At 69.8% G+C, this 55,079-nt stretch carries 54 protein-coding genes (1 of these 54 running past the window's edge); 31 read left to right on the forward strand and 23 right to left on the reverse strand.

The genetic code is table 11. From position 1 onward, the window contains the following. Positions 1-225 precede the first annotated feature (225 nt). Positions 226-387 (reverse strand): hypothetical protein, encoded by a 162-nt coding sequence (locus BY998_RS24450; protein WP_181425547.1) that lies wholly within the window; start codon positions 385-387, stop codon positions 226-228. A gap of 1,579 nt (positions 388-1,966) precedes the next feature. On the opposite strand from BY998_RS24450, the gene BY998_RS17345 reads away from it, so the two are divergent. Beyond that, on the forward strand, positions 1,967-3,040 hold the full coding sequence (locus BY998_RS17345; RefSeq protein ID WP_110352862.1) for a calcium-binding protein: 1,074 nt from the start codon (positions 1,967-1,969) through the stop codon (positions 3,038-3,040). Between the two features lie 254 nt (positions 3,041-3,294). Here BY998_RS17345 and BY998_RS17350 read toward each other — a convergent pair whose 3' ends face one another. Both BY998_RS17350 and BY998_RS24455 read right to left on the reverse strand, forming a co-directional pair. After that, on the reverse strand, positions 3,295-3,486 hold the full coding sequence (locus BY998_RS17350) for a hypothetical protein (RefSeq protein WP_110352863.1): 192 nt from the start codon (positions 3,484-3,486) through the stop codon (positions 3,295-3,297). Between the two features lie 81 nt (positions 3,487-3,567). Further along, positions 3,568-3,711 (reverse strand): hypothetical protein, encoded by a 144-nt coding sequence (locus BY998_RS24455; protein WP_181425548.1) that lies wholly within the window; start codon positions 3,709-3,711, stop codon positions 3,568-3,570. A 630-nt stretch (positions 3,712-4,341) separates the two neighbouring features. On the opposite strand from BY998_RS24455, the gene BY998_RS24805 reads away from it, so the two are divergent. Beyond that, on the forward strand, positions 4,342-4,587 hold the full coding sequence (locus BY998_RS24805) for a hypothetical protein (protein WP_245421629.1): 246 nt from the start codon (positions 4,342-4,344) through the stop codon (positions 4,585-4,587). Between the two features lie 442 nt (positions 4,588-5,029). Further along, on the forward strand, positions 5,030-5,236 hold the full coding sequence (locus BY998_RS17360) for a hypothetical protein (protein ID WP_110352864.1): 207 nt from the start codon (positions 5,030-5,032) through the stop codon (positions 5,234-5,236). Between the two features lie 39 nt (positions 5,237-5,275). Here BY998_RS17360 and BY998_RS17365 read toward each other — a convergent pair whose 3' ends face one another. Further along, positions 5,276-5,551 (reverse strand): hypothetical protein, encoded by a 276-nt coding sequence (locus tag BY998_RS17365; RefSeq protein WP_110352942.1) that lies wholly within the window; start codon positions 5,549-5,551, stop codon positions 5,276-5,278. A 247-nt stretch (positions 5,552-5,798) separates the two neighbouring features. Here BY998_RS17365 and pstS point away from each other — a divergent pair, with 247 nt between their 5' ends. The 6 genes from pstS (at position 5,799) to phoB (ending at position 11,387) form a co-directional block, all read left to right on the forward strand. Continuing rightward, positions 5,799-6,842, forward strand: coding sequence for a phosphate ABC transporter substrate-binding protein PstS (gene pstS, locus BY998_RS17370; protein ID WP_110352865.1), 1,044 nt, complete (start codon positions 5,799-5,801; stop codon positions 6,840-6,842). A gap of 111 nt (positions 6,843-6,953) precedes the next feature. After that, positions 6,954-7,928 carry a phosphate ABC transporter permease subunit PstC gene (gene pstC, locus BY998_RS17375; protein WP_110352866.1) on the forward strand — a complete coding sequence of 325 codons (975 nt, stop codon included), beginning with the start codon at positions 6,954-6,956 and terminating at the stop codon, positions 7,926-7,928. A 58-nt stretch (positions 7,929-7,986) separates the two neighbouring features. Further along, entirely contained in the window at positions 7,987-8,880 is an 894-nt protein-coding gene (gene pstA / locus BY998_RS17380) for a phosphate ABC transporter permease PstA (protein ID WP_110352867.1), read from the forward strand. Between the two features lie 41 nt (positions 8,881-8,921). Then, positions 8,922-9,737, forward strand: a complete 816-nt coding sequence (pstB, locus tag BY998_RS17385) for a phosphate ABC transporter ATP-binding protein PstB (RefSeq protein WP_110352868.1) — start codon at positions 8,922-8,924, stop codon at positions 9,735-9,737. 139 nt (positions 9,738-9,876) lie between these two features. Continuing rightward, entirely contained in the window at positions 9,877-10,590 is a 714-nt protein-coding gene (phoU, locus tag BY998_RS17390; RefSeq protein WP_110352869.1) for a phosphate signaling complex protein PhoU, read from the forward strand. A 92-nt stretch (positions 10,591-10,682) separates the two neighbouring features. Then, entirely contained in the window at positions 10,683-11,387 is a 705-nt protein-coding gene (gene phoB, locus BY998_RS17395) for a phosphate regulon transcriptional regulator PhoB (protein WP_110352870.1), read from the forward strand. Between the two features lie 338 nt (positions 11,388-11,725). Here the strand turns inward: phoB and BY998_RS17400 are convergent, their stop codons facing one another. Continuing rightward, entirely contained in the window at positions 11,726-12,271 is a 546-nt protein-coding gene (locus BY998_RS17400) for a GcrA family cell cycle regulator (RefSeq protein WP_110352871.1), read from the reverse strand. Between the two features lie 527 nt (positions 12,272-12,798). Between BY998_RS17400 and BY998_RS17405 the strand changes: the two genes are divergently transcribed. Beyond that, positions 12,799-13,665, forward strand: a complete 867-nt coding sequence (locus BY998_RS17405; protein WP_110352872.1) for a cell envelope integrity EipB family protein — start codon at positions 12,799-12,801, stop codon at positions 13,663-13,665. Positions 13,666-13,671: 6 nt separating this feature from the next. Here BY998_RS17405 and BY998_RS17410 read toward each other — a convergent pair whose 3' ends face one another. Then, positions 13,672-14,949, reverse strand: coding sequence for a DNA polymerase IV (locus tag BY998_RS17410; protein WP_110352873.1), 1,278 nt, complete (start codon positions 14,947-14,949; stop codon positions 13,672-13,674). Positions 14,950-15,007: 58 nt separating this feature from the next. Between BY998_RS17410 and BY998_RS17415 the strand changes: the two genes are divergently transcribed. Together BY998_RS17415 and BY998_RS17420 are read left to right on the forward strand one after the other, a co-directional pair. Beyond that, on the forward strand, positions 15,008-15,865 hold the full coding sequence (locus BY998_RS17415) for a cobalt-precorrin-6A reductase (RefSeq protein ID WP_110352874.1): 858 nt from the start codon (positions 15,008-15,010) through the stop codon (positions 15,863-15,865). Positions 15,866-15,887: 22 nt separating this feature from the next. Further along, positions 15,888-17,342, forward strand: a complete 1,455-nt coding sequence (locus BY998_RS17420) for a cobyric acid synthase (protein WP_110352875.1) — start codon at positions 15,888-15,890, stop codon at positions 17,340-17,342. Positions 17,343-17,354: 12 nt separating this feature from the next. Here BY998_RS17420 and BY998_RS17425 read toward each other — a convergent pair whose 3' ends face one another. Together BY998_RS17425 and cbiB are read right to left on the reverse strand one after the other, a co-directional pair. Next, complete coding sequence (locus BY998_RS17425) at positions 17,355-18,437, reverse strand: DUF3616 domain-containing protein (protein ID WP_110352876.1); 1,083 nt, start codon at positions 18,435-18,437, stop codon at positions 17,355-17,357. A gap of 48 nt (positions 18,438-18,485) precedes the next feature. Next, positions 18,486-19,484, reverse strand: coding sequence for an adenosylcobinamide-phosphate synthase CbiB (cbiB, locus tag BY998_RS17430; protein ID WP_110352877.1), 999 nt, complete (start codon positions 19,482-19,484; stop codon positions 18,486-18,488). 17 nt (positions 19,485-19,501) lie between these two features. Between cbiB and cobD the strand changes: the two genes are divergently transcribed. Beyond that, on the forward strand, positions 19,502-20,500 hold the full coding sequence (gene cobD / locus BY998_RS17435) for a threonine-phosphate decarboxylase CobD (RefSeq protein WP_110352878.1): 999 nt from the start codon (positions 19,502-19,504) through the stop codon (positions 20,498-20,500). A 7-nt stretch (positions 20,501-20,507) separates the two neighbouring features. Here cobD and BY998_RS17440 read toward each other — a convergent pair whose 3' ends face one another. Continuing rightward, positions 20,508-21,674, reverse strand: a complete 1,167-nt coding sequence (locus BY998_RS17440; protein ID WP_110352879.1) for an MFS transporter — start codon at positions 21,672-21,674, stop codon at positions 20,508-20,510. Positions 21,675-21,996: 322 nt separating this feature from the next. On the opposite strand from BY998_RS17440, the gene BY998_RS17445 reads away from it, so the two are divergent. Next, on the forward strand, positions 21,997-22,200 hold the full coding sequence (locus BY998_RS17445; RefSeq protein WP_110352880.1) for a hypothetical protein: 204 nt from the start codon (positions 21,997-21,999) through the stop codon (positions 22,198-22,200). Positions 22,201-22,221: 21 nt separating this feature from the next. Here BY998_RS17445 and BY998_RS24460 read toward each other — a convergent pair whose 3' ends face one another. Together BY998_RS24460 and BY998_RS17455 are read right to left on the reverse strand one after the other, a co-directional pair. Next, complete coding sequence (locus BY998_RS24460) at positions 22,222-22,797, reverse strand: TadE/TadG family type IV pilus assembly protein (RefSeq protein ID WP_181425549.1); 576 nt, start codon at positions 22,795-22,797, stop codon at positions 22,222-22,224. An 83-nt stretch (positions 22,798-22,880) separates the two neighbouring features. Beyond that, positions 22,881-23,522, reverse strand: coding sequence for a TadE/TadG family type IV pilus assembly protein (locus BY998_RS17455; RefSeq protein ID WP_110352882.1), 642 nt, complete (start codon positions 23,520-23,522; stop codon positions 22,881-22,883). A gap of 471 nt (positions 23,523-23,993) precedes the next feature. On the opposite strand from BY998_RS17455, the gene BY998_RS17460 reads away from it, so the two are divergent. Beyond that, positions 23,994-25,403, forward strand: coding sequence for a malonyl-CoA decarboxylase (locus BY998_RS17460; protein ID WP_110352883.1), 1,410 nt, complete (start codon positions 23,994-23,996; stop codon positions 25,401-25,403). A 132-nt stretch (positions 25,404-25,535) separates the two neighbouring features. Then, positions 25,536-25,892, forward strand: coding sequence for a CsbD family protein (locus BY998_RS17465; RefSeq protein WP_110352884.1), 357 nt, complete (start codon positions 25,536-25,538; stop codon positions 25,890-25,892). Between the two features lie 53 nt (positions 25,893-25,945). Here the strand turns inward: BY998_RS17465 and BY998_RS17470 are convergent, their stop codons facing one another. Next, complete coding sequence (locus BY998_RS17470; protein ID WP_110352885.1) at positions 25,946-26,731, reverse strand: 3-hydroxybutyrate dehydrogenase; 786 nt, start codon at positions 26,729-26,731, stop codon at positions 25,946-25,948. 264 nt (positions 26,732-26,995) lie between these two features. Between BY998_RS17470 and BY998_RS17475 the strand changes: the two genes are divergently transcribed. From BY998_RS17475 to rplS, 5 genes are all read left to right on the forward strand, one after another. Next, positions 26,996-27,949 carry an acetyl-CoA carboxylase carboxyltransferase subunit alpha gene (locus tag BY998_RS17475; protein ID WP_181425550.1) on the forward strand — a complete coding sequence of 318 codons (954 nt, stop codon included), beginning with the start codon at positions 26,996-26,998 and terminating at the stop codon, positions 27,947-27,949. 13 nt (positions 27,950-27,962) lie between these two features. Beyond that, on the forward strand, positions 27,963-28,688 hold the full coding sequence (locus BY998_RS17480) for a DUF1796 family putative cysteine peptidase (protein WP_110352887.1): 726 nt from the start codon (positions 27,963-27,965) through the stop codon (positions 28,686-28,688). 148 nt (positions 28,689-28,836) lie between these two features. Further along, the gene (locus BY998_RS17485; protein WP_110352888.1) at positions 28,837-30,237 is read left to right on the forward strand and encodes a murein L,D-transpeptidase family protein; all 1,401 of its coding nucleotides are present in this window, start codon (positions 28,837-28,839) and stop codon (positions 30,235-30,237) included. A gap of 124 nt (positions 30,238-30,361) precedes the next feature. After that, the gene (gene ppk2 / locus BY998_RS17490; RefSeq protein WP_110352889.1) at positions 30,362-31,252 is read left to right on the forward strand and encodes a polyphosphate kinase 2; all 891 of its coding nucleotides are present in this window, start codon (positions 30,362-30,364) and stop codon (positions 31,250-31,252) included. A gap of 138 nt (positions 31,253-31,390) precedes the next feature. Next, positions 31,391-31,795 carry a 50S ribosomal protein L19 gene (gene rplS / locus BY998_RS17495; protein ID WP_110352890.1) on the forward strand — a complete coding sequence of 135 codons (405 nt, stop codon included), beginning with the start codon at positions 31,391-31,393 and terminating at the stop codon, positions 31,793-31,795. 520 nt (positions 31,796-32,315) lie between these two features. On the opposite strand, the gene BY998_RS17500 is transcribed toward rplS, so the two are convergent. Then, positions 32,316-33,512 (reverse strand): lytic murein transglycosylase, encoded by a 1,197-nt coding sequence (locus BY998_RS17500; protein ID WP_110352891.1) that lies wholly within the window; start codon positions 33,510-33,512, stop codon positions 32,316-32,318. A 286-nt stretch (positions 33,513-33,798) separates the two neighbouring features. Between BY998_RS17500 and rpsD the strand changes: the two genes are divergently transcribed. Beyond that, positions 33,799-34,416 (forward strand): 30S ribosomal protein S4, encoded by a 618-nt coding sequence (gene rpsD / locus BY998_RS17505; protein ID WP_110352892.1) that lies wholly within the window; start codon positions 33,799-33,801, stop codon positions 34,414-34,416. 73 nt (positions 34,417-34,489) lie between these two features. Here the strand turns inward: rpsD and BY998_RS17510 are convergent, their stop codons facing one another. The 6 genes from BY998_RS17510 to BY998_RS17535 all read right to left on the reverse strand — a co-directional run bounded on the left by BY998_RS17510 (position 34,490) and on the right by BY998_RS17535 (position 42,101). Then, positions 34,490-35,542: a nitronate monooxygenase gene (locus BY998_RS17510; RefSeq protein WP_110352893.1), complete on the reverse strand. Its 1,053-nt coding sequence runs from the start codon at positions 35,540-35,542 to the stop codon at positions 34,490-34,492. Between the two features lie 48 nt (positions 35,543-35,590). Further along, positions 35,591-36,433 (reverse strand): phosphatidylcholine/phosphatidylserine synthase, encoded by an 843-nt coding sequence (locus tag BY998_RS17515; protein ID WP_110352894.1) that lies wholly within the window; start codon positions 36,431-36,433, stop codon positions 35,591-35,593. A 91-nt stretch (positions 36,434-36,524) separates the two neighbouring features. After that, positions 36,525-37,235 (reverse strand): phosphatidylserine decarboxylase, encoded by a 711-nt coding sequence (locus tag BY998_RS17520; RefSeq protein ID WP_110352895.1) that lies wholly within the window; start codon positions 37,233-37,235, stop codon positions 36,525-36,527. Positions 37,236-37,298: 63 nt separating this feature from the next. Then, on the reverse strand, positions 37,299-38,234 hold the full coding sequence (locus BY998_RS17525) for a sensor domain-containing diguanylate cyclase (RefSeq protein ID WP_110352896.1): 936 nt from the start codon (positions 38,232-38,234) through the stop codon (positions 37,299-37,301). Positions 38,235-38,408: 174 nt separating this feature from the next. Further along, positions 38,409-40,340, reverse strand: coding sequence for an ABC transporter ATP-binding protein/permease (locus tag BY998_RS17530; RefSeq protein ID WP_110352897.1), 1,932 nt, complete (start codon positions 40,338-40,340; stop codon positions 38,409-38,411). A 129-nt stretch (positions 40,341-40,469) separates the two neighbouring features. Continuing rightward, complete coding sequence (locus BY998_RS17535) at positions 40,470-42,101, reverse strand: LysM peptidoglycan-binding domain-containing protein (RefSeq protein WP_110352898.1); 1,632 nt, start codon at positions 42,099-42,101, stop codon at positions 40,470-40,472. A gap of 204 nt (positions 42,102-42,305) precedes the next feature. On the opposite strand from BY998_RS17535, the gene BY998_RS17540 reads away from it, so the two are divergent. Further along, positions 42,306-42,908, forward strand: coding sequence for a TIGR00730 family Rossman fold protein (locus BY998_RS17540; RefSeq protein ID WP_110352899.1), 603 nt, complete (start codon positions 42,306-42,308; stop codon positions 42,906-42,908). Between the two features lie 8 nt (positions 42,909-42,916). Further along, positions 42,917-43,720, forward strand: a complete 804-nt coding sequence (locus tag BY998_RS17545) for a class I SAM-dependent methyltransferase (protein WP_245421631.1) — start codon at positions 42,917-42,919, stop codon at positions 43,718-43,720. Positions 43,721-43,724: 4 nt separating this feature from the next. Here BY998_RS17545 and cysS read toward each other — a convergent pair whose 3' ends face one another. Continuing rightward, complete coding sequence (gene cysS / locus BY998_RS17550; protein ID WP_110352900.1) at positions 43,725-45,113, reverse strand: cysteine--tRNA ligase; 1,389 nt, start codon at positions 45,111-45,113, stop codon at positions 43,725-43,727. Positions 45,114-45,439: 326 nt separating this feature from the next. Between cysS and BY998_RS17555 the strand changes: the two genes are divergently transcribed. The 3 genes from BY998_RS17555 (at position 45,440) to BY998_RS17565 (ending at position 46,383) form a co-directional block, all read left to right on the forward strand. Beyond that, a complete protein-coding gene (locus BY998_RS17555) occupies positions 45,440-45,769 on the forward strand; it encodes a hypothetical protein (protein ID WP_110352944.1) in 330 nt (109 codons plus the stop codon). Between the two features lie 93 nt (positions 45,770-45,862). Continuing rightward, on the forward strand, positions 45,863-46,117 hold the full coding sequence (locus BY998_RS17560; RefSeq protein WP_110352901.1) for a type II toxin-antitoxin system prevent-host-death family antitoxin: 255 nt from the start codon (positions 45,863-45,865) through the stop codon (positions 46,115-46,117). Continuing rightward, positions 46,114-46,383: a Txe/YoeB family addiction module toxin gene (locus BY998_RS17565; RefSeq protein WP_110352902.1), complete on the forward strand. Its 270-nt coding sequence runs from the start codon at positions 46,114-46,116 to the stop codon at positions 46,381-46,383. Before BY998_RS17560 ends, BY998_RS17565 begins: the two co-directional genes overlap by 4 nt. A gap of 12 nt (positions 46,384-46,395) precedes the next feature. Here the strand turns inward: BY998_RS17565 and BY998_RS17570 are convergent, their stop codons facing one another. After that, positions 46,396-46,893 carry a CreA family protein gene (locus tag BY998_RS17570; RefSeq protein WP_110352903.1) on the reverse strand — a complete coding sequence of 166 codons (498 nt, stop codon included), beginning with the start codon at positions 46,891-46,893 and terminating at the stop codon, positions 46,396-46,398. Between the two features lie 206 nt (positions 46,894-47,099). Here BY998_RS17570 and BY998_RS17575 point away from each other — a divergent pair, with 206 nt between their 5' ends. The 4 genes from BY998_RS17575 (at position 47,100) to BY998_RS17590 (ending at position 52,635) form a co-directional block, all read left to right on the forward strand. Continuing rightward, entirely contained in the window at positions 47,100-48,113 is a 1,014-nt protein-coding gene (locus BY998_RS17575; RefSeq protein WP_110352904.1) for a DUF2865 domain-containing protein, read from the forward strand. Positions 48,114-48,244: 131 nt separating this feature from the next. After that, complete coding sequence (locus BY998_RS17580; RefSeq protein ID WP_110352905.1) at positions 48,245-50,470, forward strand: OmpA family protein; 2,226 nt, start codon at positions 48,245-48,247, stop codon at positions 50,468-50,470. Positions 50,471-50,644: 174 nt separating this feature from the next. Beyond that, the gene (locus BY998_RS17585; protein ID WP_110352906.1) at positions 50,645-51,865 is read left to right on the forward strand and encodes an MFS transporter; all 1,221 of its coding nucleotides are present in this window, start codon (positions 50,645-50,647) and stop codon (positions 51,863-51,865) included. Beyond that, the gene (locus BY998_RS17590) at positions 51,862-52,635 is read left to right on the forward strand and encodes a class I SAM-dependent methyltransferase (protein WP_110352907.1); all 774 of its coding nucleotides are present in this window, start codon (positions 51,862-51,864) and stop codon (positions 52,633-52,635) included. The genes BY998_RS17585 and BY998_RS17590 overlap by 4 nt, the downstream gene beginning before the upstream one ends. On the opposite strand, the gene gltX is transcribed toward BY998_RS17590, so the two are convergent. Both gltX and BY998_RS17600 read right to left on the reverse strand, forming a co-directional pair. Continuing rightward, on the reverse strand, positions 52,632-53,981 hold the full coding sequence (gene gltX, locus BY998_RS17595) for a glutamate--tRNA ligase (RefSeq protein ID WP_110352908.1): 1,350 nt from the start codon (positions 53,979-53,981) through the stop codon (positions 52,632-52,634). The two genes, BY998_RS17590 and gltX, sit on opposite strands and share 4 nt — an antisense overlap. A gap of 59 nt (positions 53,982-54,040) precedes the next feature. Further along, positions 54,041-55,079 carry the 3' portion of an HlyD family secretion protein gene (locus tag BY998_RS17600; protein ID WP_110352909.1) on the reverse strand. It continues 53 nt past the right edge of the window, so the window shows 1,039 of its 1,092 coding nt (coding positions 54-1,092); the start codon falls outside the window, past its right edge — the gene reads right to left on this strand; the stop codon is at positions 54,041-54,043.

Here is a 55,079-nt window from a genome sequence, read left to right on the forward strand (position 1 = left end):
CCCGCTACATGACCCTGGAAAGCATCGCCCCAACCGGCGATGATCCCCTCGTCGGCCTGCCCACACTGGCAGCCTGACCGATCCGGCCCTGGCCGGTGATCGTGGTGGCCCTCTGCAAGCTACACCACGCCAAGGGACACGACCGCATGAAGGGCTGAGCTTGCGCGTTCATGACTGGCGTTCCACGTAGATCTGAAGGGGCGGAAGTGGCGGACGCTCGAGCGGCTAGGACACGCGCCGCTGCGGCTCGGCCTTCGGGAAGGGCGCGCCATGGAGGCGCCAGCCCTTGGCGGTCTTGAAGCCGAGCGAGGCGCGCTTCTGCGCCTTGGCCTTGGCGACGATGCCGTCCGTCTGCTCAGCAGCCGAACTCTCCGGCAGAGGGCTCACCGCATTCGATGAGGTGCTTTTTGACATAGGCGGTCAGGGCCGGCCTCAGCTGCCTCGATTCGATCTTCATCTCGTCGGCCAGCGCGATCGTGACCCGGGCTGGCCATGCCGGCCAGGCATCGCGCAGCGCCCGGCTTTCCTCGGCGAATGCCGCCTCGGCCGCAGGCCGATCGACGAGCTTGCTGCCGTCCCGCTCGACGATCTGCTTCCGGTGGAAGCCGAGCCGGTTTTCCTTGCGCTGGACAGCAATGGCGGTCGGCAGGTTCGGGTCGTCGGGGTCGAAGGCGTCTTCCCGGCCGCCGTCGTCATCCAGGGGCGCTGGGCGTTACCCATCGCCCGGAGCAGGCTTCGGGGCAGCCTCGGTTTCGGGGGGCGTTGTCACCGTCCTCCGCCCGCACCGGGCGATGGGTAACGCCACCCCGATATCTCATCGGCCGATGGTCGAGGTTCCACTCGGTGGCCTCCACATCCAGGCGAACGGTGCCGTCGAGAACGAGTAAGCCCTTCTGCTTCCAAGAGCTGACGGCCTTGCGGGACACGCCGCGCAGCCGGGCGAGCTCGGCTTGGCTGAGGAACTTTGCCCCGCTCGTCTCGGCCACGGGGATCGTTACCCGTCACCGTGTCACCGGGTTCCACGACCCTGGCGCTAGGAAAGCTGGGGACCCTGATCACCCGTTTGGTTAGGAGCTCCCAGGGTCTCAGGCACCTAGGCATCCGGGCTGCGCCCTTCATAGCAGCACAGGCATGACGGCGCCTTGTGAACAGGGAACGTCAGCATCGGGTTGATCTTCCATCGCCTGGACTTGCTCGATCGCAGCGCAGGCTCAGGCGTAGGAGGATGTGCGCCATGCCGGATAAAGCTAAGCGCGCCGAGCTCGCTCAAAAGGCCCTCGACGCCTACCTGCACGAACACTCTGGCATCCGACGCTGGTGTTATCCACCGGCCTCGGATGACATCGGAGAGAGTGACATCATCGATCTCGTCACCGACTTGATGCTCTTGGCCGAAGCGAAAGGTCACGACCCGTGTGGTGTGATCCGGAAGGCGGAGGCACACCTACAAGCGGAGTCTGGGTTGAGCTGCCGATAGGGGGCCTCGATCGTGGCGCGGTGGAAAAACGTGATTGTCGCGTGGTGGCGGCTCAAGCGACTGATCCTAGTGATGGGCGTCGCAGTCACGCCGCCCGGGTCCGCGCGGTCTACTTGCTTTGGCGCTTCACGCAGAGCGCCCGCCCATTCGTCGGGTAGAATAGGCGCTGCCGTCTCTACGCCTGATGATGTGCTTAGCGTCACGTTCGATACGCCGCGGCTGCCGCGGGCTGCGCAGGATACAAGGCCCGTTGAGACGCGTCGCAGCGAGGAGGCGCTCTGAACTCTGCAGTGCTTTTTCTGCCGGGAGAGAGCTACATTCAACGATTGAATATAATATTGATTTCTATCTAAAATCCAAGCTGTGCTTTCACGATCACATGGTTACTTCCAATTACTTGTGCCGAATTGACACAACCAAACGAAAGCTGGTAAGAGCCTGCTGTCGCGACACTAATGCAATCTTGGCGGCAGATGATGGGGGTCCGCCATGGGCGTCACTGAAGACGACAAATTCTACTACATAGTAGGTGATGATCAAAGCTCTACGGTTGATTATACGACTTCTTCTAAAGCCATCCAAGTGAACGCCGGGGGTGGGGAGGATATCATATACGGTAGCACCGCTGATGATTTTATCTATGGTGAAGCCGGCAACGATACTATCTTCGGTGGTTACGGAAAAGACTACCTTAATGGCGGTGACGGCGACGATCTGATCACGAACGGTGGACAGCAGCCGCTGCATACCGGAAATGATCATGTGCGCGGCGGTGCCGGCAACGACACCTTGTATTTCCTGAACAGCCTGGATGGCGTCGCGCTCTTTGGCGATGAGGGTGACGACTCGATCCAGGGTGGCATGACGGCCGACATCATCTACGGCGACGCGGAGGTTGAGAGTGTTGCGGATGGCAACGACTACATCCGCGGTGGCGAGGGTGCCGATCTGATCTATGGTGGCGGCGGGGCCGACACGATCCGCGGCAGCTACAACGATGGTTCGGACAAGGTGTACGGCGGGACGGGCAATGACCTGATCGTCTACACCAATGACCTTTCCGCCGTGAAGCTCTACGGTGACGAGGGCAACGACACCATCAACGGTGGCTTTGGCGATGATAAGATCTTCGGAGGCGCCGATAATGACATCCTTACCGGCGGCTACGGCAACGATGCCATCGATGGCGGCACGGGCGCTGACCGGCTCGACGGCGGGTTCGGAGCAGATGTCCTGACCGGCGGTAAAGATGCGGACGTCTTCATGTTCACGACTAAGTTCGGCAATGGCAATGTCGATCATATCACCGATTTCTCGACCGGTGATAAGATCTACTTGGCGAAGGCGCTGATTTCAGGCTCCACAGAGGGAGCGCTCGTTGCTTCGGCCTTCAAGGACCTGTCCCTGGGACGCGCCGATGCAAACGATCGCGTTCTCTACAATCAGGCTTCGGGCGAACTGTCCTACGATGCGGACGGCTCGGGTTCTGCCGCGAAGGCCGTCGTGATTGCCGTGCTGGACAACCATGCCAGCCTGACGTTCCAGGACTTCCTCATCGGCTGAATGTTCTTCGAACTCGGCCCGCTACCGCAAAATGCTGCGCCTATGGTGTGGCGTTCAGTAGGTCGGTGCCCGTGGCAGGCTTACGAGCCTGCCACTTTCAGTACGCCGCCGCAGGTCCGGACTGTGCCCTATAGGCAAAACGTTCCAATCGTGAGAAGCGGCAGGGCCTATGGCGGCCTCACAGCCGCTCTGGCAGAACCACCGAGCTATTTCACCTCGTTCGTGAGCGCGAGAAAAATAGTGGAGAGCACCTATCAAAGGTCAGCATTAGGATAGGGTTTCCGCGGCCTCTGCATATCCTCAATCGGCAGGCAGTAGTCGACGAGCACACCCATCACTTCGAGCGAGATAACGCCGACCGCTCCACTCTCGGCCGTGCCGACGAACTTTCCGAAGAAGCTGCTGAATAGGCCGGAGCCTGCCCGCCCCTCTTCGCCGACCTGCATGCCACGCGATTGGCGTGAGGTTTGTGCGGCCTGCCAGTTCCTCCTCGTCCCACTGCCGAAGCCAGCGCAGTCCAGCAGGAGTCATGGCGAGGGGCCGCGGTTAGCCGAGCCGAGGATGCTCATCAGGCCGTGCAAATAGCGGCCGTCGATGTCCCGTTCGCGCAGCGCCGCCAGAGTGACGTCGCAGAGACCGCCGAGCACACCGAGGAACAGATGGGACCGCATGGCAGGCCGCTGCTGGCGCCGCGGTATGCGCGCAGGTTCGAGCCTGCGGACCACCGACACATGTACTCGTACGGCACGTAAGGGATGAGCGGCGTCTCGTCCTCCCTGACGCCATGGAGCATAGCGCGCATCGATGCTGGCTGCGGCCGACAGCTCCCGGCTCGGCGCCGTAGTGCGGACGTACCAACGCGCAGCCGCGGCGTAGAAGTTCGGCGTCTTGTTCCGGCCCTCGGCCAAGATCGGCTCGTCCTTGGCGATAATGAAGTTGTGCTGCGGGGTGACGCGGGCTTGCGAGGGCTGTCCGTGCAGTATGGCGCCCCAGGCGGCTGTTCCTCGATACGCTACGGGAGGGGGTGAGCGTCGGTCAGGCAGCACGGCGCTCGGCGTTCATGGCGCCCTGGGGGTCGATCACCGGGTCATACGCGGTCTCGGCGGCCAGGCTCGTCGGCTTCTCGCTGTTCGCGGCCATCTGGGCGTCGGTGATGCGCTCCTCTCCGGCATCAAGCAGAACTCAATCGGATGGTGCGTGGCCGCGGTCGGCGCCCTGCTGAAGCGGGCCGGTCACAACCCCTCGTGCAGCCTCGCGGCGCATTCCTGCGAAGCTGGGGCGTCGGGCTGAAGGAGCCGGCCATGGGCGCCATCGGCTCGAAGAAGCAGGGCAACGCGTCCTGGCAGAGCCATGTCGGCTTCGTCGTCGGCGCCAGCCCGACCCAGATTTTCCTGCTCGGCGGCAACCGGGGCGATGCGTGGTCCGCCGCCGCCATCCCGCGCAAGGAGTTCACCGCGTCCCGCTGGCCGGCCGACATGCCGCTGCCTGCGCCGCACATGCTGCCGACGACGATTGCCGGGGTGCGCTCCGGCGTGAGCGAGGCGTAGGACAACCGTGACTGACCCTGACCTGCCCCCACAAACACTTACATCGGACCCGTCAGTGGGGGCAGGTCAGGGCGTGGAAAAGCCGGCCGCGGCGGATCGGGCCATTCCGATAATGGGCCGATCCGCCCGTCGCTTGCGTACCGCATGTGGGCGGGCAGCCCGACGACATAGGAAGAAACGGCTCAAGGCCGCGCTTTCATCCGCCGGTCGATCGCAGCCCCCGGATGCGTGGCGCAGAGTCCGACGGGAACCGAGCCTCCGGCCGACGCATTCCGGCAATGCTCGCATGAAGCGGTGCCCGACGCCGGGAAGGGCGTCCACCGCCCGGCGTCGGACCCCTGCAACGGTAAGTTTTCGTTAACCATCCTCGTGCAATGTAGGCCGTCGCCGCTCCATTCGTTCCGGAGCAACACCGTTCCTTCAGATTTGGCCCTGCCGATCCATGGCACATCTCGCGACGAACTGCTCCGTAGGCTCGATCGTCGAGGCCGCGATGCCGGCCTTGAACGGCGAGACGCGGGACCGGATCGGCAAGGGGCTGCGCGAGGTCTACGTCGACCGCTGCGATGCGCAGCCGATCACCGATGCCCAGGTCGAGCTGCTGCTGCGCCTTCGGCAGAAGGAACGCGACCAGCGCCGAGCGGACTGAGGCGCGTCCGGCCCGCAAGCTGCCGAGGGTGATCGTTCGCTACTGCCAGCGCCGCGCATGCGGCTGCTGGCGCTTGATCTCGGCCGCCCGAATCATCGTCAGCACGCGGTCGAGGTCCTTCAAGAGGGCGGATTCGGTCGCCCGCGCGGAGGCGACCTCGTCCTCGTCGCTTCCGAACCGCTGCCGGTGCTGAAGGAGCGCGAGTTCGTCCTCCAGGGCCGCCCGCTCGGCATGGAGTGCGAGATAAGCCGCCTCCTGGGGATCGCTGGGATCGAGGAAGCGATCCTGGTCTGATTTCACGTCCGGCTCGGTCACGCCGAAAGCCTCCTGGGCCTCGTCAGCCCGAACCTCGCGGCCCGGGCGCTGTCGGAACAACGTCCGACAAGCCGCAAGCGGTCCCATCCTCTGTAGAATTCGGCGGAGAAGGGGCTTGTCATGTCTTCGTCATGTCGCCGTCATAGAGGCGGCGCGTCGGTGAACTAGACGGCAGCCTTGCCGCAGCGAGGCCGGTTCCGGTCCGACGCCGGCCGGGATCAGCGCCCGACACCCTACGGAGATTCTCGTGAAACCCTTCGCTTACGCCTTGGCGGTCGGCCTCGCCGCCGCTCAGCTCGCGACCTCGGCTCTGGCCGCCGACATCACCGGCGCCGGTGCCACCTTCCCCTTCCCCGTCTACTCGAAATGGGCCGAAGCCTACCGCAAGGAGACCGGCACGGGTCTCAACTACCAGTCCATCGGCTCGGGCGGCGGCATCAAGCAGATCCAGGCCAAGACGGTCGATTTCGGCGCGACCGACGCGCCCCTGAAGCCGGCCCAGCTCGAGAAGGACGGCCTTCTCCAGTTCCCCACCGTGATGGGCGGCGTCGTTCCGGTCGTGAACATCGCAGGCCTGGAGCCGGGCAAGCTCAAGCTGACCGGCGAGATCCTGGCCGAGATCTATGCCGGCAAGATCCTGAAGTGGTCGGACCCGAAGATCGCCAAGCTCAACGAGGGCCTGAAGCTGCCCGAGGCGAACATCACTCCGGTCTACCGCTCGGACGCCTCCGGCACGACCAACATCTTCACCACCTACCTTTCGGCCGTCTCCGAGGCCTGGAAGAAGGAATTCGGTGCGGCCACCACGGTGAGCTGGCCGGTCGGCCAGGGCGGCAAGGGCAACGAGGGCGTCACCGCCACCGTCAAGCAGGTCCCCAACGCGATCGGCTACGTCGAGTCGGCCTACGCCAAGCAGAACAAGCTCGCCCACGCCCTGATCGAGAACAAGGCCGGCAAGTTCCCGCAGCCCGACGACAAGGCCTTCCAGGCCGCCGCCGCCAGCGCCGACTGGAAGTCGACTCCCGGCTTCGGCATCGCCCTGACCAACCAGGGCGGCGACGAGGCGTGGCCGATCACGGCGGCCACCTTCATCCTCGTCTACAAGGAGCCGGCGGATGCGGCCAAGGCTGCCGACGTGCTGAAGTTCTTCGACTGGGCCTACAAGCACGGCGACAAGCTCGCGACCGAGCTCGACTACGTGCCGCTGCCCGACGTCCTCGTCGGCCTGATCCACGAGGAGTGGAAGGCCGTGAAGGGCAAGGACGGCAAGCCGGTCTTCGCCAGCAAGTAAGCGTAGAGAGAAAGGCCCTCTTCCAGCCGGAAGGGGGCCTTTCCCGAAGTGGTCCGCTCGCCTCGCGCGCGACGTCGCGCTAAACGCTCACCAGCCGAAGAGCCTTCGCGGATGACCGCCTTGACCCAGACCCTCACCGTGGCCCGCGAGAGCAGCGTGGCCCGTACCGCGCCGAGCAAGACCGGCGACCGCCTCTTCCAGGGTGCCGCCTACGCCTCCGCCCTCCTCGTGCTGCTGGTGCTCGCGGGCATCCTCGGCTCGATCATCTACGGCGCGTGGCCGGCCTTCTCCGAATTCGGCTTCGGCTTCGTCACCTCCTCCGCCTGGAACATCGGCACCGAGCAGTTCGGCGCCCTGCCCGCGATCATCGGCACCGTGGCCGCCGCGCTGCTGGCGCTTCTCATCGGCGTGCCGGTCTCGCTCGGCATCGCGATCTACCTGACGCAGCTCTGCCCCGGCTGGGCGCGCAAGCCCGTGGCCATGACGATCGAGCTGCTCGCCTCGGTGCCCAGCATCATCTACGGCATGTGGGGCCTGTTCGTGTTCGCGCCGCTCTTCGCGCGCTTCGTGCAGGTGCCGGTCTCGAACCTGGTCGAGGGCCTGCCGATCGTCGGCACCATCCTCTACGCCCGCATCCCCTCGGGCGTCGGCGTGCTCACCGCCGGCATCATCCTCGCCATCATGATCGTGCCCTTCGTCGCCTCGATCACCCGCGACATGCTCGACCAGATCCCGACGGTGCTGCGCGAGAGCGCCTACGGCATCGGCTGCACCACCTGGGAGGTCGTGCGCCACGTGCTCGTGCCGCAGGCCTCGGTCTCGATCATCGGCGCGATCATGCTCGGCCTCGGCCGCGCGCTCGGCGAGACCATGGCGGTCACCTTCGTGATCGGCAACGCTAACCGCCTCTCCGCCTCGATCTTCGATCCGGGCTCGACCATCGCCTCGCGCATCGCCAACGAGTTCAACGAGGCCGACGGGCTCCAGCTCTCCTCGCTGATGGCGCTCGGCTGCCTGCTCTTCATCATCACCTTCTTCGTGCTGATCATCGCCCGCCTGCTGGTGCGGCGCACCAAGGTCGCCTGAACCGCGACTGCCCGAGCACGATCGCCCGAGACTGTCCGAGCCCGAAGGACGCCGATCCATGGACGCCAGCAACCCCATCGCGACGGCCGGTCGCACGCCCACGGCCAGCCGCGTGCGCCCCGGCCGCCGGGTCGCCGACCGCGTGCTGATCCTCGCGAGCACGATCGCCACCCTGCTCGGCATCGTCGTGCTCGGCTCGATCCTGCTCATGCTCATCGTCGAGGGGCTGAAGGGCTTCTCGCCCGCCCTGTTCACGGCGCCGACGCCGGGCCCGGGTTCCGAGGGCGGCGGCATCGCCAACGCCATCCTGGGCAGCCTCATCATGACGCTGCTCGGCATCCTCATCGCCACGCCGATCGGGCTGATGGCCGGCACCTTCCTCGCGGAATACGGACGCACCTCGAAGATCGCCGACGTGATCCGCTTCCTCAACGACGTGCTGCTCTCGGCGCCCTCGATCCTGATCGGTCTGTTCGTCTACACGCTGATGGTCCGGCCGATGGGCACCTATTCGGGCTGGGCCGGCGCGGTGGCGCTCGCCATCATCGCCACGCCCGTGATCGTGCGCACCACCGAGGACATGCTGCGCCTCGTGCCCGGCCCGATGCGCGAGGCGGGGGCTGCGCTCGGCGCGCCCCGCTCCCTCGTCATCCGCGCCGTCACCTGGCGCGCAGCGAGCGCGGGCATCGTCACCGGTATCATCCTGGCGCTGGCCCGCATCGCCGGCGAGACCGCGCCGCTGCTCTTCACGGCGCTCAACAACAACAGCTGGTTCAACGCCAACCTGCTCGGCGGCGTGCCGAACCTGCCGGTGATGATCTACCAGTTCGCCCTCTCGCCCTATCCGAACTGGCAGAGCCTCGCGTGGTCGGGTGCGCTCCTCATCACCGTCACCATCCTCGCCCTGTCGGTGGTGGCCCGCTTCGTGATCAAGGACCAGCGGGCGCGCTGAGGCCGCCCCCCGGACACCCCTCCTACCTGCGAGACCATCCGATGAGCGCCTCCCCCGCGATCCGCAGCCAGTTCGAGGGCCGCAGCCCGGCCGACGTCAAGGCGCCCGTGCGCATCGCCGTCAAGGACCTGAACTTCTACTACGGCAGCTTCCACGGACTGAAGGACATCAACCTCGATTTCCGCGACCGGCAGGTCACGGCGCTGATCGGGCCGTCCGGCTGCGGAAAGTCGACGCTGCTGCGCACCTTCAACCGCATCTACAGCCTCTACCCGGAGCAGCGTGCCGAGGGCGAGATCCTGCTCGACGGGCAGAACGTGCTCGACGCCAAGGTCGATCTCAACGAGCTGCGCTCGCGGGTCGGCATGGTGTTCCAGAAGCCGACGCCCTTCCCGATGTCGATCTACGACAACGTCGCCTTCGGCCTGCGCCTCTACGAGAAGCTGCCCAAGTCCGAGCTCGACGTGCGCGTGGAGGAAAGCTTGCGCAAGGCGGCGCTCTGGGACGAGGTGAAGGACAAGCTCAAGCAGTCCGGAACCGGCCTCTCCGGCGGGCAGCAACAGCGCCTCTGCATCGCCCGCACCGTGGCCCAGCGTCCTGAGGTGATCCTGTTCGACGAGCCGACCTCGGCCCTCGACCCGATCTCGACGGGCCGTATCGAGGAGCTGATCGAGCAGCTGCGCGCGGAGTTCACGATCGTCATCGTGACGCACAACATGCAGCAGGCCGCCCGCATCTCGCAGTTCACCGCCTTCATGTATCTGGGCGAGCTGATCGAGTTCGACGCGACCTCGAAGATCTTCATGAACCCGGCCAAGCGCCAGACCCAGGACTACATCACCGGCCGCTTCGGCTAAGGGTCGCCCTCGCGCCGCACCCGCTCGACGCCCGCTCGCCATGCGGGCGCGGCGGGGTGGCCGCGGGCGACACGAAACCGGCCGTCCCAGCATCCGACTAAGGTGACGGCCGCGACCGTCCGAGCGGGGAATTCGAGAGATGTCCGAGCATATCGTCTCCTCCTACGACAAAGACCTCGAAAACCTGCGCCGCTCGATCGCCGAGATGGGTGGGGTGGCCGAGAAGATGATGACGGATGCCACCGACGCGCTGGTGCGCCGAGATACGACCCTGGCCCAGGCCGTCATCGTCGCCGACAAGCGCCTCGACGTGCTCCAGCGGGAGATCGAGGAGCGCTCGGTGCTGCTCATCGCTCGGCGCCAGCCCCTCGCCATCGACCTGCGCGAGACGATCTCCGGCATCCGCGTCTCCGGCGATCTGGAGCGGATCGGGGACCTGGCCAAGAACATCGCCAAGCGTGTCGTGGCGATCAGCGATCAGGCCCAGCCGCAGAAGATCGTCCTCGGCGTGCAGCACATGAGCGACCTCGTGCAGGAGCAGCTCAAGGACGTCCTCGACGCCTATGCCAGCCGCGATGTCGCCGCCGCCCACGAGGTGTGGGAGCGCGACAGCGCCATCGACGCGCTCTACAACTCGCTGTTCCGCGAACTCCTGACCTACATGATGGAGGATCCGCGCAATATCTCCTTCTGTACGCACCTGTTGTTCTGCGCCAAGAACGTCGAGCGCATCGGCGACCACACCACCAACGTCGCCGAGACGATCGAATACCTCGTCACCGGGGAGAACCCGGCCGGCGAGCGGCCCAAGAACGACGCCTCGAACTACGCGACGGTGACGCCGACGGTCTGAGGCCTGCGGCTTCCCTCGGGGAAGCGCGAAGCGAGACACGCCGCCCGCGGTCCGAAGCGACCGTCCGGGCGTGACGGATGGGAAGACGGGTGATGACGAGTGCGCGCATCCTGATCGTCGAGGACGAGGAATCGCTCACGACGCTGCTGCGCTACAATCTCGAAGCGGAAGGCTTCGTGGTCGACGTGGCGGTGCGTGGCGACGAGGCGGACCTGCGCCTGCACGAGACCACGCCCGACCTCGTTCTGCTCGACTGGATGGTGCCGGGCCTCTCCGGGATCGAGCTGTGCCGGCGCATCCGGGCGCGACGCGAGACGGAGCGGCTGCCCGTCATCATGCTGACCGCGCGCGGCGAGGAGGCGGACCGGGTGCGCGGACTCTCGACGGGGGCCGACGACTACGTGGTGAAGCCGTTTTCCGTGCCGGAGCTGCTCGCCCGGGTCCGCGCCCTGTTGCGCCGGGCCAAGCCCGCCCATGTCGCCGACCTGCTCGTGGCTGGCGACATCGAGCTCGACCGGGTCAGCCACCGCATCCGCCGCCAGGGCCGCGAGATCCATCTCGGGCCGACCGAGTTCAAGCTGCTCGAATATCTGATGCAGAGTCCCGGCCGGGTCTTTTCCCGGGAACAGCTCCTCGACGGCGTCTGGGGACACGACGTCTATATCGACGAGCGCACCGTCGACGTGCATGTCGGCCGCCTGCGCAAGGCGATCAACCGCCCGCGCCAGAGCGACCCGATCCGCACCGTGCGCGGCTCCGGCTACTCCTTCGACGAGATGTTCGCCGGGGCGGAGTGAGACGAAGTCCGGTCGATCGCCTCGGTCTCTTCTGCGTCAGGGCGAGGCGAAGCCGTCCAGAGGGCGGGACTTTTTCAGGGATGTCGCGCCCGGGATCGCTTCGCTGACGCGGGCGACGACGGAAGGGGCTCGAAGCAAGCAGTCGAAACCAGGATGAGGCGTGCAGCATCGGTCGTTGCCGGGCGCGCTACGATCACCGCAGTTTAGCGTTGCTCACGCATCGTTTGAAGTCCGATAGCCGTTCACGCCGCCTCAACGGTCTCCGCGGAGGGGAGCGGAGGCCGGTCCGGCTGACCCGCACGGTAACCAAGGCGCCGTGCGATACCTCTCACGGAAACTCAGCGGAAGCCGGCCACCCGGCGATCGCGCTTGCGCTCGGCGGCCGGCTGGTAGGCCACCTGGGCGTGCTGGGTGCAGTAGGGCAGGCCCGTGATCGCTCGGCCGCCGCAGAAGCGGAAGTCCGGTGAGGTCGGATCGCCCATCGGCCAGCGGCACATGGAGTCGCGCAGGTCCATGATGGTGACGCGCTGCGACACCGCCAGCGCCACCGGCTCCGGGGCGGGGCTCGGCGGCAGGGGGAAGTTCGGGGCCGGCCGGTGCGCGACGATGGCCGGCGGCTCCGGCAGGGTCGGCTCCTCGACCAAGGCCACGGCTTCCAGCTCGACCTCCACTTCCGGGCCGTCCTTTCGGCGGCCCTGCGCGGAGGACGGCCCGATCGGCTTGACGCGCCCGGCCAAGCCGAGGCGATGCACCTTGCCGATGACCGCGTTACGCGAGACGCCGCCGATCTGGAGGGCGATCTGGCTGGCGCTCAAGCCATCGTCCCAGAGACGACGCAGCAGCTCGACGCGCTCGTCCGTCCAGCTCGGGACCGCTTCCGTCATTGTCCCCTCCACGTCGCACCGTCCTTGAACTCGCACCGACAGGCAGCGCGGCGAGGCGGTCGAAGAGCCGCCGCCGCGCCCGGCGAACCACGCAACCCAGGGCCGGCGGAGCGGCCCTGCACATGTCGGTTAACAGACGCCAAACCCTGCGCTGGCGACGGTGTGGAGACTACAGGACAGCTCGGCCGCGGAGCAAGGGTCGGCGCGGGCCGCGACCCGGTTTCCACCAGCATTCGGATGCTCGGCCCGCGGCAAAGCGAGCCGTGTCGCCGCGCCCGTGTCGGGCTCGGCGACAGGTCGTTAAAGCGTTGCGTAAAATTGCACTTTTCTCGCGTCAGCCGGGCTGCCCGAACCTCCCGGTACCGACCCCGCGGACGACCCCCGGCCCGGAGCGGACGGCCACGGCCCTGTTTCGGAACGGGCCGAAAAAGATTGTCCGGACCGCCGGATTGATTATGTGACGGACGATCCCCGCCGGTCCTCGGGCTGGGGATAACCCGTTTTCGACAGCGCATTTGGGAGATCGCATGCGACTGCGCCTCGCGCCGGCCCTGATCGTCCTCGCCGCCCTGCCCGGTTCCGCGCTCGCGGCGGGGCCGGCCGCTCCCGTTCCGGAGGAGGCGGCGATCCGGCTCGCGCCGCACCGCGCGGTCTACGATCTCTCCCTCGCCCGCTCCACCGGCACGCGGGCGGTCGAGGGAGTGCGCGGGCGCATCGTGATCGACTTCTCGGGCGATGCCTGCCGCGGCTATACCATGCAGACGCGGCAGGTCACGCTGCTCGATTCCGGCGAATCCGGCGACCGCACCTCGGACCTGCGCAGCTCCACCTTCGAGGACGGCGACGGGACGAGCTTCCGCTTCCGCACCACGACCATCCTCAACAACAAGCCGTCGCCCTCCGTGGACGGCACGGCGGTGGCCGCATCCGAAGCGCTCAAGGTGAAGTTGAAGGAGCCCAAGCGCGACCAGTTCCAGGCCGAGGGACCGGTGCTGTTCCCGATCCACCATATGATCCGCCTGATCAAGGCGGCGAAGGCGGGGGAGACCACGGTCTCCGCCAAGGTGTTCGACGGCTCCGACGACGGCCGCAAGGTCTACGACACGCTGGCCGTGATCGGTCGCCCGAGCGCGGCGCCCGCCGTCGAGACCGAGCGCGACAAGCCGCTGCGCGAAGGCGACCACGCCGCCATGCGCCGCTGGCCGGTGACGCTGAGCTACTTCACCGCCGGCCAGGGTGAGCGCACGCCGATCTACACCTTGACCTTCGATCTCTACGAGGACGGCGTCAGCGGTCGGCTCCACCTCGATTACGGGGATTTCGCCATCGACGGCACGATGTCCCGGCTCGATCCGGCCAAGGCCGATCCGAAAGCGGAGGCCTGCCGAAAGTAAGCGGCCTCAAGTCCGGCGCCGCTCCGGCTCGCCGCCGAAGGCAAGACCGCGCTGGATCGCGGCGCTGCCGAACTTTTCCCGCACCCGGTCCAGGGCGGCCTCGCGCTTGGCGATGCGCTCGATGCCCTGGTCTGCGAGGTCGCCCCGGTCGGCGTGGATCGCGCCGCAGAGGTCGCCGCCGCCGATGCCGACGAGGCGGAACGCGGTGCCGTCGCAGGCGACCCGCAGCATCGGCTCGCCCTCGTGGAAAAGCCGGTCGGCGAGCTGGGTGGGCTTTAGGCCGCCGCGGGTGCGGGTGCGGAGCCGAAAGCGCGCATCCTTCAGCTTCAGCGTGACGCTGCCGGCGGCGAGTTCCGCTCGCTTGAGCCGCGCCGAGACCTTCTCGCAGAGCCGCCACAGGATCGGGCGCAGATCCTCGAACCGGGCGAGATCGGTGGCGAAGGTCGTCTCGGCCGACACGCTCTTGGCCTCACGGGTCGGGCGCACCGGCCGCCCGTCCCGCCCCCCGGCCAGCGCCAGCAGGCGCAGGGCGTCCCGGCCGAGCGCCGCCTGCAGCCGCGCCGGATCGACCCGCGCGATGTCTCCGACGCGGTGGATGTTGAGGCCGGCCAGACGGTTGCGGGCGCTCTCGCCGATGCCGGGCAGGATGCCGACCGGCTTGTCGGCCAGGAAGGCGGTGGCGTCCTCACCCGCGATGATCGAGAAGCCGCGGGGCTTGTCGAGGTCGGAGGCGATCTTGGCCAGGAACTTGTTGGCGGAGAGACCGACCGACACGGTGATGCCGATCTCGGCTTCGACCCGCGCGGCGAAGCGGGCGAGCGTCAGGGCCGGGCTGGAGCCGTGCAGGCGCTCGGTGCCGGAAAGGTCGAGGAAGGCCTCGTCGATGGAGACGGGCTCGACCAGCGGCGTGAGTGCCAGCATCATCGCCCGCACCTCGCGCCCGACGCGGGCGTACTTCTCCATATCCGGCCGCAGCACGGTGGCGTCGGGGCAGCGCTGGAGCGCCTCGAACATCGGCATGGCCGAGCGCACGCCGGAGATCCGGGCGAGGTAGCAGGCAGTCGAGACCACGCCGCGCTTGCCGCCGCCGATGATGACGGGCCGGTCGCGCAGGGACGGGTCGTCGCGCTTCTCGATCGCCGCGTAGAAGGCGTCGCAATCGACGTGGGCGATGCTCAAGCCGTCCCGGGCCGGGTGGGCGAGCAGCCGCGGCGAGCCGCATCCGCGGCAGCGCAGGGCGGCCTCGGCTTGCATCGTCAGGCAATCGCGGCAGAAGGGTCTCACGTCGCAGAACCTTGCCCGGACCGCTCCCGGGTTTTTGCGGGCGAGACAGGTTGTACGAATGTCCGAGACCCCCGGCCAGGGGCCGTACCCGCCTCATCCCAAGCGGAGTCCGATTGAACGCGGGGCGGTCACGCGCGTGCTCCTGCTCGGCGGCACCACCGAGGCCAGTGCGCTCGCCGCCCTGATCGCGGATTCGCCGGCCTTCGGCGTGACGCTCTCGCTCGCCGGCCGCACCGCCGCGCCGCGGCCGGAACCGGTCCCGACCCGGGTGGGCGGGTTCGGCGGGGCGGAAGGGCTGGCGCGCTGGCTCGCCGAGAACGCCATCGCGGCGGTGGTCGACGCGACGCATCCCTTCGCCGCCCGCATCTCTGCCAACGCCGCGCGCGCCTGTGCGGAGGCGGCCGTTCCGTTGCTGGCGATCCGCCGTCCGGCCTGGGAGCGCCGCCCGGGCGACGCCTGGATCGAGGTGGCGTCCGTCCCTGCGAGCGTCGAGGCCCTCGGCCCCCTGCCCCGGCGCGTCTTCCTGACCATCGGGCGGCAGGAGGTCTCCGCCTTCGCCTGCGCGCCGCACCACGCCTACGTCGTGCGCACCATCGAGCCGGTCGGCGACGCCCTGCCGGTGCCGGACCTCACCACGGTGAGCGCCCGCGGCCCCTTCAGCCTCGCCGACGAGACCCGCTTCATGCGCGAGGCCGGTATCGAGGTCTTGGTCACGAAGAATTCCGGCGGCGCGGCGACCTACGCCAAGATCGAGGCGGCGCGCGAACTCGGGCTGCCCGTGGTGATCGTCGCCCGCCCTGCCCTGCCCGACGTGCCGGCCGTTCCAAATGCGGCGGGCGCGAGGGACTGGCTGTTCGCCCTGTGCGCGGCCGCCGGCTCGACGCCGCCCGCCTCCGGTGCCATGGCAGGGTCATGACGACACAGCGAAAAACCCGCCGATGAGCCGCGCCCTGATGATCCAGGGCACGGGCTCGGATGTCGGCAAGTCGCTGCTGGTGGCCGGTCTTGCCCGCGCCTTCACCCGGCGCGGGCTCACCGTGCGCCCGTTCAAGCCGCAGAACATGTCGAACAACGCCGCCGTGACGGCGGATGGCGGCGAGATCGGCCGCGCCCAGGCGCTCCAGGCCCGCGCCGCCCGCGTCGCGCCCTCCGTCCACATGAACCCGGTGCTCCTGAAGCCGCAGAGCGAGGTCGGCGCGCAGGTGGTGGTGCAGGGACGGATGATCGGCACCGCGAAGGCGCGGGAGTACCAGGCCTGGAAGCCGCGCCTGATGGAGGCCGTACTCGACAGCTTCGAGCGCCTGCGTGCGCAGGCCGACATCGTGCTCGTGGAGGGCGCGGGCTCGGCTGCCGAGGTGAACCTGCGCCGGGGCGACATCGCCAATATGGGCTTTGCCCGCGCGACCGGCACGCCGGTGGTGCTCGTCGGCGACATCGACCGCGGCGGCGTCATCGCGAGCCTCGTCGGCACCCAGGCCGTGCTGGAGCCCGACGACGCGGCGATGATCCGCGGCTTCATCGTCAACCGCTTCCGCGGTGACCCGACGCTGTTCGCGGACGGCATGAGCGGCATCGCCGCCCGCACCGGCTGGACGCCCTTCGGCCTCGTGCCCTTCTTCCCCGAGGCCGGCCGCCTGCCCCCGGAGGACGCCCTCGCCCTCGACGCGCCGGACCGGCGGCGCGGGGGCGTGCCGCTGATCGCCGTCCTACGCTTCCCGCACATCGCCAATTTCGACGATCTCGACCCCCTGCGGCAGGAGCCCGGCGTCGCGGTCGTCTTCGTCGCCCCCGGCGAGCCGATCCCGGCGGAGGCCGACCTCATCGTCCTGCCGGGCTCCAAGACGACGATCGACGATTGCGCGTTCCTCCAGGCGCAAGGCTGGGAGATCGACATCCGCGCCCATCTGCGCCGCGGGCGCCGGGTGCTCGGGCTGTGCGGCGGCTACCAGATGCTCGGCCGCTCCATCGCCGACCCCGAGGGGATCGAGGGCGCGCCGCGCCGCCTGCCGGGGCTCGGGCTCCTCGATGTCGAGACGGTGATGACCGGCGAGAAACGCCTCGTCGCGGTCACCGGCACGACGCTGGCGGACGGCCTGCCCTTCTCGGGCTACGAGATGCATGTGGGCGACACGACCGGGCCCGACGCCGCCCGCCCGCTCCTGCGCTTCGCCGACGGCCGGGCGGATGGAGCGGTCTCCACCGACGGGCTCGTGGCCGGCACCTATGTCCACGGCCTGTTCGCGGACGACCGGCAGCGCGCCGCCTGGCTCGCCCGGCTCGGTGCCGATGCCGGCTCCGAGAGCTACGAGGCCGGAATCGAGGCGGTGCTCGACCGCTTCGCCGACCACCTCGAAACGCATCTCGATTGCGACGGACTGCTCGCCCTGCGCTGAGCGCGGCTGCCGTCAAGGCTCGGAGATCAGCGCGGCGGGCACCCGGTAGCTGCGCGGGCTGCCGTTCCGGAGGCTGTCGAACAGCACCAGCACGCGGTCGCGGCCGAGCCCCGTCACCGCCTCGGCCTTGCCGCCGCGGTCCGGTCCGTCGAGCGCCTCCAACGCCCCGAGCGCCTGCGGTTCACCGCCCGTCGTCGGATCGAACAGGAAGAGCCGGTAGGCGACCCCCGTCTGCTCCTGGGCCGGACCGGTGAGCAGCAGGAGCCGCCCGTCCTCGAGCGCCGCCAGATCGCGGATGCCGGCACGCTCGCCGACCGGAACCGCAATCGTCCGCGTCCTCCCGCGATAGGCCTCGTAGCCCGGAGCGAACAGCGCCCCCAGCTCGGCTTCCACGAGGAAGGCCTTGCTGTCGATCGAGGGGGCCCGCAGGCCCGCGTAGAGCCGGTCCCCCACCACGGCGATGCCCTCGACGTTGAGGCCGTTGCCCTGCATCAGGCTCTTGAGAAAGAAGGCCTTCACCGTCTCGGAAGCGGCGAGGACGTCGCCGAGGCGGTAGCTGGTCTCGACCGCCGCGTTGCGTTTTCCCTCGGGCTTGCCGTGGGCATCGACGCGAAGGCGGGCGAGGATCAGCGACGAGGTCCTGAGCCGGTCCTTGTTGCGACCGCAGCTATGCGAGCCGACGACGTAGAAGTAGGGTGCGGCATAGGCAATGCCCTCGCCGTCGAACTCCTTGAACTCCGCCGCCTTCTCGGAAGGGCATCGCAGATCGGTCGGCAGCGTCCCGAGGGTCGCCGGGTCCGGTTCCATGCCGATCAGGTCGATCGTCTTGCCGGGCTCGATGATCCCTCCGTCGATCGTCAGGAACTGGACGGCCCGGCTCTCGTCGTCGACGCTGAGACAGCGCCGCTTGCCCGCCTTCTCGGGGAGGCAGGCGATCCCGCTGACGTCGTTGGCCGCCTCTCCCTTCTTGCCCTTCAGGTCGTCGGTGAAGCGGAAGGACCCGCTCTCCGGTTTCAGGATCGTGTCGGCCGCCAGCGCGGGGATGGAAGCGCCGCCGAGGAACAGGGCGAGACAGACTCCGCTCGACACACGCATGGCCGCACTCTCCGCTGCCTTTCGAGGGCACCCGCGCAGGTGCCGGACTCAAGAGAAATAGAGCCAGAAGCCGGTCCCGGCCGCCACCAGGGTGAATTGAAGGGCGCAGGCGGTTCGATAGAGCTTCAGGGCGCGCAGGATGTCGTCGGCGCTCGCCTCCGCCCGCCCGTCGCCCATCCAGGCATCCTCGACGCGGGTCTCGCCGTAGATGCGCGGGCCGGCGAGCCGCAGGCCCAGTGCCCCCGCCATCGCCGCCTCCGGCCAGCCGGCATTGGGCGAGCGGTGGTGCTGGGCATCGCGGCGGATGGCACGCCATGCCCCCGACGCGCTGCCATCCCGGCTCAGGAAGGCCGCAGCGACCAGCAGGAGCGCGGTCAGCCGCGAGGCCGGCAGGTTCACAAGGTCGTCCAACCGGGCTGACGCCCAGCCGAAGGCCTCGAAGCGCGGCGTGCGGTGGCCGACCATGCTGTCGGCGGTGTTGATCGCCTTGTAGAGCGCCCCGCCAGTGAGCCCGCCCGCGCCGATCCAGAAGGCCGGCGCCACCACGCCATCGGAAAAGTTCTCGGCGAGGCTCTCGATCGCGGCCCGGCAGACGGCGGGCTCGTCGAGGCTTTCGGGGTTGCGCCCGACGATCATCGAGACGGCCTGCCGGCCCCCGGCCAGCCCCTCCGCCCGCAGCGCCTGTGCCACCCGCCGGACATGAAGGAAGAGGCTGCGCTGGGCGGGCAGGCTCGCGGCCAGCATCGCCAGCAGCAGCAGGCCGAACCCGTGCCCGGCGAGGCCGGCAAGCGCCGTCACGGCGAGCGAGCCGGCGGCCACCGCGGCGAGCAGCAAGATGAGCGCGACTACGCCGCCTCGCCGCCTCGCCGCCGCCTCGCCCCGGTTGAGGCGCCCCTCCAGGGCCGTGATGAGGCGGCCGATCCAGGTGACAGGATGGCCGAGCGCGCGATAGAGGCGGTCGGGATAGCCGGCCACGGCCTCGATCAGCAGGGCCAGCGCCAGGATGCCGAGGGCGTCGGGCGGGTGGGTCAGGGCGGTCCAGGGCATCGTCGGTGCGGGGCGGGATGGAAGGGCGCGGCGTGCGGGCGGACGGTTCGGAGGACGCGATCCCGCATGGCGGCGATCTCGACGCGGCCCGCCGGCTGTTTCCCGACGCGCCCGAGCCGTGGATCGACCTCTCGACCGGCATCAACCCCGTGCCCTATCCGTTGCCGGCCTTCGAGGCCAGCGCCCTGCAGCGCCTGCCCTCCCCCGCCGACCTCGCCCGGCTCAAGGCGGCGGCCGCGGCGGCCTACGGCGCGCCGGGGCCGGACCATGTCGCCGCCGCGCCCGGCACGCAGATCCTCATCGAGACCCTGCCGCGGCTGCTGGAGCGCGCGCGAGTGGCGGTGGTCGGGCCGACCTATGCCGAGCACGCCGCCGCCTGGGCCCGCTCCGGTCACGCCGTGCGGCTCGTGGCCGAGCCGGCGCAGGCCGAGGGCGCCGATGTCGTGGTCGCGGTGAGCCCCAACAATCCGGACGGACGGATCTTTTCGCTCAAGGCGCTGATGCGCGCGGCCGGCGACGGCGGGCTCGTCGTGCTCGATCAGGCCTTCGCCGATCTCGAGCCCGTGGAGGCCGTGGCGCCCGGTCCCGGCCTCGTCGTCCTGCGATCCTTCGGCAAGACCTACGGCCTTGCCGGCCTGCGCCTCGGCTTCGCGCTGGCCGAGCCGGAACTGGCGCGGCGCATCGAGGCCGCGCTCGGTCCCTGGGCGGTCTCGGGACCCGCCATCGCCGCCGGCTGCGCCGCGCTGCCGGACACGGCGTGGCTTCGCGCGGCGGCCGGCACGCGGGCGCAGGATGCGGCACGGCTCGACCGGATGATCGGGCGGGCCGGCGGACGGATCGTCGGCGGCACGAGCCTGTTCCGCACCGCCGATTTCGACGACGCGCCGGGCCTGTTCCGCCGCCTCGGCGAGGCCGGGATCTACGTCCGCCGCTTCCCCGAGAGCCCCGAGCAACTGCGCTTCGGCTTGCCGCCTGACAAGACGGCGTGGTGCCGCCTGTCGCGAGTGCTGCGGTAGGCGGTGCTCAAGCCGGCTTGGCCCGGCCGCCGAGCCAGGACACGGCGAGCGCGGCGAGCGCGAAGGCGCCGCCGACGATGCAGACGCCGAGCCAGCCGGCCAGCTGGAAGGCGCGCGAGCCGAGGAAGGCGCCCGCCGCCCCACCGATGAAGACCGCGGTGAAGAGGACGGTGTTGATACGCCCCCGCGCGCCGGGAACGAGCGCGTAGGCCCGGGTCTGGTTGGCGATCAGCGCGCCGTTGATGCCGATGTCGAGGAGCAGCACGCCGGCCGCGATGGCGAGGAGCGAGCCCTCCCCCGCGAGTGCCAGCACCGCGAAGGCCGCGGCCACCAGGACGCTGCCCGCGATCACCACGGGCCGTGCCCCGCGTCGGTCGCTGTAGCGCCCGGAATAGGGGGCGATCAGCGCGCCCGCCACGCCGATCACGCCGAACAGGCCCGCCCCGGCCGAGGTCAGGTCGAAGGGTGGCGCCTCGACGAGAAGCGCGAGCGTCGCCCAGAACGCGTTGAAGCTCGCAAACAGCAGCGCCTGGGACAGGCTGGCATTGCGCAGGATCGGCTGGCTGCGCACGAGATGGAGCAGCGAGAGCATCAACGCCCGGTAGCGCAGGCGTTGCTTGGCGGCCGTTCGCGGCAGGGTGCGCAGGGCCACCAGCGCCATGGCGAGCGCGAGGCCCGCGGCGGCGAAGAAGACCGCGCGCCAGCCCAGATGCGCGCCCATGAAACCGCTCGCAGTGCGCGCGAGCAGGATGCCGGAGAGAAGCCCGGTCATCACCCCGCCGACGATCCGCCCGCGGCTGGCATCGGGGGCGAGTTCGGCCGCGAACGGCACCGCCTGCTGCGCGGCGCAGGCCAGCACCCCGATGACGAGGCTCGCCGCCGTGAGGACAGCGAGGTTCGGGCTCAAAGCCGCCGCGACCAGGGCGGCGGTGAGCCCAAGCAATTGCCAGACGATCAGGTCGCGCCGCGGCAGGGCGTCACCTAGCGGCACGAGGAACAGGATGCCGAGTCCGTAGCCGACGAGGCTCGCCGTCGGCACGGCCAGGGCGGCATGCTCGCCGAACTCGGTGACGAGCACCGCGAGCAGCGGCTGATTGTAATAGATGTTGGCCACCGCCCCGCCGGCGATCAGGGTCAGCCCGATTCGGGTCAGGGGCGCGATGTCGCGGCTCATCGGGAGTCTCCCCGCTCGGGGCAGGAGCGCGGGGAGCGGGCAGGTGTCGGCGTCGTGAGCATGGCCCGCCCCTTACGGCAGGCTTGCGCCGGAGTGCCAGCCCCGGGCGCTCCACCCGGTCCGGACGGTCGCGCGGCAGACTGTCCCCCTCCGTTCAGGAAGCGCGCGGTAGCATGCGGTCCGTGACGTCCTATATGAGAAGAAGCCCGCGGAAAGTCTCTGCGTTCGCAGCGGCTTGACCGAGCAGGCTGTTGCCCGTGGGCGCCGGATGGCGCACATCTCTCAGGAGAACCGGACAACCGCTTCAGCGAAGGAGTTGTGTATGCCGAACTACCGCGTCCAATTCGCGAAGCAGATCCTCGGAGTGCCCTTCACGGTCGGCTGCGTCGAGATCGCGCGGGCGCGCGATCCGGAGCGGGCCCTGCGTGCGGCCGAGATTCGTTTCGCCCGTTCACACGGCGTGATGGATTGGCGTGAGCGGGCCGACACGGCTGCCCTCGCCGATGCCGGGGCGGTGGACGGCTGAGCCCGCCTGTCCGGCCGAGGCTCAGAGTTTGGCCGGACAGACCTGACCGCCGGGAAACACGATCTCCCGCTCGGAGCTTTCCCCCTCGACCCCTCCCCGGGCCGGCCATGTCAGGCTCTCGTTCCAGGAGAACGAGAGGTCGAGCGGACCGAGGAAACGCGTCAGAAAGGCTTCGAACAGTGGCTGATAGTCCATCGAGACTTCGGCCGAGATGTAGCGAGCGCCGGCCCGGCCGTAGATCGAGGGAATGGCGAGCTTCTTCGAGGCGTCCTTCCGCTGTGCGGCGCTCTGGGCAGGCCAGCTCGAGCAGATGAAGGGCGTCAGCTGCCCCTTGTCGCTATAGACGCCGATGGCGGCGAGCTTCATCGTCGCCCCGGAGGCCGGGAACGGCGCCAGGACCGGCTCGGCCGCCCCCGTGATCTGGCCCATCAGCGATGCCGAGATCGGATTCATCCCATCCCCTTGCGAGGTCAGCTCGGCGAGCGTGCGGGTGAGCGCGGAGACCTTGTTGCGGTTGTCGATGGCGTTCACGTACTCGGCCGCCCCGACGATCAGGATGAACAGAAGCGGCACCAGCACGGCGAACTCGATCGTCACGGCGCCGGATTCGTCCGCGATGCGGGGACGTGCGGCGCGGCCGGCGCCCCATCCGCGGAGACGATGCAGCGAGTCGCGCAGCCTCAGCACTTCCCCGCTCCCGTGACCGGATAGGGTTCGACGCGGATCACGGTGGCCGCCTGCACCAGCGCGGCGTTGCCCGCGAACCCGGACAATCCGAGCTTGAACATGGGAACGAGGAGCGGCAGCCGGACAGCTGCCCGGATCACCGCGATGCTTGTGGGCCCCGGGCAGGAATAGCTCGTTCCGAACGTGTCCGACCACGTGCCGGTCTTGGCATCGACCACCGGCCCCGAACCGCCGCTGCCGGAGATCCTCACGTCCACCTTCATGTCGTTGCAGGTGTAGAACAGGGCCGGCGCGTCGGAATTGCCGCACATCACCGCACGCAGGTTGCTGGTGATCGTCGCGGCGTTGGCCGTGCTGCTGGTTCCCCTTTGGAAGCTTCCGGTCATCAGGGCGCGCGCGCCGACCTGAAGGGCATTGTCGAGGTTCTGCCGGGCCATATAGACGATCGCGTACTGGAACAGCACCATCATCAGGATGAGCATCAGCGTTCCGAAGAAGGCGAACTCGATGGCCGAGGCGCCGCTGTCGTCCCCGAGGAAGCGGCGCAGGGCCTCGCGTCGGCGCGGGACTCTGAGGCCCGCTTCCGCTTGCCCGCTCCGGCGATCCGTTCCGGCGAGGCCGGGCAACCGGATCATCGGACGGATTCTTTCCACTGAAAGCACGGACCGAGGCCGAGCGAGCGCGACATCGGCCGCGTCATCCTCCCGCCGATCCGGTCGTGAGCCGGCCGACGCAAGAAGCGACGAGGCAACGGCGGAAGCTCAACCGCCGGAAGGAGCGCATCTCGGCCCAGAACGATCATTTGTAATAGAGGCAACCGTGGACTGCGAACGTATTGAATATGTACTTCGGCTCGTTGATGAACCTTTAAGCTGATCTGATCGAATCACCATCTCTTCGGTCGGTGAACATTTCTTCGGCTTGCCCGCGGGAATTCTGCGGGGGCGGGGCGTGACGGTATCGCCACCCCTCGCGCGATATGGTGGAGCAAGGGCAGGGCCGGCGGCGATGCGGCTGGCGCGCGGACAGCGCACGCCTTAGGTTTCCGGCGATATCGCGCCCATCTCCCGGGGCGGCGGTCAGGCGGTTCCGGAGGCTTGCCGGTCATGGCGGCGATCTCGTTCCTCGGCGATCTCATCCAGACCATCAGCGACCGTGGGCGCGACCTGATCGGCCTGTCCCGCGGCGACCTCGCCCGGACTGCGAGCCCGGCCGATCTGGCGCGGCTGTGCGAGGATCTGATCTCGCGGCGGGGCGAGGCGTCCGGCGTGGCGCTGGCCCGGCTCATCCTCGACCGCTACGCCTCGCTTCCGCTGGAGGAGCGGCTGATCTTCCTCGGGATCGTCGCGAGCGAGTTCGGAGCGGATCACGCGGCGGTGGAGCAGGCCATCGCGGGCTACCGCGCCGACCCGACCCGGGCCCGGCTCGGCCTGCTGCACGAGGCTGCCGAGCCCCGCTCGCAGGAATTGATCCGCCGGCTCAACCTCGCCCGCGGCGGCACGCTGGCGCTGGTGCGGATGCGCGAGGATCTCTTCATCCTGCGTAAGCATCTCAAGGATCAGAGCGCCGACCCGCAGATGGTGGACGCGGCGGTGAGCCTCGACAGCGATTTCGAGCACCTGTTCGCCTCGTGGTTCAATCGCGGCTTCCTGGTGTTGCGCCCCATCGACTGGACGACGCCCGCCCACATCCTCGAGAAGATCATCCGCTACGAGGCGGTCCACGAGATCGCCGATTGGGACGAGCTTCGCCGCCGCATCGAGCCGCCGGACCGGCGCTGCTTCGCCTTCTTTCACCCGGCCCTGCTCGACGAGCCGCTGATCTTCGTGGAGGTGGCGCTGACCGCCGGGATCTCCGCCGCGATCCAGCCGATCCTCGCCGACGGGCGCGAGCCGGTGGCGGCCCGCGCCGCCACGACGGCGGTCTTCTACTCGATCTCGAACTGCCAGAAGGGTCTGGCCGGTGTCACCTTCGGCAACTTCCTGATCAAACAGGTGGTCGAGGATCTCGCCCGCGAAATTCCCTCGCTCAAGACCTTCGTCACCCTTTCACCGGTACCGGGCTTCCGGACCTGGCTCGACCGCGAGCGCGGGGCCGACGTGCCGCAGGGCCTCACGCGGGAGGACGTGGAGGCGCTGCGCCTGCTCGATAGCGATGATTGGCGCAGCGATAAGGCCAAGTGCGAGGCGGTGCGGCGGGCCATGATCCCGGCGGCGGCCGCCTATTTCCTGCGCGCCAAGAACGAGCGGGGCCGTCCTCTCGATCCGGTCGCCCGCTTCCATCTCGGCAACGGTGCCCGGCTGGAGCGCCTGAACTTCCTGGGCGACACCTCGAAGAAGGGCGTGCGCCAGTCCTACGGGCTGATGGTCAACTACCTCTACGACCTCTCGGCCATCGAGAAGAACCACGAGACCTATGCCAACCTCGGCACCGTCGCGACCTCGTCGGTGGTGAGCCGCGAGCTGCGCGCGAACCTGCCGCCGCCGCGGGCGATGGTGCTGGCCGAGGCGGGCTAACACCGACTCAGGCATCGGCGAGCGCCGCTTTTTTGCTGCGCCGCGGGACCGAAATGCCCTTCGGACGTTTCCCTGTCCGACGCCCGCCCGAAACCGAAAGGTGGCGGACGCGACAAGGAAGGGAGTTCCACCATGGTTGATACGGATCGCATCGTCGGCACCGCCAAGGATCTCGGTGGGCGGGCGCAGGGTGCCGTGGGCGATGCGCTCGGCTCCGACCGGGACTCGCTGGAGGGACGCTACCGGGAGGCCGAGGGCCGGGCGCAGCGCGTCTACGGGCAGGCGAAGGACACCGTGCGCGACATCGCCGACGATGTCGGCGGCTACGCGGAGGACGCCTACGACCGGATCAGCCGCCACGGCGGCACCTACCTGCGCGACGGGCGCGAGCGGGTCGAGTCCCAGGTGGGCGAGAACCCCTTCCTGGCGCTGCTGATCGCCGGCGCGGTCGGCTACGGCCTCGCCCTGCTGCTGCATTCGCGCCGCTGAGCGGAGGGGCCGGCCGCGACGGCGTCGCGGTCGGCTCACGGTGACGGGCGGCGCTACTGCGCCGTCCAGCCGCCATCCATGGCGAGGTTGGCGCCGGTGATCTGGCTGGCGCCGTCGGAGCACAGGAACACGGCGAGCGCCGCGACCTGATCGACGGTGACGAATTCCTTGGTCGGCTGCGCCTTCAGCAGCACGTCCTCGATCACCTGCTCCTTGGTCAGCCCGCGCGCCTTTATCGTGTCGGGGATCTGGCTCTCGACCAGCGGCGTCCAGACGTAGCCGGGCGAGATGCAGTTCACGGTGATGCCGTGGGTGGCGAGTTCGAGCGCCGCCGTCTTGGTGAGCCCGACCACGCCGTGCTTGGCCGCCACGTAGGCCGACTTGTAGGGCGAGGCGACCATCGAGTGCGCCGAGGCCGTGTTGATGACGCGGCCCCAGCCCTTCGCCTTCATGTGGGGGATCGCCGCCCGCAGGGTGTGGAAGGCCGAGCAGAGGTTGAGGGCGATGATCTGGTCCCACTTCTCGATCGGGAATTCCTCGATCGGCGCGACGTACTGGACGCCGGCATTGTTCACCAGGATGTCGACGCTGCCGAAGCTGTCAGCGGACAGCGCGATCAGGCCGCCGATCTCGTCGGGCTTGGTGAGGTCGGCGGGCGAGTAGACGGCCTTCACGCCGAACTCGCTCTCCAGACCGGTCCGCGTGCGCTCGATCTCGTCGGGCTTGCCGAAGCCGTTGAGGACGATGTTCGCGCCCTCCTTGGCGAAGCCGCGGGCGATGGCGAGACCGATGCCGCTGGTCGAGCCGGTGACGACGGCCGCTTTCCCATTCAGGCTCATGCACAATCCCTCCGGTTGCGGGCCGCGCGGACCCTCGCGCCGACCGACTTGCCCCAACCGGACCGCGAAGTCGATTGCGCTGCACTGCGGTCGCTGACGCGCCGCGGCGGTTGACACCCATCCCCGCTTCCCCGAACACCGCGCCCGGCCGCGGGTTCGCGCGCGCCCTGGTCTCGAAGCGGATTCCGATTCGAACCCGGGCGCGCGGCGGGGCCGAGCCGCGCGGATGCCGAGCAAGAGTTGGACCCACGATCGATGGCGGTGATGCGCTCCTATCTCGACTTCGAGAAGCCCGTCGCGGAGCTCGAGGCGAAGCTCGAGGAACTCAAGGCCCTGGGCCAGCGCGACGGCGCCGTCTCGATCAGCGAGGAGGTCGGGCGGCTGGAGGCCAAGGCCGCTCAGGCGCTGGCCGAGATCTACGCCGCCCTCACGCCCTGGCAGAAGACGCAGGTCGCCCGCCATCCGCAGCGCCCCCACTTCGTCGATTACTGCGCCGGGCTGATCGAGGAATTCACGCCGCTGGCCGGCGACCGCAGCTTCGGCGAGGACGAGGCGATCCTCGGCGGGTTCGGGCGCTTCCGCGGCCGGCCGGTCTGCGTGCTCGGCCAGGAGAAGGGCGCCACCACCGAGGCGCGGCTGCGCCACAATTTCGGAATGGCCCGGCCCGAGGGCTACCGCAAGGCCGTGCGCCTGATGGAGACCGCCGACCGCTTCGGCCTGCCCGTGATCGCCTTCGTCGACACGGCCGGCGCCTTCCCCGGGATCGAGGCGGAGGAGCGCGGACAAGCCGAGGCCATCGCCCGCTCGACCGAGGCCTGTCTCGGGCTCGGCGTGCCCAACGTCGCGGTGGTCATCGGCGAGGGCGGTTCGGGCGGCGCCATCGCCATCGCCACCGCCAACACCGTGCTGATGCTGGAACACGCCATCTACAGCGTGATCTCGCCGGAGGGCGCCGCCTCGATCCTGTGGCGCGACCAGGGCCGCGCCCACGACGCCGCCACCGCCATGAAGATCACGGCGCAGGACCTGCTTCGGCTCGGCATCATCGACGGCATCGTGCCCGAGGCGACCGGCGGCGCCCACCGCGACCGCAAGGCCGCGCTCGACGCGACCGGCGAGGCCGTGGCCCGCGCGCTCGCCGCGTTCGAGGGGCTGGGCCGCGACGAGATCCGCGACAGGCGGGCGCAGAAATTCCTCGAGATCGGGCGCAAGTTGTGATCGGCGGCGCGGCGTGAAGCGGCCCACCGCCGCCGGGCTTCTCAGCGGCCTGCGCCGTCTCGGCCTGCGGGACCTGCGCGAGCCCGGGCCCGTCAGCCATATCTCCCTGGGCAGCCACTGCCACACGGCGCAGCTCCTCAAGGGGCTTGGCCTGCGCACGTGGTCCGCGCCCTTCGACTGGATCTTCTCCTCGCCGGGGATGGTGCGCGACTGCCTCGCCGACGACTTTTCGGACCTGCTCGACCGGCGCCACTACGAGAGCACGCCGGTCGGTGAGCGCGTGGCGCCGGACGAGACTCGTTGCCGTCATCGGCTTTACCGCGACCGGCACGCCATCCCCTTCGTCTTCAACCACCACGACCCCGCCACGAGCGAGGAGGATTACCGCTTCCTTCAGGAGGGCGTACGGCGGCTGCGGGTGGCGCTGGCCCGGCCGGGCGCGCGCAACGCCCTCTACCTGCTCACCGCCCTTCCAACCGAGCCCGAGACGGTGCGGGCGATCCGCGACGGGCTGGCGGCGCGGGCCGGCACGGCCGGTGCGGAAAATCACCTCACGATGATCACCCTGCGGCAGGGCGAGGAGCCCTCCGTCCAGCGCTTGGCGCGGGAGCCGCATCTCGACTGGCTCGAGGTGACGACGCGCTCGCCGTCCGTCGGCCTGCGCTTCGCTGACCCGGCCGATGACGCCTTCGTGAAGGGTCTGCTGCCGCTCGCACGGCGCTTTGGTGGGGAACCGTGACCGTTCCGCCACGCTCGTCCACAAACCGTCCGGCCGCATTGCGGTAAGGTTCGGGTAAGTCTACCCGGGCTATTGGGTTCGGGGAGTGACGTCCGCACAAGAGGCAGGAGAAGCCTCGCGGGCGAGGACACGTAAGGACGGGTTCCCCATGGCTGTGCGTCCGTTTGCGGCGACTGCTCTCGTCGTTCTGGCGATGACCCTCGGTGCCTGCCAGGACAGCGCCATGCTCGGCGGCGCCTCGACCCGCAGCCTGACCCCGATTCCGCCCCAGGTCGTCTCGCTCATGCAGACCAAGGGGATGAGCCAGTCCGACCCGATCCTGATCCGCGCCTTCAAGAAGGAAGCGGAGATGGAGGTGTGGAAGCGCGGCGCGAACGGCCAGTACGCGCTCCTCAAAACCTACCCGATCTGCCGCTGGTCGGGCCAGCTCGGCCCCAAGACGAAGCAGGGCGACCGGCAGGCGCCGGAGGGCTTCTACACGATCACGCCGGGTCAGATGAACCCGAACTCCAGCTACTACCTGTCCTTCGACGTCGGCTATCCGAACGCCGTGGACCGGGCCAAGGGCGGCACCGGCAACTACATCATGGTGCACGGCACCTGCTCGTCGTCGGGCTGCTTCGCGATGACCGATGCCTCGATGTCGGAGATCTACGCGCTCGCCCGCGAGGCCTTCAGCGGCGGCCAGCGGGCCTTCCAGTTCCAGTCCTATCCCTTTCGGATGACGGCGGCGAACATCGCCAAGTTCCGCAACGATCCCAACGCGCCGTTCTGGAAGAACCTCAAGGAGGGCTCGGACTATTTCGAGACCCTCAGGGAGGAGCCGCGGGTCGCGGCCTGCGGCACCAAGTACGTGTTCGGCGGCGCCGACGTGGCCGCCGGCAACTGCACGCCGCGGGTCGATCCGCTCGTGGCGGAGAAGCGCGACCGCGACAGCCGCGACGTCGCCGACCTGATCGCCAAGGGCACGCCCGCCACCCGCGTGGTCTACGAGGACGGCAGCCAGAATCCGGTCTTCCGCCCGCAGAAGCCGGAGGGCCCGGCCCTCGCCAGCCTGATCGAGACCGACAAGGACAAGGAGAAGGAAAAGGAACTCGCCTACACGGCCAAGGAGTACGGGCGCTACCATCTCGGCGAGATCAGCCGGCCGGAAAGCCTCGCCCTGGGCCCGAACGAGTTCGAGGTCGATGCCAAGGGCAAGCCGGTCCTCGTGGCCGCCGCGCCCGCCGACGCCCCCGGCCCGACCAAGGCGGCCGCCGCCCGCAAGGAGCAGGCGAAGCCGACGACCGTCGTCGCCGTGCAGGACCCGGCCAAGACCGGCGGCAAGGCGCTGAGCGACAAGGCCGCCAAGGCGAACCGCATCACCGTCGCCGATGCGGACGGCGATGTCAGCGCCTTCAGCAAGGTGCTCGCCAAGAAAGACGTGAAGGCCGCCGAGACCGCCCCGGCCAAACCGAAGCCCGCGGCCAAGGAAGCCATCAAGGACGCGCCGGTCGCCTCGACGAAGCCGCACGCCTCCGTGACGACGACCGGCTCGGTGCGCAACTGACAATGGGGCGGCGGCCTCGGGCCGCGCTCGACCCGACCGCGGTTTTCGCCGGGCAAGCTTCGCCGGCCTGTCACACGAGAGTGCTCTAAGCGTCCGGCCCACCTCGACGACCGGACCCGGCCCCATGCGCGACGACAGCCGCCCGCACGCCTACGATTTCGACGCCATCCGCCGCGAACTGGCCGACAGCTACGACGAGGAGCTGGAACTCGGCTTCGACGAGGCCCAGGAGGACGGCGGATCCCTCACCCGGCGCAGCTACTTTCACGAGCTGCTGCGGCTCCAGCACGAGCTGGTGCGCCTCCAGGACTGGGTGAAGCACGAGGGCCTGCGGGTCGTGGTCCTGTTCGAGGGGCGCGACTCGGCCGGCAAGGGCGGTGTCATCAAGCGCATCACCCAGCGCCTCAACCCCCGCATCTGCCGCGTGGTCGCCCTCCCCGCTCCGAGCGAGCGGGAGCGCACGCAATGGTACTTCCAGCGCTACGTCACCCATCTGCCGGCGGCGGGCGAGATCGTGCTGTTCGACCGCTCCTGGTACAACCGCGCCGGCGTCGAGCGGGTCATGGGCTTCTGCACCGAGGACGAGGTGGAGGAGTTCTTCCGCTCCGTGCCCGAATTCGAGCGCATGCTGGTGCGCTCCGGCATTCTGCTGGTGAAGTACTGGTTCTCGATCACCGACGCCGAGCAGGCGCTGCGCTTCCACATGCGGATCGAGGACCCGCTGAAGCAGTGGAAGCTCTCGCCGATGGATGTCGAATCGCGCCGCCGCTGGGAGGATTACACCCGCGCCAAGGAGGATATGCTGGCACGTACCCACATCCCCGAGGCGCCGTGGTGGGTGGTCGAGGCGGTCAACAAGCGGCGCGCCCGCCTCAACTGCATCAGCCACCTGCTGGAGCAGATCCCCTATCAGACCGTGAACCACCCGCCCGTCGTGCTGCCCGACCGCGTGCGCAACGCCGACTACCTCCGTGCGCCGATCCCGCCGGAGATGTTCGTCCCGGCCCGCTACTGAGCGGAGCCGGCCGCCTCCCGCGCGCGCCCATCGACAAGTCCGCGCGCATCCTGTAAAGGCCCGGCCAACTCACAACAGGATGCCGAAATCCTGACGCCCGGACCTCACCGGACGGGCGCTAACGGCCGGAGCTTTCCAATGAACATCATCGAGCAGCTCGAGCGGGAAGAGATCGCCCGCCTCGCCAAGACCATTCCCGATTTCGAGCCGGGCGACACGGTCATCGTCAACGTCCGCGTGAAGGAAGGCGAGCGCACCCGCGTGCAGGCCTACGAGGGCGTCTGCATCGCCCGCAACGGCGGCGGCCTCAACGAGAGCTTCACCGTCCGCAAGATCTCCTACGGCGAGGGCGTGGAGCGCGTCTTCCCGGTGCATTCGCCGATGATCGATTCGATCAAGGTGGCCCGCCGCGGCAAGGTGCGGCGCGCGAAGCTCTACTACCTGCGCGACCGCCGCGGGAAGTCCGCCCGTATCGTCGAGCGCTCCGACCGCTCCGAGAAGGCGGCCAAGGCCCAGAAGGCCGCCGCCACCGCCGCGGAGTAAGCCGTCGGAAAGCGGCTCCCCGGAGCCGCTTTCACCGCCGCGCCCGTCCCGAGATGATCGGGGCGGGTTTTTTGTTGCGGGTAGCGATCCCGATGAGAGTCGGTCCTGCGTTGCGAGAGGCGCGTCCGCAACGTGATGCCGCGATCCGGTTCTGATACGGCTTCCGGCTGATCGCTTCGGCCTCTTCCTCCGTCATCGCGAGGCGAAGCCGTGGCGATCCAGGGCTCCGTCCCTTCCGGACATGTCGCGCTCTGGGTCGCTTCGGCTCCGCCTCGCGATGACGGAGCGGGGACGGAGCGGGGCGAAGGCCGAGGCGATGGACCGAAAACGATATGACTGATGCGATCCGGCCCTCGGCCGATCACTGAATCAGCCGGAGAAGCCCCGCCTCTCTGCGGACGATCTCGGTCACATGCCAGCCGCCGAGGAAGGCGGCTGGGCCATCGAACAAGCCGAGGCCTTCATCGACGGGATAGGCCGCACCGTTCCTGATCGATGATGACATCGCGCGGCAGAGGCATCACCCCCGCCGCAGCGCCTCCAGCACCTTGCCGCCCGGCCGGCCCGTCGCCGGCATGCCGAGGCGGCGCTCCACGTCCTTGATGGCCTCGCGGGTCTTGGAGCCGACCTTCCCGTCCGGCTCGCCGACATCGTAGCCGCGGGCGATCAGGCGGGTCTGGAGGTCGCGGCGCTCGGCGCGCGAGAGCGGCGGATCGTCGGTCGGCCACTCGGCCTGGACGCCGGGGCGGCCACGCAGGCGGTCCGAGAGCACGGCGATGGCGAGCCCGTAGGATTCGGCGGCGTTGTAGGAGTAGATCGCGTCGAAGTTCTTCGTGACGAGGAAGGCGGGGCCGTTGATGCCGGCCGGGGCGATGATGCCGGCGGGCCCCTCCCCGCTGAGGGGACGGCCGTCGATGCGGGTGACGCCGAGCGAGGCCCAATGGCCGACCGCGTGCTTGTTCTTGCGGCCGGCGCCCGCAACGTTGAAGCCGCGCGGCAGCCGCACCTCGTAGCCCCAGGGCTGCGCGTTCGACCACTTGGCCACGCGCAGGAAGTTGGCGGTGGAGGCGACGGCGTCAGCCACCGAATCGACGATGTCGCGCCGTCCGTCGCCGTCGCCGTCGACAGCGAGGCGCTGATAGGTGGTCGGCATGAACTGCGTCTGGCCGAAGGCGCCGGCCCAGGAGCCGGTGAGCCGCGAGGCCTCGATGTCGCCGCGCTCGATGATCTTAAGCGTTGCGATCAGTTCGCCGCGGAAGAAGTCCCGGCGGCGGTTGCCCGAGCAGGCGAGCGTGGCCAGCGATTGCACCAGCGGCATCTTGCCGAGGTTCTTGCCGAAATTCGACTCGACGCCCCAGACGGCGGCGATGGTGTGACGGTCCACGCCGTAGCGGGCCTCGGCATTGGCCAGCGCCTGGGCGTGCTGGCGCATGGCGGCGCGCCCGTCCTCGACGCGCTCGTCGTCCACCAATGCCGACATGTAGTCCCAGATCGGCGTCTTGAACTCGGGCTGCGCCTGGGACAGCTCGATCACCTTGTCGTCGTAGGCGATGTTGGCCGTGGCGGCTTGGAAGGTCCGGGCGGAGACCCCGGCCCCGGCGGCCTGGGACTGGATGCCCGCGAGGCAGGACTGGAAGTCGGCCTGGGCCGGGCCGGCGGCGAGGGCTCCGGCGAGGGCGAGCGCGATCAGGCTCGTGCGGGTGGCTGGCGTCGGCATGGGTCGGCGCTCCGTCAGATTCCGGGGAATGGTCTCGTGCGATTCAGGCGATACGAGGGTTAACGAAGCGTGACGCACCTGTCGTGCCGGCCCGGCAGCCGGCTCCGGATTTGACGGCGCGGGCGTTCTCGTCTAGCAGGCGAGCCGTGGACGGGGCTCCTGATCGGGGCCCCGTACCCTTTCATGCGCACCCGCGGGCGGTAACAGCCGCCCTGTCGCCCTCGCCGCGTCAGCGAGGAGGGAGAGGAGGGCGCGTTCCTCATAAATTTGTTCCAGAGGAACAGCGATGTCAAAACGCGTCCAGGCGAAGCACAAGCTCGATCGCCGCATGGGCCAGAACATCTGGGGCCGCCCGAAGAGCCCCGTGAACCGCCGCGAGTACGGCCCTGGCCAGCACGGTCAGCGCCGCAAGGGCAAGATGAGCGACTTCGGTACGCAGCTGCGCGCCAAGCAGAAGCTCAAGGGCTACTACGGCAACATCACCGAGAAGCAGTTCCGCCGCTACTACGCCGAGGCGATCCGCCTGCGTGGCGACTCCGGTGAGAACCTAATCGGCCTGCTCGAGCGCCGCCTCGACGCCGTGGTCTACCGTTCGAAGTTCGTGGCGACCCCGTTCGCCGCGCGCCAGTTCGTCAACCACGGGCACATCAAGGTCAACGGCCGCCGGGTCAACATCCCGAGCTACCAGGTCAAGGCCGGCGACGTGATCGAGGTGAAGGAAGCCTCCCGCCAGCTCGAGATCGTGGTCGTGGCCTCGCAACTCGCCGAGCGCGACGTGCCGGACTACATCGAGGTCGATCATCACAAGATGACCGCCCGCGTCACCCGGATCCCGGGCCTCTCCGAGGTGCCCTACCCGGTGCAGATGGAGCCGAACCTCGTCATCGAGTTCTACTCGCGCTAAGATTTCTCTTCGGTATCGCCCGGAGACGGAAAGGGCCGCCCCTCGGGGCGGCCCTTTTTCCATGTCGCCCTCGTCAGGCCGGGACGGCCGCCGCGAGGAGGCGCGTCAGCTCCGCCGCCGGCATCTCCCGCGAGAGCCCAATTGCCTGCCCCGACCAGAGCGGGGAGAAGTCGCCCGAGCCGCGCGCCTCCGCGGCCGTGCGCAGGGGCTGGAGCGCGACGGCCGCGCCGGGAAAGGCGGGGGCGACCGGGCTGACGGGACCGAGTTCCCGCACGACACGGGTCTGTAGGCCGCGAGCGGGGCGGCCGGTGAGCACGTTCGTCAGAACGGTGTCCTCGTCCCGCGCCGCGCCCAGGGCCGCGCGGTAGGGTGCGGAGATGCCGGCCTCGGGGCAGCGCAGGAAGCCGGTGCCGACCTGAACCGCGCTGGCGCCGAGCGCGAAGGCCGCCGCCACGCCGCGGGCATCAGCGATGCCGCCCGCCGCAATCACCGGCACGGCGACCGCGTCGGCGATCTGCGGCACCAGCGCGAAGGTGCCGACCTGGGAGGCTGCGGCCTCGGTCAGGAACATGCCGCGATGGCCTCCGGCCTCCGCCCCCTGCGCGATCACCGCATCGACGCCGTGCTCGGCGAGCCAGCGCGCCTCGCGCACGGTGGTGGCCGAGGACAGGATCAGGCAGCCGACGTCCCGCACACGCCGCAGCAATGCCTCCGCAGGTAGCCCGAAGTGGAAGCTGACGACGCGCGGGCGCAGTTCGGCCACGAGCTCGGCCATCGCCTCGTTGAAGGGCGCCCGGTTGGCCATGCTCACCGGTGCCGCCGGATCGAGGCCGAACTCTTCGTAATAGGGCGCGAGCGCTGCCCGCCACGTCGCCTCGCGATCCGCGTCCGGCGTCGGCGGCCGGTGGCAGAAGAAGTTCAGGTTGAAAGGGGCATCCGTCGCCTGCCGGATGGCGGCAACCTCGGCGCGGACCTGCTCGGGCGTGAGCGCAGCGCAGGCGAGCGAGCCGCCGCCGCCGGCAGCGCTGACGGCGGCGGCCAGCGCGGCCTTCGGCCCGACCATCGGTGCCTGGACGATGGAAGCGGCGATCCCGATCAACCCAGCGAAATCCGTGCGTCCCGCCATCCCGCTCTCCTCGCACTGCCGACGACGCGGATCGCCTTCGGGACGGTTCTACACCCCGGGTGCGGCCGGTCGCTCCGCGGTCTCGTCGGTGGCGTCGTTCGCCGCTTCCTGCTTCAGCCGCTTGCGGTACTGCACGGCGCCGAAGGGAATGGCCGCGAGGTAACTCAGGCTGACCACCGTGATCGCCTCGAAGGGAAAGCTGATCACGAGGCCGAAGCCCACCACCACGACGAGGAAGATCGGCACCACGAGGTCACGCGGCACGCGCTTGCCCCAGGTCTTGCCCGAGAAGGTCGGCACCGTGGAGACGACGAGGAGCGCGATCACCAGCACGTAGGCCAGGATCACCGGCGTGCCCCAATGGTCGAAGGGCAGGCCGAGGAAGTGGAGGTAGAGCGGCAGCATGCCGGTGAGCGCCCCGGCGGGGGCGGGCATGCCGACGAAATAGTCCTTCTTCCATTCCGGCCGGTTGGGGTCGTCGAGCATCGCGTTGAAGCGCGCCAGCCTGAGGCACATGGCGATGGCGAAGACCAGCGCCACGATCCAGCCTACCGACTTCAGATTGTGCAGGGTGAAGCTGTAGAGGATCAGCGCCGGGGCGCAGCCGAAATTCACGAAGTCGGCCAGCGAATCGAGTTCGGCCCCGAAGCGTGAGGTGCCCTTGAGCAGGCGCGCCACGCGCCCGTCGATCCCGTCGAGGCCGGCCGCGACGATGATGGCGATCACCGCGGGCTCGTAGCGCCCCTCGAAGGCCAACCGGATCGCGGTCAACCCGAGGCAGAGCGCCAGCAGGGTGATCATGTTCGGGGCGATCATCCGGAACGGCACCGGCCGGAACCGGCGCGGCCGGTCGTTCGCATCCGGCGCGAAGGGTGGGAACAGATCGTCCATGTCGCCCCTTGCGTCGTCGCCCCTTGCGTCGTCGCCTCTCGGCACGCCGCCTCTCGGCTCGTCGTCTCTCGCCATCGCGCGGCTCGTTTCCTCAGATGCGGCGGAAGGCCCGCTCCGGCCCGCCGCCGAGATCGGCCAGCACGGTCTCGCCGGCCACCGCCTTCTGGCCGAGCCCGACCAGCACGCGGGTGCCGACCGGCAGGTAGACATCGACCCGCGAGCCGAAGCGGATCAGGCCGAAGCGCTCGCCGACCTGCCGGGTGTCGCCCGCCGAGACGAAGCCGACGATGCGCCGGGCCACGAGCCCTGCGATCTGCACCACGCCGATGCGCAGGGGCTGGCCCTTATGCGTCGTCTCCATGACGATCCCGTTGCGCTCGTTGTCGTCGCTTGCCTTGTCGAGCTCGGCGTTGAGGAACAGGCCCGGCGTGTAGTGGATCTGCCCGATCTTGCCGGAGACCGGCACGCGGTTCACGTGGCAGTCGAACACGTTCATGAAGACCGAGATCCGCAGCATCGGCTCGTGCGAGAGGTCGAGTTCCGGTGGGGGCAGCACGGTCGAGATCAGGTTCACGCGCCCGTCGGCGGGGGAGACGACGAGTCCGTCGCCCACCGGCACGACCCGCTCGGGATCGCGGAAGAAGTAGCAGACCCACAGCGTCAGGATCAGGAAGATCCAGCCGAAGAATTGCGAGAAATAGCCGAGCACCACCGTCAGCACGATGCCGATCAGGATGAAGGGATAGCCCTCCTTGTGGATCGGAACGAGCGTCCGGCGGATCGTCTCGATGAGGTCGGTCATGGGCTCCGAAGGGGTCCGGCGGGGCAAATCTGACCCGCCGGATGGCAGGGGGGCGCGGTTCCGTCAACCGCCGCGTGCCGGGCGTCCGGCCGGTGAGCCCGCGGCAAGGCCGCCCGCGTCGAACAGGCGATAGGTGCGCCGCCCCGCCGCTTTTGCGGCGTAGAGGGCGGCGTCTGCCAGCGCGAACGGGTCCTGCGCGTCTGCGCAGAGCGCCACGCCGACCGTCGCGCCGAGCGGGTAGCGCTGTCCCCCGTGGTCGAACGGGCGGCACAGCGCGGTGACCAGCCGCTCGGCGCAGGCTGCCGCCTCGGCCGCGACGCCGTCGAGGATGACGGCGAACTCGTCGCCGCCGATGCGCGCCGCGAGTTCGGCGCGCGGGCAGACGAGGCCGATTCGCCGGGCCGCTTCGCGAAGGCAGCGGTCGCCGGCAGGATGCCCGTAGGTGTCGTTGATCGTCTTGAAGCCGTCGAGGTCGATCAGGATGAGCGTGCGCATCGGCTCTCGCAAGCGGTCCTCGAAGCGGGCGCGGTTGGCGAGGCCGGTGAGCGCGTCCGTCTCCGCCCGCAGGCGCATCTGATCGAGCCGGCGCCGCTCCGCGGTCACATCCTGCTTCAAGCCGTAGAGCCGCAGGGGCCGACCGTGCCGGCTTTCGACCGTGGCGGTGATGCGGATCCAGCGAGGCCCGCCACTGGCCGGTCTGATCTCGGCGTCGAGGCAGAATCCGCCGGCTTCGGCGAGCGCCCTGTCGCGCAAAGCCGTCAGCTCCCGCCGCGAGGCGTCGGTATAGAGGGCGAGGGCGTCCGCCCGCTCGACCGCGGTGCCGGAGGGCAGTCCGAACAGATCGTAAACGCCGTCGCTCCAGGTCAGCCGCTCGTCGGGCAGGCTGCAGGTCCACATTCCCAAGCCGGCGGCCCGCATCGCCGCCGCGAAAGGGGGCTCGACCTGTTTCAGGGCTGCCTGCTGCGCGCCGATGATGGCGGCCTGAATGCGCAGCTGCATCCGCAGGCGCTCGATCTCGGCCCCCGCGGACGGCGCCGAGAGGGGAGAGGGAAGCCTATCGTCGGTCGCGCGAATCGGGGGACCTCGTGCCGGGGGACGGGGCACCATCCTGCGGGCACGTCGCTTTCCGCAAGGTGAAAGGCCCGACTGGCGCGGCGCACCCGAAGGGCAGGCTCAGGCGACCGGCTCCGAGCGCTGCGCCTCCTCCAGCAGCAGGCGCTCGTCCTCGGCGCGCTTGAGCGCCTCGCGTGCCGCGTCGGCCTGCCGCTGGCGGTTCCAGAGCGCGGCGTAGACGCCGCCGCGAGCGAGCAAGCTGGTGTGGTCGCCCCGTTCCACGACGCGCCCATGGTCGAGCACGAGGATCTCGTCGGCGTTGATCACCGTCGAGAGGCGGTGGGCGATGACCAGCGTGGTTCGGCCCTGGCTGACCCGGTCGAGGGCGGCCTGGATCTCCCGCTCGGTGAACGAATCGAGCGCCGAGGTCGCCTCGTCGAGGACGAGGATGGGCGGACCCTTGAGGATGGTGCGGGCGATCGCCACCCGCTGCTTCTCGCCGCCCGAGAGCTTCAGCCCGCGCTCGCCCACCGGCGTGTCGTAGCCCTCCGGCAGGCTCTCGATGAAGCGGTCGATCTGAGCCAGCCTAGCGGCCTCGCGCACCTCGGCCTCGCTCGCATCCCAGCGGCCGTAGCGGATGTTGTAGCCGATGGTGTCGTTGAACAGGACCGTGTCCTGCGGGACCATGCCGATGGCCGCGCGCAGGGAATCCTGGCGCACGGCCGCGATGTCCTGCCCGTCGATGGTGATGCGCCCGCCCTGCGGCTCGTAGAAGCGGAACAGCAGGCGTGAGAGCGTCGACTTTCCCGCCCCCGAGGGACCGACGATGGCGACCGTGCGGCCCGCCGGCACCTCGAAGGACACGCCGCGCAGGATCGGCCGCTCCGGGATGTAGGCGAAGCGCACGTCCTCGAAGCGCACGGTTCCGGCCTCCACCTTGAGCGGGGCCGCACCCGGGCGGTCGGCGATCTCGGGATTGCGGTGGAGGATCAGGAACATGTCGTCGATGTCGATCAGTGCCTGTTTGATCTCCCGGTAGATCATCCCCATGAAGTTCAGCGGCATCGAGAGCTGCACGAGCATCGTGTTGACGAGCACGAAGCCGCCGATGGTGGTGCGGCCCGCCATGATGTCGCGGGCAGCAAGCCACATCACCGCGGTCATGCCGATGGTGAAGATCACCGCTTGGCCCGCATTGAGCACCGCGAGCGAGACGTAGGTCTGCGTCGAGGCCTTCTCGTAGCGCTCCATCGAGGCGTCGTAGCGGGAGGTCTCACGCTTCTCCGCACCGAAATACTTCACCGTCTCGTAGTTCAGGAGCGAATCGACCGCCTTGGTGTTGGCCTCGGTGTCCGAGTTGTTCATCCGGCGGCGGATGCCGATGCGCCACTCCGTGGCTTTCCAGGTGAAGCCGAGATAGGACGCGATCATGCCCGCCACGACGACCGAGTAGAGCCAGTCGAACTCGTAGGCGAGGATGCCGAGCACGAGCACCAACTCGACGATGGTCGGCACCAGGGTCAGCACCATCAGGCGCGACAATTCCTCGATGCCCGAGCGGCCCCGCTCCAGCACCCGGGTCAGGCCGCCGGTCTTGCGCTCCAAGTGGAAGCGCAGGCTGAGGCGGTGCATATGCTCGAAGGTCTGGAGCGCGAGCTTGCGCACGGCGTGCATCGCCACCTTGGCAAACAGCCCGTCACGCACCTGCGTGAGTCCGGCCATAGCGATGCGCGACAGGCCGTAGAGGCCGATCAGGAGGAAGGGCGCCGAGAGCAGGCCCGCCGGCACGGCGGAGGCGGCGGCGGCCGTGCCGTCCTTGGCGCCGATCGCCGCGACCAGCGCGTCGGTGGCCCACTTGAAGGTGAACGGCATCACCATCGTCGCGGCCTTGGCCACGAAGAGCAGGCCGAAGGCGAGAAACACGCGGCGCTGGAGGTCGGCGCGGCCGTGCGGCCAAAGGTAAGGCCAGAGGCGGCGATAGGTCGTCAGGAGGCCCGGGCGTTCGAGAGGCGTGGACGCGCCCTCCCCCGCCGGCGCGGGTGCTTGTGCCATCGTCGTGTTCGGAAAGACCTTGCGGCGCGGAGCGGCCGTTATCCGCCGCATATAGGCCCACCGTCCGTCATGCGCACCCCGCCACGGCCGAAGCGCTTGGCGCGCCTCCCCGATCCGGCCAGCCGGGGCTCAGGTGCGACGATCGGTGCCGGGCTTGGCGGCCGGAGTGCCGGACGACGATTCGTCCTTCGGCAGCACGAACATCTGGCCGGGATAGATCAGGTCGGGGTTGCGGATCTGCTGCTGGTTGGCGTCGTAGATCACGGTGTAGCGGTGGCCGTGGCCGTAGGTGCGCCGGCTGATCTGCCACAGGCTATCGCCGCGGGTGATCCGGGCGGTGCTGATCTCCGGCACGAAGACGCTGCCCGCCTCGGCTGCGGACGGCGAGGCGCCTCCCGGCTCCGCCGTTGCGAGGCGCTCCCGCCCCGCCGAGGCCGGAGCGCCCGATGCCTTGCCGGGAAGGGCGGGCGCGAGGGCGGCTGCCGCCCGGCCGTCACGCTCCGGCGAAGGGACCGTCGGGACCGCCGTCGCGGCGATGGACGGCGTGCCGGACGGCGCGGGGCTGGCCGGCTCCGTGCCGGCTTGCTTTCCCGTCCGCAGCGGCGCGGCCGCGAGGCTCGGCGCCATCGGTTGGGCCGCGGGTGTTTTCCCGGGCGTTCCCTGCGCCGGGTGCGTCGCCGGCCGCTCGGCGGGCATCGCTGCGGCGTCGCGCTTCTGGCTCGGCGCGGATCGCTCCTCCGGCCCAGCGCCGGCAAACCGCGTCGGCGGGCTGTCGGGATAGACAAAGGCCACCTCGGCGCGGCTGCGCACCTTGCCGCCCGCCGGATCGCCCGTATCGACCCGGATGCGGTAGGCGCCCGGCTTCACGCCGCGCCCGATCGTGAAGGCGACCCGCCCATCCGCGCCGGCCTGTCCAGAGGCGACCAGCGTGTCGTTGAGGTAGAGACGAACGGCGCTGCCCGCCGCCGCCTGGCCGGTCACGTCGAGGCGTCCGCCCTCCTGGGCATCGACGCTGACGATGCGGGCCGTGCCCGTGGTTCCGCCCGAAACGCGGCCGCCCTCGGCGGTTCCGGCCGTCGCGGGCGCGGCGGTGCCGGGGGATTCGGCGACGGCCGTCGGCGGCTTGGTCGTCGCGCCCTGCGCCTCCGGCGCGTCGGGCTGGGAGAGCACCTGGGTCGGCCGATCCGGCGCGCTCAGCGCGATCAGCGGCTTGGTGTTGCGGGTCTCGGCTACCACCACGGTGACGCTTTCGCGGCCGGCCAGCGTCCGCCCGTCGGCGGCGGTGGCGCGCAGCGAAATCTCGCTCGACCCCGTCGGAAGATCCGGCGGCGTGAGCGCGAACTGGCCCGACGCGTCGGCTGTCGCCGCGGCGAAGGGGCGCCCGTCCCGCATGAGTTCGATACGGGCGTTGGGCACCGTGCGGCCGGCGATGACGCTCGCTCCGTCGGGCTCGACGCGGACGATGTCGAAGCTCGGCGCCCCGTCCGGTTCGGGCCCGGCGCGGCCGGCCGCCCCGCTTTCCCCTTGCGGCAGGGCCGGGAGAGCGGCATGAGGAGAGCCCGTCGAGGGCGCTTCGCCCGCGCGGTCCCCGGTTTCCGTCCCGTTCGGCTTGTCCGGTGCGGCCGGCGTCTCGGCAGAAGGGTTGACCGCCGCGTTGCGCTTGAGGAGTTCCCCCGTCCCGAACAGCGCCACGACCATGGCGAAGCCGCCGAGCAGGCCTGCAGCCGCGAGGACGATGCTTCGCCGCAGCTCAGCCGTCATGACCGTCCACTCCCGTCCTGCCCGTGTCGGTGCGCATGCCCGAAAAGCAACGTCGCTTGTCGACAACCCGTCCAATTCCCGTGACATATTAACGAACATGAGAAGAACACCAAAGCTCGATCGCGCGGGGGCGCCCCGTTCGTCCGCGAACTCAGCATTCTTGCGCGTGGGCGGTGCTCGCCGCCGCGGCCGGGGAGTGCTGTGATGGCGCGGCTGACTTCCGTCTGCGTCTATTGCGGCTCGGGCTTCGGGGGCGATCCGGCCTTCGCCGACGCGGCCCGGCGCCTCGGCACCTCCCTGGCCCGAGCCGGGGTCAAGCTGGTCTATGGCGGCGGCAATGTCGGCCTGATGGGCACGGTGGCGGGCGCGACGCTCGATGCGGGCGGCCACGTCACCGGCATCATCCCCGATTTCCTGAAGTCGCGCGAGCGCATGCTCGACGCGGTGCAGGAGACGATCGTCGTCTCCGACATGCACACCCGCAAGAAGCTGATGTTCGACCGCGCCGACGCCTTCGTGGCGATGCCCGGCGGCATCGGCACCCTGGAGGAGCTGGTCGAGCAGCTGACCTGGGCGCAGCTCGGCCAGCACCGCAAGCCGATCCTGCTCCTGTCGGTCAACGGCTTCTGGGATCCGCTGATCACCCTGATCGACCACATGCGCGGCCAGGGCTTCATCCGCGAGGGACTCGATCTGAGCTACCTCATCGGCGACGATCCCGACCGCGTGGTCGAGCGGCTGGAGGCGGCCCTGGCGGAGGCCGGCCCGGCCCCGCATGCCGACGCACTGATCGAGAAGCGATTCTGAGGGCGGCCATGCTGCGGACGGAGCAGGACGGGGCCATGACGGGTCACACCATCGCGGGCGAGCATACCGGCCAGCATTATTCGGAGGTGCTGGCCCGCCTCTCCCGCAACGCCGCCGTCCAGCGCTACCTCGAGATCGGCGTGGCCCACGGCGACATCTTCGCGGGCATCGCCTGCCGCCACGGCATCGCCGTCGATCCCGAATTCCAGCTTCGGACCAACGTCGCGGCCAACAAGGTCCGCGTGTCACTGTTCCAGGTCATGAGCGACCTGTTCTTCGAGCACCTGAACCTGCGCCGCGACCTCGGCGGGCGGCTCGATCTCGCCTTCCTCGACGGGATGCACCTGTTCGAGTTCCTGCTGCGGGACTTCCTCAACACGGAGGCGATCTGCCGTCGCGACTCGATCATCGTGATGCACGACTGCCTGCCGGTGGCCGAGCCGATGGCCGACCGAGATCCGGTTCAGGCCGGCATCCGCGGCCGCGGCACGCCGTTCGAGAACTGGTGGACCGGCGATGTCTGGAAGGTTGTGCCGATCCTCGCCCGCTTCCGCCCGGATCTCGAGGTGATGCTGGTGGACGCCCCCCCCACCGGCCTCGTGATCGTCACCGGGCTCGATCCCGCCTCGCGCACCCTCGGACGGAACTACGAGGCGATCGTCGAGGAGTTCTCGCGCTTGCCCAACACGGCGGAGGAGATCGCGCAGGTCTATGCCGAGCACCCGCTCGTGCCGACGGAGGAGGCCCTGCGCCGGCTGGGCGGCCGATCCTACGCGAACGGCTCGGGCTGGCTGCGGCGGCTGACGGGCTGAGGTCTCAGCCCGCCACCGTCCAGGTGGTGCTGCCGTCCTTGTTGTCCTTCACGCTCACGCCCATGGCGGTGAGCGCGTCGCGCACCCGGTCGGAGGCGGCCCAGTCCTTGGCTGCCCGCGCCGCCTTGCGCTCGGCCAGCAACGCTTCGACCCGCGCCACGTCGATGCCGGTGGCGCTGACCCGCTCCGCCTCGCGCTGCGCCTTCGTGCGCGGCAGGAAGCCCATCAGCCCCGCCCCAGCCTTAAGGGCCGCGGGGCTCGTGCCGGCGAGCCGGTGCAACTCGCCGATGGCGGCGGGCGTGTTCAGGTCGTCGGCGAGCGCCTCGACCACGCCGGCCGGTACCTCGGCATCGGGCGCCGCCTCGCCGGCCGCCTCGTACCAGCGGTCGAGCATCCGGCTCGATTCCTCCAGGCCGCGAAGGGTCCAGTCGATCGGCTGGCGGTAGTGCGACTTGAGCATGTTGAGGCGCGCCACCTCGCCCGGCCAGTCGTCCAGCACCTGGCGGATGGTGATGAAGTTGCCGAGCGACTTCGACATCTTCTCCCCTTCGACCTGCAGGAAGCCGTTGTGGAGCCAGACATTGGCCATCACGTCGGTGCCGAAGCAGCAGCGGGATTGGGCCACCTCGTTCTCGTGGTGGGGGAAGATCAGGTCGATGCCGCCGGCATGGATGTCGAAGGTCTGTCCCAGGTGCTTCCACGACATGGCGGAGCACTCGATATGCCAGCCGGGCCGGCCTGCCGCATCGATCCCGCAGGGCGAGGGCCAGGAGGGCTCGCCGGCCTTCGAGGGCTTCCACAGCACGAAGTCGAGGGGTGAGCGCTTGTAGGGCGCCACCTCGACGCGGGCACCGGCCTCCATCTCGTCGAGGGGGCGCTTCGAGAGCGCGCCGTAATCGGGCATGGAGGGCACGTCGAACAGCACGTGCCCTTGCGCCACGTAGGCGTGGCCGGCCGCGACCAGCCCCTCGATCAGCCGGTGCATCTCGGCGATATGGTCGGTGGCCCGCGGCTCGATGAAGCGTGCCGGCTCGCCCGCCCGGTTCACGTCTTCGGCCATCAGCACGCCGAGGTCGCCGACATCCGTGTGGAATTGCGCCAGCGTGCCGTCGGTGAGTTCGCGGATGGTGATGCCCCGCTCCGCCGCGCGGGCGTTGATCTTGTCGTCCACGTCCGTGACGTTGCGGGCGTAGGTGACGTGCGCCTCCCCGTAGAGGTGGCGCAGCAGCCGGAACAGCAGGTCGAAGACGATGATCGGCCGCGCGTTGCCGATATGGGCCGCGTCGTAGACCGTCGGCCCGCAGGCATACATCCGCACGTTTGCCGGATCGATCGGCGTGAAGGCCGCCTTCTCGCGGGTCAGCGTGTTGTAGAGCCGCAACATCGGAGTCATCGACTGCGTTCCTGCCGGGCGGGCCCGGCCTCCCTGGCGGTCTGCCCCGCCCTCGTCGTTTGTCGTTGGGGCGCAGCGGCTTCCACCGCCCGCCGCCCGGCACCGAAGCGGTTTCGCCACATTGCCGCCGAAGCCGCCGGCCCTTGCTGTTGCGCTGCGGCGACGGCCATCGCACCCAGGCTGGGCTACCTCAAAACGGTGATGAATTCGAGAACGGCGGATGCCTGCGCCGCCGCTCCGACGACCGTGATCGGTTCGGCAAGGATTTGTTTACCGCCTCGTCCGAACCTTCGCTCCTGAACGAACCCGTTCACAAGGTTTTCACCATGCGCCGCGCGTCCGTCGCCTTCCTCGCCCTCGTTCTCGCCACCGCGACCCTGCCGGCCCGCGCCGGAAGTGAGGCCTCGACGGTCAAGCACGTCGAGAAGACGTTCCTGATCCCGGCCGAGGAGGGCTACGGCGTCGGCGAATGCCTGAGCGGCGGCCCGAGCGAGTGCGGACAGGTCGTCGCCAACGCTTGGTGCGAGGCGCAGGGCTTTGCCAGCGCCAGCACCTACGGCGTGGCCGCGCAGGACGAGTATACCGGCGCCATCGACGCCCCGGCGGCCCCGGTGAAGAGCGCGCCGCGCCCGCTGCGCATCACATGCCAGGATTGATTCTCTCTCCGCATCGATCAAACCCGGCTTGCGCGCAACACGCGCCGTCCCTATCGATCTGTACAAGGAACGGTACAGATTTGGCGCGGATTCATGGGTCACGTCGGTTTCACGGAGCTGCGGCGTAACTTGGCCGAGCATCTCGACCGGGTTGAGAGCGATCGAGTCGAACTCGTGGTGTCCCGGCGGCGCCACGAAGATCTCGCCATCATCCCGCTCGCCGAGTTGGAGAGTTTGCGCGAGACCGTGCATCTCCTCAGCACGCCGACCAATGCTGCCCGGCTGCGGGAGGGCGTAAGCCAGCTCGATGCGGGCGGGGGCTTGGAGCGCTCCCTGATCGAGGAATGAGGCTGCTCTGGTCCGATCGAGCCTGGGAGGATTACCTCTACTGGCAGGCCAACGATCCTGGCACGTTGAGGCGCCTCAACGAACTCATCAAGGATGCGTCGCGCTCGCCCTTCGCGGGACTCGGCAAGCCCGAGCCGCTGAAAGGCAATCTGAAGGATTGGTGGTCGCGCCGCATCACAGGATCGCACCGGCTTGTCTACCGGGTCGGCGGCACGGGCGCCGAGCAAACGCTCGAAATCGCCCAGTGCCGCTGGCATTACGAGTGAGGCGCAGCCCGCTCATTTCAGGAAGTCGGCGCATTTCGGCGGCGGCTCGGTGCCCCAGGGCGCCAGCGGGACGCTCGAGGTCGAGTTCTTGGGCGAGCCCTGCACCACCTTGTCCGAATAGACCATGTAGATCAGCGTGTTGCGCTTGGTGTCGCAGCCGCGCACGATCTGCATCGACTTGAAGATCAGCGAGCGCCGCTCGCTGAACACCACCTCGCCCTGTTTGACCTTGTCCTTGAACTGGACCGGGCCGACCTGCCGGCAGGCCAGCGAGATGTCGGACACGTCTTCGGCGAGCCCGAGCGTGCCCTTGATGCCGCCCTTCTCGGGCTGGGTGTACCAGCAGGCCACGCCCGCCACCGCCGGGTCGTCGATGCCGTAGACCACGAGCTTGTCGTTGGGCGTGAGCGGGCGCCAGACCGTCGACTTGTCGAAGATCCGGTCGGGTTCCTGCGCCCGAGCAGCGTCGCCCGCGAGCAGCGCCAGTCCGGTGGCGAGGCCGGCTGCCATCAACCGGGCCGTGTGTCCATTGGTGCTCGTGAGCCACATCGTCGACGCAATCCCCGCAAAGCTTGGCGCGAGAGACATGGTGTCTCTGTCCCCGAGGGTCGAGGGGCTTTAACACAGGTGCTGCTCCGCGGCTCCGCTTCGCCGCGGTCCGCCGAAAGCCTTCCCCCGCCCGCGCTCTCCTGCCTGAAATCCCCAGCATCCGCACCATGCCGATGATCGGAACGCAGATTCGCCGCGCCGCCGCCCTCGTCCTTGCCGCGATCAGCCTCGGCCTCGGCGGGGCGTCTCCGGCTGCCGCCGCGCCGGATGTCTGGGCCTGCCAGCGCTACAAGAGCGAGTTGGCCAACCTCAACGCCACCGCCTCGACCGCCGCCGCTCTCCAGAGCGAGGTGGCGCGCCTGCAGACCTATTATCGCAGCCTCAATTGCGAGGGCGGCAAGTTCCTGTTCTTCGACACCCGGCCCCCGCAATGCGGGGCGGTGGAGGCGCGGATCCGTTCGCTCAACGCCACCTATGGCGGCGGTGACGGGGAGGTCGTATCCGCCCGCCGCCGTCAACTCGTCGCGGCCGTGTCGAGCGCCTGCACCGGGCTGGTGCCGGAGGGCGGCCATGAGGGGCAGTCCGGCGCCCAGACCGCTCGCGGCGGCGCGCAGGTGATCTGCGTGAAGACCTGCGACGGCTCCTACTTCCCCATGGCCAACCTGCCGGACGGGCGCGGTGGCGCCGACGAGATGTGCCAGGCCCTCTGCCCAGGCACCGAGGCGCTGGCCTACTCGATGCCGCACGGCGACGAGGCCCTGAAATACGCCGCGACCATCAAGGGAAGCCGCGCCTACACCGCGCTGCCGACCGCCTTCAAGTTCCGCAAGAGCTTCACCGCCAACTGCTCCTGCAAGAAGGAGGGGCAGAGCTGGGCGCAGTCCCTGGCCAAGGCCGAGAGCATGCTGGTCCGGCACAAGGGCGACATCTTCGTCACGCCGATGCAGGCCGAGGCTCTGTCCCGTGCGCCGAAGGTGCGCTTGACCTTGGTCGGCCGTGCCGACCGGACCGCGGCCGGGCTCGCTGCCGCCGCGGCGAGCCGCGACGGCGCCGTCGCGGCCGTGCCTGAGTCGGCGCCAGACGCGGCCGAACGGACCGGATCGGCCGGGGAAACCCGCAGCGCCGTCCGCGTCATCGCCCCCGGCATCGTCGCGCCGCTCGCCCTGACGCCGATGCCCTGAGGCCCCCCACTCGCGGCCTCGCGTGACCGCCCCCCTTCCCGGGGCATGAGCAGAACGCTGCCTCTGAAACGGGAACCAAATCAGTCCCGTCGTGTTCGGAACCGCCGATCGCGTTTTACGAGGCTGACTGAATGCGGATCACCCGCTCCCTGCTCCTGGCCGGCACGATGCTGCCGGCGCTCGTCCTGTCGGATCTGTCCGTCGCCCGCTCTCTGGGAGACGGCGCAAGCGGGCGAATCGAACTCGCGCAGCGGGAGGAGCCGGGCGAGGGGCCGCGCGGTGGCGGACGTGGGCCCGGCGGTGCCGGTCCGGCCGAGCGCGGCGGTGCGGAGCGCGGCGGGCCGCCGGCCCGCGAGCGGCCCGAGCCGGCCGAACGCCCGTCCCGCCCCGAGCCCCGTCAAGCGCCCGCTGCCCGTGAACAGGCGCCCGCGGCCCGCGAACGGCCGGAACCGGCCGAACGCCCGGCCCGTCCCGAGCGCCCGGAACGGCAGGAGCGTCCCGAGCGCGAGTCCGCCCCGCAGCGCCCCGAGCGGGCACCCTCCCCCGCGCAGCGTCCGGACCGCTCCGAGGAGCGCGCCGCGCCGCCGGCCGCCCGCGAGCGTTCGCCCGAGCGCGAGGCGCCGTCCCGCCGCGAAGCCCCGGAGCGCGAGACGCCATCGCGCCGCGAGGCTCCCGAGCGCGAGGCGCCCTCCCGTCGTGAGGCGCCCGACCGCCAGCAGGATCGCCAGACCCCGGACCGCCCTGGCCGGGACGCCCCGAACCGTCCCGATCGTCCGGCCGGACGCGAGGCGGATCGGCCCGATGCCGCGCCGAACCAGCGCCGGACCCCGGATGCGCCGACGCCGCCCTCGGCCGACCGCCCCGACCGCCCGACCCCGCCGGCCACCCAGAGCCCGGCGCAGCCGACCGCGCCCGGCACGCCGCCGAACCAGCGGCCCGGCGTTCCCGGCCGCCCGGTCGCGCCCGGCGCGGAGCAGCCCGGACGGCCCGCTCAGCCGACGAATCCGTCCGCGACCGAGCCCGATGGCACCCGCGAGGCGCCCGGCGGTCGCGCGGCCCCCAACCAGCAGCCCGGCGTTCCGGGACGGCCGGTCGCGCCGAACCAGCAGCCGGGTGTTCCCGGCCGTCCCGTTCAGCCGCCCGGCGCCGACCAGCCCGGCACGCCGTCGGACGGCCGGTCCGATCCGCGCGGGCTCGACGACCGGCGCGGCGGCGACGATCGCCGAGATCAGGATCGCCGCCGCGGTGAGGACGACCGCCGCGACTCCAACCGCCTCCGCGACGATGATCGCCGCGACTCCGACCGTCGGCGCGGCGACGACGACCGGCGCGATCTCGACGACCGGCGCGGCGACCGTTCGGACCGGCGCGAGCGTTTCAACGTCCCCGGCACGCCGGCCTACGTGCCCGGCGGCTTCCGCGACGACGATTACCGCGGGCGCAACTACGAGACCGTGCGCCGGGACCGTCGCGAGTACGAGGTCGGCGGACGCACCTATTATCGCGAGCCGGGCCGCATCATCGTGCGCGACCGGGACGGCTACTTCATCCGCCACGACGAGAACGAGCGCTTCCGCACGATCTACGGCGATCGCGGCTACCGCAGCGAGCGCCGCGGCGGCGAGGTCTACAGCTACGTCGACAGCCCGGCCGGCGGACAGATCATCACCGTCGTGGACGATGACGGTCGGCTCCTGCGCCGGTCGCGCCGCTACCGCGACGGCCGCGAGGTCGTGCTGATCAACAACGCCTATGGCGGCGCGCCCCGGCCGATCTACGAGGACGTGGTGGAACTGCCGCCGCCGGACATCCGCATCCCGCGCGAGCGCTACGTCGTGGATTACGAGCGGGCGGACGGGCGCGCGGTCTACGAGGCGCTGTCCGCGCCGCCGGTGCAGAAGCTCGACCGGCGCTACACCCTCGATCAGGTGCGCTACAGCCCGCAGTTGCGGGCGCGGATGCCGTCGGTGGACATCAACACGATCACCTTCGACAGCGGCTCCTTCACGGTCACGCCCGATCAGGCCAAGCGCCTCTCGACCATCGCGGAGGCGATCAACCGGACGATCAAGGACAATCCGCAGGAGGTGTTCCTGATCGAGGGCTACACCGACGCGGTCGGCGCCGACATCGACAACTTGTCGCTGTCCGACCGCCGGGCGCAGTCCGTGGCTGCGGTGCTGACGCAGGACTTCCAGGTGCCGCCGGAGAATCTGACGACCCAGGGCTACGGTGAGCAGAACCTGAAGGTGAACACCCAGGAGGCCAACCGCGAGAACCGTCGCGTCACCGTGCGCCGGATCACCCCGCTGCTTCAGCAGCAGGCCGAGGGGCAACAGCCGCCCGCACCCCGTTAGCCGATACTCTTGACCCCTCTCCCGATCGCGGGAGAGGGTGTCTCGCGGCACGGACGCGTGAATGGCCCGAACAAGAGTTCGAAACCGTCACGTCGCCTCCGCCCCCTGCCGAGGCAGGGCCACCCTCCCCCGCACAGGCGGGAGGGGTTTTCGTTGGCAGGGACACGTCGCGGCATGACGGACGATAGCGACCGGTTGATCGAGGCCGGGACGCCGACGTTCCGCCGCTCCACGCTGGCGCTGTTCGCGGCCGGCTTCTCCACCTTCGCGGTGCTCTACGGCGTCCAGCCGCTGCTGCCGATCTTCGCCGACACCTTCGCGGTCTCGCCCGCCGAGAGCAGCCTCGCCCTGTCGCTGCCCTGCGCCACGCTGGCGATCTCGCTCCTCTTCGTCAGCCCGCTCTCGGAAGTCTGGGGCCGCAAGCCGGTGATGGCGGCCTCCCTGTTCGCCTCGGCCCTCCTCACCATCGGCGCGGTGCTGATGCCGAGCTGGCACGGCTTCCTGGCCCTGCGGGCGCTGACCGGCATCGCCGCGAGCGGCCTGCCGGCGGTGGCGATGGCCTATTTGAGCGAGGAGATGCACGGGCGTGCCATCGGCCTGTCGATGGGGCTGCTCATCGGCGGCAATGCGCTCGGCGGCATGGTCGGGCGGCTGCTCGCGGGCATCATCGCCGATCACGCCTCCTGGCGCTGGGGGCTGGGCACCATCGGCGTGCTGGCCCTGTTCGCGGCGCTCGCCTTCCAGTTCGCCCTTCCGGCCTCGCGCCGCTTCGTCGCCCACCGCATGCGCTGGCGGGAGGTGCCGGGCACTTTCACCCACCACTTCCGCGATGCGGGCCTGCCCTGGCTCTTCCTCGAACCGTTCCTGCTGATGGGCGGCTTCGTCTGCGTCTACAACTATATCGGCTTCCGCCTGCTCGATCCGCCCTATTCGCTCAGCCAGACGGCGATCGGCCTCATCTTCATCGTCTACCTCGCCGGCACGGCGAGTTCCGCCATCACCGGCCACGTCGCCGGGGTGCTCGGGCGGCGCAAGGTGCTGTGGCTCGCGATCCTGCTCGGCATGATCGGCATCGCGATGACGATGGCGCAGAGCCTGATCCTCATCATCCTCGGCATCGTCGTCGTCACGGTGAGCTTCTTCGGCGCCCACTCGGTCGCGTCGAGCTGGGTCGGACGGCGCACCTCGAGCGACCGGGCCCAGGCTTCGGCGATCTACCTGTCGATGTACTATCTCGGCTCGTCGCTGCTCGGCACGGCGGGCGGATGGTTCTTCCTGCATTACGGTTGGACCGGGGTGGCGGCCTTCTTCGGAGCACTCTACGCTGCGGCGCTCCTCGTCGCCGTGAGGCTCGCGCGCCTCGCGCCGCTGCCGCCGGGAGGGCCCGCCTCATGACCGATCCGATCAGCCACGACGCGCAGATCTCGACGCAGTTCGGCGGACGCGCCGCCGACTACGTCGCCAGCGCCGTCCATGCCGGGGGCGAGGATCTTGCGGCGCTCGCCCGCTTCGGCGCCCTGCCCGGCGCCGCGGTGCTCGATCTGGGCTGCGGCGGCGGCCACGTCACCTACGCCGTGGCGCCCCACGTCGCCTCGGTCACCGCCCTCGACCTGTCGCGGGCGATGCTCGACGCGGTCGCGGCGGAGGCGCAGCGGCGGGGGCTGACGAACGTCGTGACGCGGCAAGCCAGCGTCGAGGCCCTGCCCTTTCCCGACGGGCGCTTCGGGCGCGTGCTCTCGCGCTACAGTGCCCACCATTGGGGCGACGTGCCGGCCGCCCTTCGCGAGGCGCGCCGGGTGCTCGCTCCCGAGGGACGCCTCGGGCTGGTCGATGTGGTGCATCCCGGCCCGCCGCTCCTCGATACGCATCTCCAGGCTTCGGAGCTTCTGCGCGACCCCTCCCACGTGCGCGATTACGGCGAGGCGGAATGGCGCGCGATGCTGGCCGAGGCCGGCTTCGTGCCCGGCGCCGCGCAGCGCTGGCGCGTGCGCATGGACTTTTCGAGCTGGATCGCCCGGATGGGAACGCCGGAGGCGAGCGCCGCAGCGATCCGCGGCCTGCAACGCGGCGCGCCGGAGCCGGTGCGCGCGCATTTCGCCATCGAGGACGACGGCAGCTTCACCCTCGACGTGATGATGATCGAGGCGGAGCCGGACGGGCTCTAGGCGGTCTCGCCCGCAAGACGCTTCGCGGCCCGCTCGCGCCCAATCAGCGGCAACAGCACGGAAAGATCCGGGCCGTGGTCGAGCCCTGTCAGAGCGAGGCGCAGGGGCATGAACAGGGCCCGGCCCTTGGCGCCGGTGCGCGCCTTCACCGCGTCGGTCCAGGCCTTCCAGGTCCCGGGGCCGAAGGCCTCCTCGGGGAGCCGACTCGCGGCGGTGGCGATGAAATCCGGCTCGGCGATGACCGGCGTCACCGGGCCGGCGACCACGCGCCACCAATCGGCAGCCTCCGAGACGCGGCCGAGATTGGCCCGCACCGCCAGCCAGAACGCCTCCGCGTCGCCGGCCGGGATGCCGAGGGCGGCGAGGCGGTCGCGGACGTCGGAGAACGGCATCTCGTGGACCAAGCGGGCATTCATGCCGTCGAGTTCGGCCGGGTCGAACCGGGCCGGCGCCCGCGAGAGATGGGCGAGATCGACGAGGCCCGCCAACTCGTCGAGGGAGGCGATCGGGCGCACGGCCTCGGCCGAGCCCGTCAGTACCGCGAGCGAGCGCACGGCTGCCGGCTCGTAGCCCGCCTCGCGCAAGGAGCGCAGGGAGAGGTGGCCGAGGCGCTTGGAGAGCCCCTCCCCGTCCGCCGTGGTGAGCAGGTTGTGGTGGCCGAAGGCGGGGATCGAAGCGCCCAGTGCCTCGAAAAGCTGCACCTGCACGCCCGTGTTCGTCACATGGTCCTCGCCGCGGATCACATGGGAGACGCCGACTTCCGCGTCGTCCACCACGGAGGGAAGCGTGTAGAGGTAGCTGCCGTCGGCGCGCACCAGCACGGGGTCGGAGAGCGAGGCGCAATCGACGTGGCTCTCGCCGCGCACCAGATCGTTCCAGGCCACGATCCGGTGATCGAGCTTGAAGCGCCAGTGGGGGCGCCGGCCCTCGGCTTCTAGAGCGGCGCGTTCGGCCTCGGTCAGGGCCAGGGCCGCCCTGTCGTAGATCGGCGGCAGGCCGCGGCCGAGCTGGCGCTTGCGGCGGCGCTCCAGCTCCTCCTGCGTCTCGTAGCAGGGGTAGAGCCGGCCCTGGTCCTTCAGCCGCTCGGCGGCGGCGTCGTAGAGCGCGCTGCGATCGCTCTGGCGGAAGAACAAGTCGGGCTCGATGCCGAGCCAGCCGAGATCCTCCGACACGGCGGCGGCGAATTCCTCCGTCGAGCGCTCGCGGTCGGTGTCGTCGAGGCGCAGCAGGAAGCGCCCTCCTTGGCGACGCGCGAACAGAGCGTTGAGGAGCGCCGGCCGGGCGTTGCCGATGTGCAGGAAGCCGGTCGGCGAGGGCGCGAAGCGCACGAGAGGAGCAGTGGACATGCCGCCGCTCTACCGAATTTTTCGAGGTGCCGCACCGCCTGCGGTGCCGGCGCGTCGCGTCAGGGGGCGTTCTTCGCGGCGGGGGCCGCGGTGTCGGCCGCGCCGAACAGGCCGCTGCGCAGGGCCGTCACCCAGTCCGGGCGCCGGCCTTTTCCATCGCCGACGACCACGGTCGCGGTCATGCCCGCCACCAGCGTCACACCCTCGGGAACACGGTCGATGCGGATGCGCACGGGCACCCGCTGGGCGAGCCGCACCCAGGTATAGACCGGATCGACGTTCGGCAGCCCCTGCGTGCTCGGCGCCGCGTTGGCGGTGGAAATGCCGAGCGTCACGCTCTCCACCCTCCCGCGCAGGGGTGCGTCGTAGCCCATCAGGGCCACCTCGGCGGGCGCCCCGGCCCGGATATGCGGCATCTTCGTTTCCTCGAAATAGCCGTCGATCCAGAAGGAATCTGTGTCGATCACCTGGAGGTTGGCGGTGCCGGTCGTGGCGTAGTCGCCGACCCGCAGCAGCAGGTTGGTCACGCGGCCGTTGACGGTGGAGCGGACCTCGGTGCGCTCCAGGTTCTTCCTGGCCTGGGCGAGCTGCGACGTGGCCGTCTTGAGGGCGGCCTCCGCGATCTTGGCGGTGCCGGCAAATTGCTGCTTCTCCTCGACGGAGGTCGAAACCGTGGAGAGTGCCGCGCGCCGGGCCGATTGGGACTGCTTGACCGACAGATCCGCCTCGCGGTTCGCGATCTCGGCCTCGGCCGACACCACCGCCTCCTGAAAGTCGAACGGGTCGATCACGTAGAGGATGTCGCCCTTTTTCACCTCCTGGTTGTCGGTGACCCGCAGCGCGACGATGGTGCCGGAGACCTGCGGAGCGATGTTGGCGACCTGCACGCGCACGCGTCCGTCCCGGGTCCAGGGGGCGGTGACGTAGAACTGCCAGACGATGAAGGCTGCTCCGGCGGCGCAAGCGAGAATGACTGCCGTCGCCGCGAGCCGCAGCACCCGGCCTCGGCGCCCGCGTCGCGCCGCTGCGGGCTCCGTGGCCGAGGCGGCCCGCCGGCGCGCCTCGGTCGAGGAAGCCTCCCCACCCGCATTCCGCTCC

This window comes from Methylobacterium sp. B4, assembly GCF_003201865.1.
Classification (GTDB): Bacteria; Pseudomonadota; Alphaproteobacteria; order Rhizobiales; family Beijerinckiaceae; genus Methylobacterium.

What these genes read in the sequence shown, in the direction of transcription:
- BY998_RS17345 (WP_110352862.1), top strand. Translation starts at nt 1,967, where the DNA reads ATGGGCGTCACTGAAGACGACAAATTCTACTACATAGTAGGTGATGAT.
- BY998_RS17350 (WP_110352863.1), bottom strand. Translation starts at nt 3,486, where the DNA reads ATGCAGGTCGGCGAAGAGGGGCGGGCAGGCTCCGGCCTATTCAGCAGC.
- BY998_RS24455 (WP_181425548.1), bottom strand. Translation starts at nt 3,711, where the DNA reads ATGCGGTCCCATCTGTTCCTCGGTGTGCTCGGCGGTCTCTGCGACGTC.
- BY998_RS24805 (WP_245421629.1), top strand. Translation starts at nt 4,342, where the DNA reads ATGGGCGCCATCGGCTCGAAGAAGCAGGGCAACGCGTCCTGGCAGAGC.
- BY998_RS17360 (WP_110352864.1), top strand. Translation starts at nt 5,030, where the DNA reads ATGGCACATCTCGCGACGAACTGCTCCGTAGGCTCGATCGTCGAGGCC.
- pstC (WP_110352866.1), top strand. Translation starts at nt 6,954, where the DNA reads ATGACCGCCTTGACCCAGACCCTCACCGTGGCCCGCGAGAGCAGCGTG.
- pstA (WP_110352867.1), top strand. Translation starts at nt 7,987, where the DNA reads ATGGACGCCAGCAACCCCATCGCGACGGCCGGTCGCACGCCCACGGCC.
- pstB (WP_110352868.1), top strand. Translation starts at nt 8,922, where the DNA reads ATGAGCGCCTCCCCCGCGATCCGCAGCCAGTTCGAGGGCCGCAGCCCG.
- phoU (WP_110352869.1), top strand. Translation starts at nt 9,877, where the DNA reads ATGTCCGAGCATATCGTCTCCTCCTACGACAAAGACCTCGAAAACCTG.
- phoB (WP_110352870.1), top strand. Translation starts at nt 10,683, where the DNA reads ATGACGAGTGCGCGCATCCTGATCGTCGAGGACGAGGAATCGCTCACG.
- BY998_RS17400 (WP_110352871.1), bottom strand. Translation starts at nt 12,271, where the DNA reads ATGACGGAAGCGGTCCCGAGCTGGACGGACGAGCGCGTCGAGCTGCTG.
- BY998_RS17405 (WP_110352872.1), top strand. Translation starts at nt 12,799, where the DNA reads ATGCGACTGCGCCTCGCGCCGGCCCTGATCGTCCTCGCCGCCCTGCCC.
- BY998_RS17415 (WP_110352874.1), top strand. Translation starts at nt 15,008, where the DNA reads ATGTCCGAGACCCCCGGCCAGGGGCCGTACCCGCCTCATCCCAAGCGG.
- BY998_RS17420 (WP_110352875.1), top strand. Translation starts at nt 15,888, where the DNA reads ATGAGCCGCGCCCTGATGATCCAGGGCACGGGCTCGGATGTCGGCAAG.
- BY998_RS17425 (WP_110352876.1), bottom strand. Translation starts at nt 18,437, where the DNA reads ATGCGTGTGTCGAGCGGAGTCTGTCTCGCCCTGTTCCTCGGCGGCGCT.
- cbiB (WP_110352877.1), bottom strand. Translation starts at nt 19,484, where the DNA reads ATGCCCTGGACCGCCCTGACCCACCCGCCCGACGCCCTCGGCATCCTG.
- cobD (WP_110352878.1), top strand. Translation starts at nt 19,502, where the DNA reads ATGGAAGGGCGCGGCGTGCGGGCGGACGGTTCGGAGGACGCGATCCCG.
- BY998_RS17440 (WP_110352879.1), bottom strand. Translation starts at nt 21,674, where the DNA reads ATGAGCCGCGACATCGCGCCCCTGACCCGAATCGGGCTGACCCTGATC.
- BY998_RS17445 (WP_110352880.1), top strand. Translation starts at nt 21,997, where the DNA reads ATGCCGAACTACCGCGTCCAATTCGCGAAGCAGATCCTCGGAGTGCCC.
- BY998_RS17455 (WP_110352882.1), bottom strand. Translation starts at nt 23,522, where the DNA reads ATGATCCGGTTGCCCGGCCTCGCCGGAACGGATCGCCGGAGCGGGCAA.
- BY998_RS17460 (WP_110352883.1), top strand. Translation starts at nt 23,994, where the DNA reads ATGGCGGCGATCTCGTTCCTCGGCGATCTCATCCAGACCATCAGCGAC.
- BY998_RS17465 (WP_110352884.1), top strand. Translation starts at nt 25,536, where the DNA reads ATGGTTGATACGGATCGCATCGTCGGCACCGCCAAGGATCTCGGTGGG.
- BY998_RS17470 (WP_110352885.1), bottom strand. Translation starts at nt 26,731, where the DNA reads ATGAGCCTGAATGGGAAAGCGGCCGTCGTCACCGGCTCGACCAGCGGC.
- BY998_RS17475 (WP_181425550.1), top strand. Translation starts at nt 26,996, where the DNA reads ATGCGCTCCTATCTCGACTTCGAGAAGCCCGTCGCGGAGCTCGAGGCG.
- BY998_RS17485 (WP_110352888.1), top strand. Translation starts at nt 28,837, where the DNA reads ATGGCTGTGCGTCCGTTTGCGGCGACTGCTCTCGTCGTTCTGGCGATG.
- ppk2 (WP_110352889.1), top strand. Translation starts at nt 30,362, where the DNA reads ATGCGCGACGACAGCCGCCCGCACGCCTACGATTTCGACGCCATCCGC.
- rplS (WP_110352890.1), top strand. Translation starts at nt 31,391, where the DNA reads ATGAACATCATCGAGCAGCTCGAGCGGGAAGAGATCGCCCGCCTCGCC.
- BY998_RS17500 (WP_110352891.1), bottom strand. Translation starts at nt 33,512, where the DNA reads ATGCCGACGCCAGCCACCCGCACGAGCCTGATCGCGCTCGCCCTCGCC.
- rpsD (WP_110352892.1), top strand. Translation starts at nt 33,799, where the DNA reads ATGTCAAAACGCGTCCAGGCGAAGCACAAGCTCGATCGCCGCATGGGC.
- BY998_RS17510 (WP_110352893.1), bottom strand. Translation starts at nt 35,542, where the DNA reads ATGGCGGGACGCACGGATTTCGCTGGGTTGATCGGGATCGCCGCTTCC.
- BY998_RS17515 (WP_110352894.1), bottom strand. Translation starts at nt 36,433, where the DNA reads ATGGACGATCTGTTCCCACCCTTCGCGCCGGATGCGAACGACCGGCCG.
- BY998_RS17520 (WP_110352895.1), bottom strand. Translation starts at nt 37,235, where the DNA reads ATGACCGACCTCATCGAGACGATCCGCCGGACGCTCGTTCCGATCCAC.
- BY998_RS17525 (WP_110352896.1), bottom strand. Translation starts at nt 38,234, where the DNA reads ATGCAGCTGCGCATTCAGGCCGCCATCATCGGCGCGCAGCAGGCAGCC.
- BY998_RS17530 (WP_110352897.1), bottom strand. Translation starts at nt 40,340, where the DNA reads ATGGCACAAGCACCCGCGCCGGCGGGGGAGGGCGCGTCCACGCCTCTC.
- BY998_RS17535 (WP_110352898.1), bottom strand. Translation starts at nt 42,101, where the DNA reads ATGACGGCTGAGCTGCGGCGAAGCATCGTCCTCGCGGCTGCAGGCCTG.
- BY998_RS17540 (WP_110352899.1), top strand. Translation starts at nt 42,306, where the DNA reads ATGGCGCGGCTGACTTCCGTCTGCGTCTATTGCGGCTCGGGCTTCGGG.
- BY998_RS17545 (WP_245421631.1), top strand. Translation starts at nt 42,917, where the DNA reads ATGCTGCGGACGGAGCAGGACGGGGCCATGACGGGTCACACCATCGCG.
- cysS (WP_110352900.1), bottom strand. Translation starts at nt 45,113, where the DNA reads ATGACTCCGATGTTGCGGCTCTACAACACGCTGACCCGCGAGAAGGCG.
- BY998_RS17555 (WP_110352944.1), top strand. Translation starts at nt 45,440, where the DNA reads ATGCGCCGCGCGTCCGTCGCCTTCCTCGCCCTCGTTCTCGCCACCGCG.
- BY998_RS17560 (WP_110352901.1), top strand. Translation starts at nt 45,863, where the DNA reads ATGGGTCACGTCGGTTTCACGGAGCTGCGGCGTAACTTGGCCGAGCAT.
- BY998_RS17565 (WP_110352902.1), top strand. Translation starts at nt 46,114, where the DNA reads ATGAGGCTGCTCTGGTCCGATCGAGCCTGGGAGGATTACCTCTACTGG.
- BY998_RS17570 (WP_110352903.1), bottom strand. Translation starts at nt 46,893, where the DNA reads ATGGCAGCCGGCCTCGCCACCGGACTGGCGCTGCTCGCGGGCGACGCT.
- BY998_RS17575 (WP_110352904.1), top strand. Translation starts at nt 47,100, where the DNA reads ATGCCGATGATCGGAACGCAGATTCGCCGCGCCGCCGCCCTCGTCCTT.
- BY998_RS17580 (WP_110352905.1), top strand. Translation starts at nt 48,245, where the DNA reads ATGCGGATCACCCGCTCCCTGCTCCTGGCCGGCACGATGCTGCCGGCG.
- BY998_RS17585 (WP_110352906.1), top strand. Translation starts at nt 50,645, where the DNA reads ATGACGGACGATAGCGACCGGTTGATCGAGGCCGGGACGCCGACGTTC.
- BY998_RS17590 (WP_110352907.1), top strand. Translation starts at nt 51,862, where the DNA reads ATGACCGATCCGATCAGCCACGACGCGCAGATCTCGACGCAGTTCGGC.
- gltX (WP_110352908.1), bottom strand. Translation starts at nt 53,981, where the DNA reads ATGTCCACTGCTCCTCTCGTGCGCTTCGCGCCCTCGCCGACCGGCTTC.